Raw genomic sequence first — 57,671 nt, forward strand, 5'->3', positions numbered from 1 at the left:
CAGAAAGTAAAACTATCTTTGTATAACTACAACTACTTGATATGGTTTTTCATAACCGGAAAGTATAATTTTTCTAACCAAATTTTATGATTTTGGCTAACGAGTTCTAAGCTAGATTTTGCTGATTACTTCTGTTACTTCATACCAGTAATTTTTGCCAGGGGATAATTAGCATTGCAATGATCTTAAGTATCAAGTAATTCTACTATCAAGTAATTCCACTATCCAATGAAGATACTGTTAATTAGTATAATGTTTTGAACTTAGTTTTGAGGACTGAGAACTGGAAAAATCTTTGTTAATCCTTAATATTTGATACTAATTCTTAATATTTAATCCCTCATCTTCAGTCTCCAGTCCCCAATACCCAGTTAAAGTTATTGCTTAGTGCTGACTACTAAAACACCCTTGATTCTCCTAGAGAAAGATACCTAATGACTCAAATTTTGTCAAAATCAAGGTAACGGCAGCTTTTATGGAGGTGGAGCGATGACAGATAATAATGTAAGAATTGTTTCCCTGATTCCCGGTGGAACAGAGATTTTAGCAGCACTAGGGTTGGTTAATGCTATTGTGGGGCGATCGCACGAATGCGATTACCCTCCAGAAATTCACAATCGCCCCATTTGTACGCAAGCACGTTTAAACTCCAATGCCTCCAGCAGCCAGATTAACGATGAAGTGAACAAATTATTGCAATCTGCTCTTAGTATTTATGAAATCAAAACAGATGTTTTAGAGCAGTTGCAGCCTACCCACATTCTCACTCAAGACCAGTGCGATGTTTGTGCTGTCAGCTTACACGAAGTTGAAAAGGCAGTTGCCACACTCGTTGACAGTAAACCTCAGATTATTTCTTTACAACCCAATATTCTCCAGGATGTTTGGACTGATATTGAACGAGTCGGCAACATTTTTGGCGTAGACTCGGTAAAAGTCTTAGAAAATTTAGAAGCCCGCGTCAAAATTTGTCACCACAAAATCCAAGGACTTTCTTTACATGAACTCCCTACTGTAGTATGTATCGAGTGGATTGATCCTTTGATGGTCGCTGCGAATTGGATTCCTGAATTAGTTAACTTAGCAGGAGGACAGTCTCTATTTTGCGCTACAGGTCAGCCTTCTCCTGTCTTGCCGTGGGAAACTCTATTAACAACAAATCCAGATGTAATTGTTTTTATGCCTTGTGGTTTTGATTTAAATCGCACTCGCGAAGAAGCTCAGTTGTTAACTCAACGCCCAGAGTGGGGCAAACTACACGCGACTGAAACTGGTAGGGTCTACATCACTGATGGTAATTCATACTTCAATCGCCCAGGGCCACGACTGGTAGATTCTCTAGAAATTTTGGCAGAAATTTTGCATCCAGAAATTTTTCAATACGGCTACAAAGGAACTGGCTGGGAAACTTTGTGAGGAAGAATTCAGAACTCAGGAGTCAGAATTAGACATCTCCGAAAAAGAATGTAGAGACGTAGCAGTGCTACATCTCTACAAGGATTATGGGTAACGCATATTTAATTTCTGGAGATGTCTATTCAGTATGAATTCAAGTCTTTGGAGAATTCCAATCCTCCACAAAGAGTAATTCTGATTCCAATACAGTTCAGATAAGCCGAAAACACCTGTAGAGACGGGGATTTATCGCGTCTCGAAAACCCCAAATTGTTGCTAGTCGCCCTTAACCCAAGCGTATTGATTCTGATTCCTGGATTCTGAATTCTTCTTTAGGGTAATTGTTCAGAATCTACCGATGGTTCATTGTTAAATAACAGCAATCGTGCGGCAAGGATGGCAAATCCGACAGCCGCGATCGCTTTTAGAACGCGTGTAGGTAATAATTCGGCTACTGCACCCCCTGCTAACGATCCCAACAAGCTTGTCAACAGCAATGCGCCTGCTGCACCAAAAAACACTGCACGCGGAGAATTACAACGCCCTGAAAGTGCGATCGCTGCTAGCTGACTTTTATCACCCAATTCTGATAAAAAAACTGTAATAAAGCTTAGTCCTAAAAGATGCCAATCCATATAATTAAGGGGGAGATGAGGGAGCAGGGGGAGCAGGGGGAGAATAACTTCTAACTAACCTTGAAATACATCCCAAAACAGCATTAGGGAAATTACCAACAACATCACGCCTGCTGATTTTTCTACGGTTTTTGGGCTGAGTCGACTGGCTATCCAACTACCTAAAAGTACGCCTAATAAGCTGGTGCTGATCAGCGCCGCCGCCGAACCGATAAATACCACCCACGGCGAATGAGATTCTGCACTCATTAACAAAGTGGATAGCTGAGTTTTATCTCCAATTTCTGCTAGAAAAATAGTGATAAAAGTTGTACCAAAAACTACTAGCGCTGATTGCTGCTTTTGAGGACTATCGGCAACTACAGGATCAACTGATGGAGCGATCGCTCCATCAGTTAAGTTAAAATCATTGCTGTCTTTTAGTTCTAGCTCAACCTCAGACTGAGTTATGCCAGAAATGCCCAAAGGTGCAGAGTCAAGTTTCACAGGTAGTAGTTTTGGTTGCTAGGGTGCTTTCATATTTCTATCATATTCTCAGATTGTTGTAATAAATTGCAACTTCGCAGATAGAGGCAAAAAATTATTGGGTATCTTTACTTCCTTGCATACTACTTACAGCCCAACAGCTTGATTAAAGCGTAGTATTTCCAGACTGCGATCGCCATAAACTCCTTCTATTTGCTGGCGACAGCAGTCAATAGCAAAATCGTTGACTTCTTCTGGTTCAACCCCGTACATATCTTGAAACACTTCTGATTCCACACGACAGAACTGAGGACGACTTGAGTAGATGCGACATTCTCGCGTGGTATGGTCGAAATTAACGCACCATCCCCCTTCGCCTACCATGCTGAGGTAGAGTTCTAGTTCTGGTGGTGAGAGATACTCTTCTAAGTCTGGACGATCTGCTGGATCAAGATTACAGCAGGCTCCACATTGCTTTACACATTGCCAAGTTGACATTTTGGATTGGGGATTGGGGATTAGAGATTGGGGACTGGGGATTGGGGATTAGAGATTGGGGATTGGGGATTAGGGACAAGGAGAGAATAACTTATACCTAATTCCCAATGCCCCATTCCCAATCCCCTATTTTACGTTTTTATGTCTTTTCTTATAATTTTGTTAAGTAAATTAAATCTAACAACCCATAGCCAGATATGATCGATTGCGGGTTTTGTAATTAAGTTATTGAATTTTTTAAGGCAATTGAAAGGAGAAAGGAAAAATGTTTGATGCTGTGTCTGACTTGTTTAACGCTTTTACCAGTATCAATTGGGAAGTTATCTTCCAATTGCTGTCCGTGGCGCTAATTGTGATTGCTGGGCCAGCAGTAATCTTTGTGCTGGCATTTCGCAACGGCAACCTATAAGAGTGCTGAGTGCTGAGTGCTGAGTAGAAGAAAATTTTGGAATTTAAAACTGAGAACTCATAAATCAGCACTCAATACTGATAAAGCCTGAAGGGCAGCTTGGATAATATTGTCATACTGTGGTTGAGAGATATCAACTTCTTTGGCATTTTGACGATCAGTCCCCAGCAAACCAATTATATGTCCTGGCTGCATGGCTAAGACTTTCCCTTCAGAATTTTTAATTCTTAATTCTGCTTCAATACCGTTTTTATAGAAACCACAAGTATACTGTCGCTGGTTATATTCAAAGTTGGTGCTTGACTGAATAGGTGGCGAAGCAAAAAATTGTTGAAGCTGAATTGGCAACCTGACACCGATTAACTCTAGCTCGATGGTGGTGTTGCCGTTAAAGTAATTTTCTCGCAGTTTGTAAGCGATATCCACTCGCGATGGTAAGCGGAAATAGTCGCCCCAACGCCAGGCGATCGCTTTGATTTGATACTCCTGATTATCGATAGTTTGGGCAATTGTCAGTTTGATGTGACCCTTACCGACAATTTTTTGCTCAACCACTTGAACATTAGGTGTCCAAAAAACTGGATCGGGGTTGTCCATACCGCAAGGGTGCAGAGCATTAAGCTGTTGATAAAGCTGCTGATTGATCTGATTAAGGTTGACTTCGGCATCAATTTTGAGCAGAGGCTTGAGATGCCGGGGTTCAAGACACTGGTTAGCAAACTCAATCAAACGCGATCGCATCATCTGTAAATTCTCTGCTGGTAGAGAGAATCCCCCAGCTGCTTTGTGTCCACCAAATTTACCTAGTAAATCGTGACAATATTCCAAAGCTTCAAACACATGAAACTCTGGAATAGAGCGTGCAGAACCGCGTATATGTCCCTCATCCTCATAAGTCCCGATAAACACCGGAACGCCGTAGCGTTCTACCAAGCGGGAGGCGACAATCCCAATAACGCCATGATGCCAATTGGGTTGAACAACAATTAATACACGGTCTTTTTGTAGAGACGCAACAAATTCTGTCTCTACATAAGCGCTCGCTTCTTGTTCAATTTGCTGACACATCTCCTGGCGAGAAGCGTTGATTTGTTCGCACTGCATTGCTCTTTCCAGCGCCAACCCCATATCATCTGTAGTCAGCAATTCAATCACAGTCTGGGGATTACCAATCCGACCAATAGCATTAATGCGCGGCCCCAGACGAAACCCGATATCTTCAGGCTTGAGTGATTTTGGATTGGAGATTTTCTTCTCTGCTACCCTGCTCCCCTGCTCCCCTGCTTCCCCTGCTTTCTCATCTCCCCTCGCTTGCACTCCACCTACCTGAATTAACGCCTGTACACCAGCTAAGTTGGATTTGGGTAAATGCTGTAAACCACGTTTCACCCAACGGCGATTTACGCCAGTTAAGGGGGCTAAATCTGCGATCGTTCCCAGCGTAAATAGTGCTAGCATCGGCTGGATCAAACCCCTAGTCTCCCCTAACTGTTGTGCTAGAGACACTGCCAAGATGTAGGCAACACCAACACCAGCAACACCCCGATAAGGTGAGGATTCGGCTATTAGTTTGGGATTAAGAATAGCGTTAGCTGGTGGTAATTTTTGGGGGATATCATGGTGATCGGTGATAATAACTGCAAGACCAAGTTCTCTAGCCCTAGCAACTGGTTCAAACGCAGAGATGCCATTATCTACAGTCAGAATTAATCCCACACCTTCGCTGTGAAATTCTTCAACTATGCGTTTATTAATACCGTAGCCTTCGTGCATTCGGCTGGGAATAGCATAATCTACTTGTGCGCCTAAAGTGCGGAGACTACGTAAAAGTAGAGCAGTGCTGGTCATACCATCAGCATCATAATCACCACAAATAGCAATTTTTGTTTGAGAAGCGATCGCATTTTGCAACAACTCCAAACTAATTGCCAAATCTGGGAAATCTTCTAACGGCGAAGGTAAAACTAAAGACTCTGGATCTAAAAATGCTTGTACCTGTTCTGGTGTTTCCATACCCCGATTGATCAACAACTGGCTGATAATCGGTGAAAGATTTGTCAAAGCTGCCAGATTTTGGGCAAATTCTGGTTTTTGCGGATAAATTTGCCAGCGCTGATCGGGTAAGCGCCTGCGAGGCTTTGAAAGTTCAGATACAGGTCGGTCTAGCACAATAAAAGTTAGGAGTTTTCAGTTATGAGTGTTGAATTCAAATTTGCTTCTTAACTCATAACTAATAACATTATTTGCTACCTATAATACGTTTATTCTGCCATCATCCATAATATATAACGAGCGATCGCCTGGAGAGCGCCAAGTCGGACGGAGTTCGAGCCGCAATGTGCCAAAGTTGGGTTTTGAGACAATTGCTTGTAGTGATAAACCCTTTTCGCTCCAAAATATCAGAGATGTATTTGGTTCTGTACCCTCTAGTTGTTCTAGATTTAATTTCTGTCCTGGACTCAAGGATATTGCGTCAGTCCCAGAGGGTTTTTGAATTTTTATCAGGTTTGGTGTGCTATTTATAACTTCAACTCGGATGTGTTGCCCAGGTGTAAACTGAATTGGGTGCGACCCACACTTAGAGGCACAAGTTCGAGCTAATGTAGCACTAGGACTATTGATTGATCCTATTAAAACAGTAGCTGCAACTAAAGCAAATGACAGAGGCTTAAACATAATACACAGTATAAGTACTAATCTTAAATAAATATTACTTCAATTTCGGACTATTAAGCCTCAGCATATTTTCCAGAATTAAGCTAATGCAAAGCAACATCAGCCCATCACAAAGTTGGACTGCTGTAAGCCATAATCAAGACAGAATTAGGAATCAGGAACACAGAAGTGAATCATGCACATCCTATCCCTTCATTATCCCGATGACTTACTTATTACCTCCGGTAAATCACCCCAAGCGTTAGAAGCAGAACTCACATTTTTGCTCGCAGTTAAACTATTTGAGCTACGCCGATTATCGCTTGGTAAAGCCGCCGCCTTTTGCAGCATGAACAAACCGCAGTTCATGTACGAACTAGGACGTTTGCAAATCCCGGTTATCAACTTAGATGATGACCAAATCGCCGACGAATTGCGCGATGATTAACTCTGTCATCGTTGCCGATAGCAGCCCCCTCATTTCCTTGGCAATTATCGCGCACCTGGAACTTTTACCCCAACTTTATCAGCGAATATTAGTTCCCACAGCCGTATGGGATGAAGTAACAATCCAAGGTATAGGTTTACCTGGCGCACAAGCCGTCAGTCAGTTAACTTGGTTGGAAATTCAAGCCCCTGAAGCCCTGATATTAGAACCATTATCAATCCTAGTTGATCGTGGAGAAGCTGAAGCTATTGCCTTGGCTCAGTCCACTCCAGATAGTACGGTACTTTTGGATGATGCTCAAGCACGAAGGGTTGCAGAACGCTTAGGAATTCGCCGGATAGGTACTCTTGGCATTTTGCGTAAGGCGAAAAAAGCAGGCTTGATTGTTGAACTTAAAGTATATATTGAGCAGTTACGCACCAATGGAATTTATATCCGACCTAGCCTCATTGATGCAGTGCTACGGGATGTCGGAGAAATAGACTAATCGAAGATTCAGATAAAACTCAAACAAAATTTTTTGAGTGTTATGCAGCATAGGGTCACTCTCCTACGTATTATAGATTGAGTCTGTAGTACCGCTATTTTAGTGAGTCTGGTATCACAAAACAAAACCCTGTACAAAGTTTTACCTTATTGTACAAGGTTGTCTATTATCCTAAATACTTAAGACAAGCTCTTTAACCGAAGCGTCCACTGATATAATCTTCAGCTTCTTTAGTTTGAGGAGAACTGAACATTTGCGCTGTCGGATTAAACTCAACTAATTTGCCGCGACGTTTGCCATGTTCGTCAATTTCTGTATTGAAGAAAGCCGTGAAATCTGCCACTCTAGAAGCTTGCTGCATATTGTGTGTCACCATGATGATGGTGTATTGCTCCTTGAGTTGTAAGCAGAGTTCTTCTACTTGGCGGCTAGAAATTGGGTCAAGAGCAGAACATGGTTCATCCATCAATAATACATCTGGCTTCATCGCGATCGCACGAGCAATGCAAAGCCGTTGCTGTTGTCCGCCAGATAATGCAGTACCTTTCTCTTTGAGTTTGTCTTTGACTTCATCCCAAATGGCAGCGCGTCTGAGGGAATCTTCCACCAATTCATCAACGTTACCTTTAAAACCGTTAGCACGGGGCCCAAAGGAAATATTTTCGTAGATTGACTTCGGGAAAGGATTCGGTCTTTGAAAAACCATTCCGACTTGGCGGCGTAATTTGACAGAATTGATCTTAGGATCGTAAATATTGCGATCGCGATAATTCAGTCTACCCTCAACCTTTGCTCCAGGGATTAAATCATTCATCCGATTGAAGCAACGCAGTAAGGTACTTTTACCACATCCTGAAGGCCCAATAAAAGCAATAATTTGTTTATCAGGAATCTTTATATAGACATCTAAAAGTGCTAGAAATCCATTGTAATAGACCTTTACACCTTCAACATTGAAGACGCTATTATCTTGATCTATCGTGGCACTATCTGATTGACTTCTACTATTGCTATAAGTCATTTGGTTGAACTCCTAATATCTGTGAATCTATCCAATTAGATATTTAATTACCTAACTTATTGAGAAGCGTTGCCGGATATAAATTGCTACACCATTTAGAACTAAAATCAAGAGTAACAACGCAATAATTGTGGCTGCTGCTGCACTAGCAAAACCCGGTTCAGGACGAGTGATGTAACTGTAAATTTGAATGGGTAATGCCATAAATCTCTGAAACAAACCAGGGTTAAAGGTGAGAAAACCCACAGCACCTACAACAATCAGAGAAGCTGCATCACCTATAGCGCGGGATACAGAGATAATCACCCCCGTCAAAATACCGGGAACAGCGTATGGTATGACATGATTGCTGATAGTTCGCCATTTTGTGACACCTAATCCGTAAGAAGCATTTCTCAACGAATCTGGGACAGCGCGAATTGCTTCTCTAGATGTCACAATAATTACTGGTAAAGACAACAAGGATAAAGTCAATGCACCGGAAATCAAAGCGGGGCCAAACCCAAGCAAATAATTGAAAACCCCTAAACCCAGCAATCCATAGACAATAGAAGGTACACCCGCCAGATTACTGATATTAATCTCAATAATCGCTGTCCACCAAGCTTTAGGTGCATACTCTTCTAGATATAAAGCTGCCCCGACACCAATAGGGACAGTAACGAAAATCACAACCAACCCTAAAAGAATGCTGCTGATAATTGCAGGGCGAATGCCACCTTGGTCAGGAAAACGAGAAGGAGTTTCCGTGAGAAAGCCGGGTGACAAAAATCTGCCTAATCCGTCTTTCAAAATATCAAAAAGTAGCAACGCTAGGACAAATAAACCAATCAGCAATCCTAACAAAAAAAGTACTTCAAATACTTTACCTAATGTCTCTCTACTTTCAACATTATCGGTAAATTCTGCCGCAGAATCTAGAGAATCATCTTGTTGATAACTTGTAGCCATATTTATTTAGTCGTATTTTTCTTTAAAGCGATTAGCAATCCAGAAACTAACAATATTCAAAGCAAGGGTAAGTAGAAACAGAACAGCGCCTACAGCATATAATGTCTTGAAATTAAGACTACCACGCGGACTATCTCCACCAGAAATTTGTGCCATGTAGGCTGTCATTGTTTCTACTGATTCCGCAAAGTTGATAGTTATTCTTGGTTGCTGTCCGGCGGCGATGAGGACAGTCATTGTTTCACCCACAGCTCGAGAAATACCCAAAATAATCGAGGCGATGATTCCAGAAAGTGCGGCTGGTAGAACTACTTTAAAAATGGTTTCTAGTTTAGTGATACCTAAAGCGTAAGATCCTTCTCGCAAAGAACGTGGAACTGCTCGGATGGCATCTAAGCTAATAGAACCAACGGTAGGAGTAATCATTATCCCCATCATTAATCCCGCACTCAAAGCGTTGAATATTTCCAGAGGGATAACATTTCGCAGTAATGGTGTTAGGAACAACAGGGCAAAGTAACCATATACTACTGTAGGTACTCCCGCCAAAAGTTCCACTGCTGGACGTAAAATAGCTGCTACTTTGGGTTGAGCATACTCACTTAAATAAATCGCAGAAGATAAACCTAGAGGAATAGCAACCGCCATTGCAATAGCTGTAGTTAAAAAAGTGCCATTAATTAAAGGCCAAATGCCAAAATGTTTCTCTGCAAATAGAGGTGTCCATTTAGTATCAAGAAAGAATTGGGCAAAGGAGACTTCTTGGAAAAAACCGAATGTCTCTTGAAAGATAATTACGACAATACCAAAAGTAGTCAAAACCGAAACTAAAGCACAAGCAAATAGAATTACCGCAACAATCTTTTCGGAAATGTCTTCAGATGGATTTTTATCGAGTGATTCTCTGGATTGTAGATAAAGACCATCTTGAGAATTAGTATTTTGCATAAACAATTAACTTCTCACTAAAATTAAACTACTATGCCTGAGACTTTATTCAAATAAAGTTTGTAATTGGTTCACCTGGTTTTGCTTTTTTGAACTTTGTCCCCGTTTCTCCAGTAGCAAATTTTTGTTTGACTTTGAGGTAAGCTTCATCAGGTAATGCTACATAACCTACACTATCTACCCACTTCCAAGAATTTTCTAGATAAAAATCTACAAATTCCTTGACTGCTGGCTTAGTATCTAAAGATTTTTTGCTGACATAGATGAAGAGAGGACGAGACAAAGGTGTATAGATATTTTTAATCACATTATCAACTGGAACTGGTTTTTCACACTTTCCAGTAAGACTTTCTACAGCGACTAGATTCAATTTCTCTTGATTTTGAATGTAGTAAGATATCCCAACATAACCCAAGGCTGTTTCATCACCTGACACTCCTTGTACGAGAAGGTTTTGATTCTGAGTGGCAGTGTAGTCTGTACGGCCATTCTTGGCTTTGCCAGTCACAGCTTGAGTCATATAATCGAATGTTCCCGTATCAGAAGATGGAGCATATAGCTTCAGCTTTTCGTTAGGAAACTTGGGATTAACTTGATTCCATGCCAAGATTTTGCCGTCTGATTTGCCGCCCCAAATCTTGCCCAGTTCCTTAATAGTTAGACATTTGACAAAGTTATTTTTACGGTTGGCAATCACGGCGATGCCATCTAAAGCTACAGGCAATTCGACAAATTGAATATTCTTACTTTGACATTTTTTGATTTCTTCATCTCTAATGGTACGAGAAGCACCAGCTATATCAATATCGCCATTACAAAATTTACTGAAACCACCACCAGTACCACTTGAGGCAACGCTTACTTTAGCTTCAGGTTTGACTTTACCGTATTCTTCTGCAACTGCTAAAGAAATCGGAAAACCTACAGCTGCACCGTCAATGCTCACCTGACTTTTCTTTTCCTCATTACCGCTACAGGCAGTGATACTGCTGGCAAGAATCATTAAAAATGTCAGGAATAAACTATCCTTGAATAGGCTACGAAAGCTCATAAAATTATCAATTTTAAAATGACTGCGAATTGATTATGCTTGGCTATCTGCAATTAGAGAATGCTGCATGAAAAAATAAATATCATGCTTTGTTTGCAGCTTGCACTTTGTCAAAAATTGCTCCATCTCCAAAAAACTTTTTCTGGATAATATCCCAGCCACCTAAATCTTGAGATGTGAATAAAGTTTCAATTGGTGGATGTTGTGATGCTACTTCTTGGCTAACGGTGGGGTTAACAGGACGATATTGTAATTTTGCGAATTCCTGTTGGGCTTCTGTGGAGTAAAGAAAATCAACAAAGGCTTGTGCAACTTCTCTTGTACTGTGTTTCTCGACGTTTTTATCAACTACCGCTACAGGATTATCAATAGAAATATTGACTTGAGGTACAACATAAGGCAACTTTGTCCCATTTTTACCTGCCAAAATCACCTCATTTTCGTAGTTAATTAAAACATCTCCCTGACCTTTTTGGAAAAATAAATCGCTTGCTTCACGGGCATCTTTTGTCAGAACAGGGGTGTTTTTATAAACTTTAGTGACATAATTTAATGCTGTGGCTTCGTCGCCTCCCGTTAGACTCACCGAACCCCAAAAAGCTAAGAATTCCCAGATAGCAATACCAGAAGTTTTTGGGTTAGCTGCAATCACTTTCACGCCATCTTTTGCCAAGTCTGCCCAAGTATTGATACCTTTTGGATTGCCTTCGCGGGTGACGATCGCAGCAACCGATTTGCTAACAATACCATTTCTGGGAGCTTTGGTTTCCCAACCTGATTTAATCAAACCTGCTTGTTGAATCTTGCTGACATCGAGAGGAAGTGCCAAGTGTACTATATCTGCTTCTTGCGAACCGTTAATGACAGCAGCCGCTTGAGCGCCAGAACCTCCATAACTTTGTTCAAAAGTGACGTTTTGGTTATGTTCTTGCTTCCACTTTTGGATAAATTTGGGAATTATCTGGTCATGTGCAGCTTTGGTTACAGAGAAAGATACGAGTTTTAGCTTAACATCATTTTTGCTAGCTGAACTGCTTCCAGAACAGGAGGCAACTGCTATACTCAAAAAAATACTTGTTAAAAACAGACTCACAAAGCTTTGTACACTGCGTCCATTCAACCAACTTTTAATTGCATGTTGATACCGGAATTGTATACTCTGCAAAGCTTTTATGACATAAGCCTGTATCCCTTCACTTAGAAATTTACTTAATTGTGTCGGTTGTTGCGACTTGCTCATTAGAATCACCCCTAAATCTACGGTATTTCTACATGCATACCGTGATTAAAAGAATTATAGGGTATATAGAATAATATTTATCATCTGGATTAGATTTTTTTACTAGGTGAGCAATTTATCATCAAAAGTCTGATTTACCAAGGAATTTCAAGAAACGGGTTTTTTCTGCTGGAAAGCGAAATAATTTGATTGCATCTATACATAATATTTCCTAAGAAATATGTGATGATTAATACAAAATAGTAGTATAAACTCGAATTTTTTAGCCAAAAAAGCTTTTTTTTGAAACAAAGTAGCTGCACTACAGCATCTTGAGTATCATAATTTTGCGATCGCACATCCTAGTAAAATATATAATCAGGCGATAAAATTTAAGCACCCACCAACTGAGTCAGGCGTTTCAATATACGTAGCACGTCGTACAATTGATTTCCAGGGTTACGCATCAAAAAACCATTTGATAAAGCATAACGTGGTGGATTTGCTTTCACTAATTTGACGAAAATAAACTTGCTTCCCGTGGCAATCATACCAAAACTAGGTTTATCGTTATCCCAATTTCCTAACAGATAAGCAAGAATTTGTGCGAGTCCTTGTTCGACTGAAAACGAACCTTTTTTAGACTCAACAATCATCACCCAAAATTGCTCTTTTAAAACTAAGGTATCTATTCTACCTTTGATAATTACATCTTCATCTGGCACAGCAATATCTATAGATTCTTCTGATTTTACATAAAACGGAGCCAGATAAAAATCCCTAATAAAAAGCAATGGGTCTATAACTGCCATTCTGACTACATCTTTTAGTAAAGGTGGGTAATTAAGAAGATTAAAATAACCCATTTTTACCTTATCTAAAAGTTGTTTATCTAAATCATTTATTTATGGTAAATCTTCTTGCCATTCCCGGAAGAATGAGCCATCCAAAACTAACTCAATACCAAAGTTATCGATTAAATAGCGTAAGTCGATGGCCTTTGCTTGCATTGTTTGCGTCATATATTTTGGAGAGTGGAAAATAGGCCTTACACAAAATACCTCTAAAACTCTGATTTCTCCGTGCCCTCTGCGCCTCTGCGGTAGCCTGCGGCAAGCCGAAGCGTCTACGTTATTCCATAATAATTGCTAATTACAAATTATTTCAAACTACTCACTAGTTGCTGCTTCTAGCCAAACTTCCACATCATCTGCTAGCAACTTCTGTGCTGCATCCATCATTGATGCTGCGATGTCTTTGAGGTCTTCGCGATTATTCAAGTAAGTTTTCAATGCTTCCATTGGGTCGATGCTACTACTCGCACTCAATTCAGGAATGCGGGGCCTGGCTAATTGACTGACTAATTCTGCTTGAATGGTGTAGGTATGAGCGGCACTTAAAGCAGTATGTAGAGAGGAACTGTCAATTAAATCCATCTGTTCAGAGCGGAGTTTGTAAATTAGCCGCACTACAGCATCTTGAATATCATACTTGGCGATCGCTTTCATTAACACCGCCTGCGGATCGTCTGCTTTTGAGATATCCACCTCAATGGTTTGGAAAGTCCGAACTGTTAAGGGGCAAAATTCCCACTCAGCGCTTCCCCGCTCCAGTTCCAGCATTACATAGCCTTTGTCTTCTTTTTCTTCGCTAAAATCTACCCGCTCAATACTCCCTGGATAAATCACCGGCGGGTTGTTGGATTTATTTAGATTTTGATGGCGGTGGACGTGTCCTAACGCTACATAGTCAAAACAAGGTCGCGTCAGCAAAGATAGGGGTAGAGTAAAGCCTTTACCAACTGCCAAAAAGCGTTCTGCGCCCAAGGTTGCATTATCAGCCATCAAGTGAGCTAAAAGGATAGTAGGTACATCGGGGTCAAGACGGCGGACTTCCCCTTCTAAAACAACTCGCAGACGTTCTGTTAATAGTTGGTTGACTTCCGCCAAAGATAAACCTTCAGTCTCTTGGCGAGTCATTAAGGTAGAACGAGTCAGCCAAGGCAGAGTAATTACTTGCACTTTGCCATTACGGGTTCCGATGCAGTGAGTAGTTAATGTATCACCAACAACAAACCCTGGCACTCCCAACGTGCGATAAATATTTAAACTCGCCCCTCCCTGTCCTTGGGAATGTTGGTCGTGGTTGCCTACCAACAGCACTGTCGGAATATTGGCATCCATGAGACGGCGAAACTGGCTGGCAAAAGCTTGTTGTACATAAGGCGGTGGTGTTGCATCCGGGAAAGCATCGCCACCAAATATCACCATATCAACGGTATCTGTCAGCGCTCGGTCAATACATATAGACAATGTATTGACAAAATCCTCCAATCGTGTGTTTAATCCAGTCGAAGGATTAATTCGTCCGTGGGAGAAGCCGCTTCCCATGTGGATGTCGGAGAGATGGAGGATTTTAATCATATTTGTCTTTTGTTCTTTGTCTACATATTAATGACAAATAGCTATTGAGAACTGTTTAAATGTCTCAAACTTACCAATGACTCGTCAATATTCTACGTTTTTCCCTTGGGCTTATTGTATTTTTTACCACTTCAGTCTTAGAAAATTGTACAAAAAGATGTACTCTCCCCAAAAAATTACTTAGAATCCCCATTCTGCACCCCCAACTGTCAAAATCAGTTTTTTCAGATTTTTAACCTAGTGAAATGTTGTATTTAATACGAAAAACCTCAAATCAGGATTGCGATCGCACATTGTCAGTTAATTGCGGTGTAAATGTGACAGTTCTATTGAGCGATCGCTTATCCTAGTTTTTGGTTGATAGCGATACCGCCACATGACAAAGCCAGTGATGAACAAAACCAACGGTGCAAGTCCGACAAAGACGTAGAAAATTCGGGATGGCAGTCCCCAGAAAGTACCGTAGTGCAAAGGGACGAAGGAATTGATAATGCGATCGCCTAACGATACCTTCAAAGAAGTATCTACTCGCAAAACTTTACCACTATACTGGTCAAGATAAGCAGTGCTTTCACCAGAGTCTACATCTTCTTGGGTCAGCTTAAAGCTAACTGTTAAGGCTTCTTCTGGTTTACTTGGAAAGTAAATTCTCCTAAGCGTTGCATCCGGTAAGGCAGCAATAGCCGTTTTTAATTGTTCTTTTAGTCCTAACGCAGACTTACCAGCAATGGGAACAGATACCGGAGTCGGTTGCTGTTTGGAGAAGGTGACAGCATAGATCATCGGGTTGATGAACTCACCAAAGCTCCAGCAAAATCCTGTAAAGAATGCAAATATCAGAAATACTGCTGTGATCAAGCCAGCAACTTTATGAACATCAAAGTTAACCCGTTTGGGATGAGCATTCCACTTGATTTTGAAGCCAGAAATCAACCTGCGCCAACCCGGCCAAAGGATAATACCTGTAATGCTCATGAAGGACATCAGTAAACCAATAATGCCCACAAACTTATAGCCAATGTCACCGCCTAAAAGGGCATAATGAAGTGGATAGACGATTTCAAAAAACTTATTCACAAAACTTGACTTGAAATTATTGCCGAGAATTGCTCCTGTGTAAGGGTTCACGTAGTTTTCATTCCAGTCCTTTTCCTTGGTTTTCAAGACAACATTCATCGGCTCATTTGGCTTGGAGGGCAGGTAAATCGCCTGGAGAGTTGCATCTGATTGATTGCTATATGTCTTTTTTACAGTGTTTATTACAACTTCAATTGGCAGTGGTTCACCTTGAGGAGTAATTGTCCCAATTCGGCGCTGCTGATCGAGGTTGCTAATTTCTGTGTGGAAGACCAATAGGCTACCTGTCAAACCGACAAGAATTGCAATCAGTCCCACTACTAAACCAATGTAGCGGTGTAGGGTGAAAACTAGATGACGAAAGGATTTTTCTTGCATGGTAGATGCTCTACAACTAGAGAAACAATTTGATTAAGTTCTAGTGTTAATATTGTTGGCTTTTGGCGATCAGCTCCCTTAAAACTCCCAAGAAATTGTACCCTGTACGGTGAACGGCTCACCAGGGAAAACACGCAGCTGGTTAAGGGCAGTGTCAAAGTAGTCTACATCAAACAAATTTTTGAAATTGAGCTGTGTGCGTAAATGTCCTCGTTTGTAGAAGATGGCAGCATCGGTTGTGAAATAGCTGGGCAATTTAAAGCTATTTTCTAAATCGGCTTGCCTGTCGCCGACAAAGAAAAAGCCCAGGCCAAACCCCAACCCTTGCAAGGAACCTTTTTGAATTTCATAGGTTGTCCACAGGTTAAAGGAATTCTCTGGCGTATTGCTCAATTTCTTACCAAGAATACTAGAATCGGTATCATCTGTAATCTGAGCATCAGTGTAGGCATAGCCACCATAGAATTTCCATCCCGGCAAGATTTCACCCGATAGGCCCAGTTCAATCCCCCGGCTGCGCTGTTCGCCAATTTGGATCTGAAAGTTAACATGAGCTGGATCTGGATCGGCCGTGAGAATATTGGACTTGGTGAGGTCGTAAAAGGCAAGGGTTGCCGATAGTTTGCTGCTAATATCTGCCTTGATGCCCACTTCATACTGAGTACCGCGTTCAGGTTCAAACAGATTGCCATAAAAATCTTGTCCAGTGTTTGGGGTAAAGGAGCGGCTGTAGGTGGCATACAGTGAAATCGGCTCTATGGGCTGATAGACGATGCCAAAACGAGGAGTGAAGGCATCACTCGAGTTGCTGCTTTCTGTATTGACTAAGTCATCTCTACCTGTGGATCTGGAGGTGTCAAACCGCCCACCTAGCAGCAACTTCAGATTATTAGTCAAATTGACCTGATCCTGAACATAAACACCCAGTGCATCACTCGAACCAGAACTCTTATATTGAGAACTGACAGCAGTACCTAACGGCTGACCATACACAGGATTGAACAGGTCAATGGATGGCGCAGTGGTATACTTACCGCTTGATTCAATGGTGTCGGTTCGACTGAGATCGACTCCAAATAGTAATTGATGGCGAACCGAGCCAGTGGAGAATTTACCAATCACATCTGTTGTCAAGTTATAGGCATTGTAATACTCTTTATAGTCGGTAATACCAATACGATCCAGGGTTCGCTTGTCGTCCTGAAGATTGACAGGAAAGGCAAGTTTGTCCTGATTGTATCGAAAGAACGTTGCATTGAAAGCGTTTCGGAATGACCAATTGTCGCTCAACTGATGTTCCAGTTTGTATCCTACTCTACCCGTCTTCGTTTCTTGATTACTGTCAGGTTCACCAATGTAGCGATTAAGCGGTATTTTACCATTGGGGTTGGCAAGGACAGTGCCTTCGGCAGGTAAACCCCGCACGGGATTTTCAGTTTTTTGGTCAGTGTAATCTGCCTCTAGAGTCAAGTTGGTTTTCTCACTAATGTCCCAACGCAGGACAGGCGCAATGAAAAACACTCTGTTGTTGAAAAAATCAGTGGTTGCGTCTCTATCCAGGTAAGACGTATTCAGTCGATATAATACTGTCTTTGAGTTATTCAGTGGTCCAGACAGATCCAAAGCAGCCCGATAAAGATCATCACTGCCAACGGTTGCTTCAATGGCATAAAAAGGGTCGCGCAGAGGTTGTTTGGTAATCACATTCAGCGTCCCACCTGGGCTGCCCTGACCAAACAGAACTGAAGCTGGACCTTTGAGCAATTCAATTCGCTCAATATTCGATACTTCAATCGAATTAGCTGCAAATCCAGTTGGCAACCCATTCCTGATCGCATTGCCATCAAACCCTCGAGTCTTAAATTGGACATCTGAAGTACCAGTATTGGCACCACCGGCACCGCTTATCGTCAAACCAGTGATGTTTTTGAGCGCCTCAGCAGTACTGGTAACTTGTTGATCCTGCAGAACCTCTTGAGGAATTACTTGAATCGATTGGGGAATGTCACGCAGGGGCGTATCGGTTCTGGTGGCGGCGGAAGCATTGGGTACGCGATACCCATCTTGCTCCCCTGTTACCACCAACTCAATTGGTTCATCACCCTCAGCCGATGGTTGCTGTGGTTGTGTCTGGTTTAGTGGCTGTTGAGGTTCCGACTGTTGTGAAAGTGGTTGTTGCCCAAGTAGCCCAGAAGCCGCCGCACTCGCAACAGCAAAAACCAAACCCTCCCTCGGACTATCATACAACTCCACAACTGGTAAACCCGCTTCACCCGTTACTGTTAGCCGGATAGTATTGGCATCAAAGTTAGTAGCAGTTACGGCAGTGATTCCCTGCGCTGGTCGCTGTTGGCTAAATTTGTTACCTGATGGCAGAAACAATTGAGCATTTTTAATATCTGCAATAAAGTTATTACCTTGACTCTTGACAGCTATTTGCAATTTTTCCGATGCAGTTGTTTCTAAAATTAGGTCAATTCCTTTATTTGTGGTGTTCACTCTAACTTGAGTGATTTTAACCACTAAATCATTCTCTATATTTTGAGATAACAAGTTTTTGGCATCGGTTGAGAGCGCTTGGAAATCAACGACTGTAGGTATTTTAGTGATGACTTGACTCTGTTTTGACTCAGCCAAAGCTGCTTGAGTCAGTAATAGGTGGACGAAAATCCCCATCCCTAGATTAAAAATAAAATATCGCCAAGGTTGTTGCAAGATATTGCTCCTCACACAAATTTAGTCCAAATTTTTATTAAAAAAGATTTGCAACTATTTTAAGGAGCTTACGTATTTACACGACAACAAATCTAGGCCATGGAGGACAAAAATTAGGCCATAAAGGACAAGTTTGAACTGGTCACGGTGATAGTGTAGTATTAACTTTTACTCTCTTATTTCCATATCTAATCTGGTAGGGTGCGTAAGAGAGCGGCGTAACACACACTACAAAACTTATTCCCAATCCCAATGCTTATTATTCCATAGAATAAAAAATCATCATTCCATAACAATCTTTTTCCCGGCTCGACAAGCACCAGGGGTAATACCAAACTTGCGCTTAAAAGCGTTTCTAAAATGACCTAGATGTGAGTAACCAACCACATTTACCACTTCTTCCACAGTCATTTTGCCCTCTTGTAAAAACTGCTTTGCTTGTTCCAAACGATAATCCCGCAAACAACCAAATGCAGTTGTGCTAAAAATCTCACGAAAGCCAAGTTTTAGCTTCATATGATGCAGCCCGACTTGCTGTGCTAAATCAATCAGTGAAGGTGGCTGGATGTGATTTTGAATTAAAATTTCTTTAGCTTGGTAAATTTTTTCCACATCAACAGGCTTGAGATTAGTAAATAGATACTGTTCCTGTTGAGTTTCGACAAACTGAGTCAATTGCCACGATAGAAGTTCGATGATTTTGCTTTCTAAATACATCCGCTTCATCATCCCCTGATGGGGAGAATGCAAGATTTGCTCTAAGGCTAAATGCATTTGGTGGGTGATTTGACCAACTTGACGATGGAATAGAGGTAGAGTATCAGACTCTAGCAGTGCTTGTAATGGTTTGGGTAGAACTTCTGAACCTGTAGCAAATGATCTGAAGAAATCAAAGTTGAAGAGAATTAAAATTGTTAGTTCTGTACCTACTGCCACTTCATCAATTTGTTTAATATCTGACAAATAAAATAAATAGTTTTTACCCGCTTCGTGTAAGTAATCAGCTTTGAAAGATTTATCTTGATTTCCAGAAATCACTATCCTACCACTTCCTGCCAGGGAAAACCTGGCTACAATCCATTGATGAGTATCAACCGGACTTTCTAGCTTTAAGTCTCTGAGCCATTTGCCATCATACAGCAGCAGATGGACTCCGTGTCGCAGTTCAACTTCTCGATAACTACCTGTAATATAAAGGTCGCTATATTTGACAATGCGATCATAACCTTCAGTATTATAGGCAACTTCATAACCCTTGCGGCTTTCTAGATGCTGTTGATGGTATTGTGCTGATGTAATTATCTCCATAGCCTTTGACTGCTCAACCACAAGTATCTTTAGTATCTTGCAGAATGGCGACTTTGTTTTTAGTTAAAGCAGCGATCGCTTAGTTTTCTTTCATTACGATCTTGGCTGTTGCACTAAGGCCCTGACATGAGTTGCGGAATCTTGTTGTAATGCTAGATGTTGCGATCGCAACACCCTCTACTACACTTAACTGAGCGATCGCCGCATCTAGGCTATACAGCGTCTTGAAAATGCATACACTAGAGGGGTTGCTGAAGGTATCGCCAGTTTGTAATTGTTTGCTAAATTTGTTCTGTAATAGTCTTATCTAACCGCAGAGGCGCAGAGTAAGCAGACAAGGGGAGAGTCAGGGGAAATTTTTCTTTTCTTTTATTCCCCACTCTTACCTACTCCCTACTTCCATTTAAATATGAATTCCGCATTCTGTTTTATCACTTCCCCGCCAGCGTCCGGCGCGTTCGTCTTCGCCTTCGCCGACTTTGGTGGTGATGGGTTGGTCGCCGATGCTGGGATAACCTTGGTCGTGGAGGGGGTTGTAGATGACTCCATGTTCAGCTACATAAACCCAGCTGTCTTGACGTGTCCAAGTAGCTATAGGATTTACTTTCAGCCGACCTTTACCGTCGAATTCAAATATGGGCATATTTGCACGGGTTACTGCTTGGTCACGGCGGCGTCCGGTAATCCAAGCGACGCTGTTGAGTTCGTCTAGACCTCGTAGCAGTGGTTCAATTTTTGTAATGTGGTGGAATTTGGCAATATCTTTGTCCCAGAGTTTATCGCCGTACTTGGCTTCAAAGGCTTCGCGGGTATCTACATCTGGAGTTTTGAAAGTTTGCAAATCTAGGTTATAGATTTGTATGGCTTTAGCAACTAATTCTAGGCTTTCAGGGAAGTGGTGCAAGGTGTCAAGAAAAATTACAGGAACGGGATGCTTCAGTTCACTGTAAAGAATATGGCTAATTATCATGTCATCCACGTTAAAGGCGCTTGTTTGCACCAGTCCCGTTGGGATATTTTCTATAGACCATGCCAGTATTTCTTTGGGTGTGGCAGTTTCAAATTGCTCGTTTAATTTGTCTAAGTCAAAAGCGATCGCTTGGTTTCTAGATGCCGTGGAGACTGTCATGATAATCTTCTATTCAAATATTTTTACCTTGATTAAGATCGATCTTACCCCATTAAGACGCGTATTCCGCTCGGAGATAAGGTAATTATTTTGTGTGGAAATTACTACATTTTGGGAATGGGGATTGGAGATTGGGGACAAAGCAAGGGAGAAGAATTTTCCCCTCCGCCTCTTTATCAATGCTCAACATCAAGTAAAAATTATTACATAAGCACAGATGAGGTATTTATTAAGAAAAGCTAAGGTAATTTAAGTTTTACAATACTTTTATAGATATTTATACTGATTTTGATATGGTTAAGGAACTATTAATAAAAGGGATTTTACTTAAATGAACAACGCAAAATTTAGCAATCCATTAGGCCAGTCTATAATTATGGGTGCTTTAATGATATTAACCAGCGTTGGGGTTATTACAATCATGAACTTTTTCTAAGATTAAGATTTCTCATTTTAGTAATAAGACTTCACATAGTCCCGCTCAAAACTGAGTGGGACTTTTACTTTTTTCATCCAGATAAATCATTGTGTATTAACTGGTTGCTGTAATTTTCAGTGTTTTTACGCAGTCTTGCAATCAAAGAATGTCTAATAGGGATGCGGCTTAGTGACCGACTGGCGCTTTCACTCCTGCACCGCCTTTACCCAGGAATAATAATAGGGGTAATGAGCAAAGGAATCCTATGCCTACGACTCGAAAGCAATCTGCGTAAGACAAAACAGCAGCTTGAGTATCTACTGTTTGACTTAATAAAGCGAGCGCTTGTTGTTGTGCTGTTGCTGCATCAATGCCTTGTCCTTGAAGTGCCCCATTGAGCAAGTCGAGACGTTGACTGGTTTCTGGGTCATAAGGGCTAAGTTTTGATAATAGGATGTCTCGATGAAAACTTTGTCTGCGGTCAAGCAGAGTAGTAAGTAGGGCAATACCAATACTGCCACCTAGTTGTCGAGTCAGGTTGTAGAAACCAGAACCAGCAGAAATATCTTTTTTGGGTAGCGGCCCTAAAACTGCCAAACTCAAAGGGAGAAACATAAATACAGTAAAAGCTCCACGCCATACCAATGGCCAAAATAAATCGTCTGTCCCGCTTTGTGGGGTAATTGCTGCCAATTGAAACATGACTCCAGATGAGCCGACAGCACCGATCGCAATTAAAAATCGGGCATCAACGATACTACTCAGTTTGCCTAATAAAACCATCCCGATCGCAGACGCTAAAGCCCCAGGCGCTAACAATAGTCCTGTCTGCGTTGCCGTAAATTGCAGCACGCTTTGAGCAAATATCGGCACAGCAAAGAGTGCGCCATAAAGCCCCATACCCACCACTGCCGAGAGAACGCTTCCCGCAGCTAAAGAACGGTGACGTAAAACTCTCAAATCTACAGCCGGGTGATCTGTTTTCAGTTCTCGCCAAATAAACAACCCCAAGCCGATAATCCCAAGGATAGTGAGAGAGACGATGAAACTAGAGGAAAACCAATCGTCTGTTTCCCCTTCTTCTAATACAGTTTGTATGCTACCCACAGCCACGATTAAAAACCCAATTCCCCACCAATCAACAGCTTGATTTTGGGTATCGTTCTTATCTTTATTCTTTGGCAAAAATGCCAAAGACATCAGGACTGCGATGATCCCAAAGGGAATGTTGACAAAGAAAATCCAGCGCCAGCCTAAACCATCTACTAAGAATCCTCCTAAGGTTGGGCCAATTGCTGGCCCAGCAATTACACCCACGCCAAAAACGGCTTGGGCTAAACCTTGTTCAGCTGGGGGAAAAGTCTCGAATAAAATCGCCTGGGCTTTCGCTAGCAATCCGCCACCGCATAAACCTTGGAGAATTCGAGCCGCGATCAACATCGGTAGATTGAAGGACAACCCACATAAAATAGAAGAAATCGTAAAACCAATCAGCGAGAAAATAAAGTAGGTTTTACGCCCAAAGTAATCTCCCAACCATGCAGATAAGGGAATTAAGACGACGTTAGCGATCGCATATCCGCTAACTATCCAACCCACTTCACTAACTGTTGCACCCAAAGTTGCTTGGATATCAGTCAGAGCGACGTTGACAATACTAGTATCAATTACTTCTAGGATTGCACCAAGAGAAGCCGTAAATGCGATCGCCCACTTCAATGGCCCGTGAACATAACCAAATTGGTCAATACTAGAACCTTTAATGTTGGTAGCCATTATTTAGCACAAATAATATTTGGGAGATGTCAAACCATGCCTTGGTTAGCCTACGCTGATGCCAAAGCTAAAATTAAATTTTGTATACATACGCTACGGTAGCGTATCATATAAAAATGGTCAAGGGAGTTCTTCCTGAAAAGCGGCAGAAATACCTATGCTAAAGATGGATGGTCATTGCAGCTGTTTTCGTGTAGAAGAATTGGGTTATCCTGCTTATTTGTTTCCCAGAAGCTATGTTCTATGCCCAACAGTGGAGTAAATGACCAAAAAGATATTGCTTGGGGATGGTATTTTTATGAGTAAGCAAATTAACAGCACCTCTGGACGCCCACGCAGCATCCACGCTGACCAAGCGATTCTGCAAGCAACTTTGGATTTGCTTGCAGAAGTAGGGTATGAAAATATGAGTATAGAAGCGATCGCTTCTCGTGCTGGAGTTGGTAAAACGACGATCTATCGGCGTTATACTTCCAAAGAAGAATTAGTTGCAGACGCGATTGAGAGTCTGAGAGATGATTTAGCGATCCCTAATACTGGCAGCTTTTGGGGAGACATGGATATCCTGATTAATAATGCCGCTAAAAAAATAGATAGTCCCCTTGGTCGTCAGACACTTGCGCTGATTGTTAGTACAGCGTCTAGCAATCCTCAATTTGCCGAGGTCTATTGGACAAAATATACAAAACTTCGACGTGAAGCCTTTTCTAAAATACTTGAGCGTGCTAAGTCTAGAGGCGAAATTCACAAGAATGCAGACGTAGACTTAATTATTGATCTTGTAAGCGGTTCACTATACTATGCACTGATATTCAAACCCACAACTGAGCCAGTAGAAGCATACATGCGCCGCACCATGAATCTTCTTATAAAGGGAGTAGGGAAAGAATTCTAAATCTCAGTCCCCAATCCCCAATCCCCAGTCTCATCTTGTTAGCAAAATAACTTTCCACTATAGGTCAGAAATGAGATGATGGAGAAATTAGAGAAAAAGGTGAACAATTGTTATTTTTCTCCCTCCGCTTCTGGTTGCAGAATGGCATCACAGTATTGAATGAGGGTTGTCAAGCGATCGCTAATCGTTTGAAGTCTCGTTTGTGCAGTCGATGCTTGCCGCGCTCCTTGGAAAAACATCACATCTATTGCCAACAAGCGCAATTGCTTGCTCATTTCCGTTTGATAAGACTGCACTCGCCAGTTTTCATCAGCCAAAGGCACAATCTGCTGCCCGAAAAATTGCTGCAACGTGGCTACACGCTGCCGCAGTTCTGGCGCAACGATTTGGGTAGTTGTGGCATCGGAGCGTAATTGCTCTAACAAAGTTACGAATGCCAGATATTTCTCACAGTTTAAAGACATCCAGTGCTAGTTAAGATAGTATTAATGTCAAGTAATTTTTCTTCTACAATAAACTTTCTTAAAGACTTATCACCATTAAAAGCCTCAAATCATGGTTTGAGGCTTTGTTTGCCATCAATGGTTGTTCTTTTTTTAACGATCCATGAAACCCAAACTGGATGACTACCATAAGCAATTGGAGAATCATCCTGACACTGCTTTTTCTACCCTTCTCTGGGTGACAGCATCTTCTTAAGGCGATGCTGCTAGTTTTATTTATTTTTCACTTATCTACCGATCCACTCTAAACCCTATTTTATGAGCAGTCTAGCTATTAATTCATCAGTTGATCTAGCCATTCCGGAATGGTTGAAAAAATGTTTGAAGGAGTCATCGACAAGTAGCGACGCAAATGAAGATGACCGAAGGCATAGTGATGCAGTATTAATTGGTCGAGCATTTGAATTTGCTTACCAGCTCCATCAAGGTCAATATCGCAAATCGGGAGAACCATATATTGCTCATCCCATTGCTGTAGCTGAATTGCTGCGTGACTTGGGGGGTAGTGCTGCTATGATAGCAGCTGGATTTCTCCATGATGTTGTCGAAGATACAGAAGTCACAAGTCAAGAAATAGAAGAACGCTTTGGCCCAGAAGTGCGGCAATTGGTGGAAGGTGTCACCAAGCTTTCTAAAATCAATTTCACCAGCAAAACTGAAAGCCAAGCCGAAAACTTCCGGCGGATGTTTTTGGCAATGGCGCAAGATATTCGGGTAATTGTGGTGAAATTGGCAGATCGTTTGCATAATATGCGAACTTTACAATACATGTCAGAAGCCAGCCGCCGCCGCAGTGCCCAAGAAACGCGAGATATCTTTGCGCCTTTAGCTAATCGCTTGGGTATCTGGCGGATTAAATGGGAACTGGAAGATTTGGCTTTTAAATATTTGGAACCGGAAGCTTTCCGCCAAATGCAAGAGCATGTTTCCGAAAAACGGACAGCGCGAGAAGAGAAATTAGCCAAAGCTACAGACATTTTGCGAGAACGTTTGCAGCAAACTGGAATTCACTTTCAAGATATCAGCGGTCGTCCCAAGCACCTTTATAGCATTTATCAAAAAATGCACCGCCAGCAAAAGGAATTTCATGAAATTTACGATTTGGCTGCACTGCGGATAATTGTTCAAACCAATGAAGAATGCTATCGTGCGTTGGCGGTGGTTCATGATGCTTTTCGCCCAATTCCGGGGAGATTTAAGGACTACATTGGACTACCAAAGCCTAACCGTTACCAGTCATTACATACTGGGGTGATTGGATTAACTGGCCGTCCTTTAGAGGTGCAAATTCGGACAATCGAAATGCATCACATCGCCGAGTACGGGATTGCCGCCCATTGGAAGTACAAAGAAACAGGTGGTTCTAGTATTAGCCATTTGACAGGCACAGATGACAAGTTTACTTGGCTGCGGCAACTGCTGGAATGGCAAACCGATCTTAAGGATGCACAAGAATATCTTGATAGCGTTAAAGACAATTTATTTGAAGATGATGTCTATGTCTTCACCCCCAAGGGGGATGTTGTTCCTTTAAGTCCTGGTGCTACAACTGTAGATTTTGCTTATCGCATTCATACAGAAGTCGGAAACCACTGTTCAGGAGCGCGAGTGAATGGGCGAATGGTGCCACTGTCAACGCGGCTGCAAAATGGCGATATTGTAGAGGTTCTAACCCAAAAGAACTGCCATCCAAGTTTGGATTGGTTGAACTTTGCCAGGACTTCGGCGGCGAAATATCGGATTAAACAATGGTACAAGCGATCGCGCCGAGAAGAAAATGTTGCCCGTGGACGGGAGTTGTTAGAAAAAGAACTTGGTAAAACTGGTTTTGATAGTTTACTGAAGTCGGATGCGATGCAGATTGTCGCCGAAAAGTGTAACTACCATAGCGTGGACGATTTACTCGCTGGTTTAGGTTACGGAGAAATTACGTTGAACCTAGTGCTAAATCGCTGGCGAGAAGTAGCGAAAGGACAACAACCAGTTGCCACTGTGTCGCCATTTATCCCCAAAGAACCAAGTTCAAAAGCTTTGCGAGATACACCTCCAACGACTTCTCGCACCAGTGATTCGCCAATTGTTGGGGTAGAAGGGTTGGTGTATTATTTAGCTGGGTGTTGTACCCCGATTCCTGGCGAACCGATTATTGGTGTGGTGACGCGAGGTAGGGGGATTTCAATTCATCGCCAAGGCTGCCATAATCTGGAGTGTGTGGAGTATGAACGCTTAGTACCAGTTAGATGGAACCCAGCCGCCGAAAATAGTGGTCGTCCGCACACGTACCCAGTAGATGTACAAATTGAAGCCCTGGATCGTGTAGGGGTACTAAAGGATATTTTGTCACGCTTGAGTGACCAAGGGATCAACGTCCGCCATGCCCAGGTGAAAACCTCTATTGGTCAACCTGCATTGATGGACTTAGGAATAGATATACGCGATCGCTCTCAGTTAGAGCAAGTGTTCGTCCAAATTAAGAAAATGAGCGACATTTTGAATATCCGCCGCGTTGGTCAAATCGACGAGTAGGTGTCCTAATTAGTAGGGTGCGTTAACGGAATGTAACGCACCAATTTAGGAGTCGAACCGCAGAGGGCACAGAGGAACAGAGGAGGGAATAAATGCACCGTGTTATTGCTTAGATAAGTGTTTTTTTTTGATAATTTAAAATCAACGGCAGTATATTTTACATCCTTACTAGGCGCTATCTGTTATCAGCTTTGTTAAGACATACTTTGCGCGTGATTAGGTCTTTGGAGTGGATGATGGAAGTGGACAGACTTCCATAGCTTGAATCAAGCCGTGTTCAAAGGTGAATCGATGGCCCACATGCTGATCGGCAAGAACTGCTCCAGCCAAGTCACGCACGACCTGATGCACATCGACCAAAATGCGCCCGGTCTCCTCCGAGTAAAAGGAAACTGGCTCGACGTGCGGATTGATCTCGCTCCATTGCTCCGTCCAGTAAGCGCGAACTTCTTCAGGCCCACGGACAAAACCGCCTTTGAACGCTTTCGGCCAAGCCACGTCCGCAGTCATGAGGGCAAGGGCAGCGTTAATGTCTCGCGCGTTGAAGGCTGCGTAGACCGCACGGAGCAGTTCGATTTCTGGTGCTGGTTGATGTGACATTTATTGGTATGGTGAAGGAGATGCAGTATGCATTTTAGATCAATACAAAGAAAAGAAACCTAAAGACCCGACAATTGCTGAAAAATTCAATACATATTACTTTGCAGATTACAAAGAACAGGTAATAGATTTACTACAAAGAATCTGCACTGTCAACGTAGAAACAATGCAGATTATTCAACAGATTTAGGTGTAATCGTCTAATACTAAAAGTTTCTACCACCGATGTAGTATGTACCTCGGCAATGATGGATGATTAATATTGATTAGTGTGTTTATATATTTTGAATCCCCATGCAACAGTTATTTCCTGGAGAAGTATTCGCCAACACTGCGGATTTTGACACTGGTATTCGCCAACTGTTACCGCGATACGATGAGATGCTAGAAGTAATTAGCCGTTGTTTACCTTCGACAAGTCGGCGTATTTTAGAATTAGGCTGTGGTACAGGCGTGCGATTCGTTTAACCTAAATAAGTAGTAATACTTAGGGACGGTTAGCTTGGTTACAAAACCATGACAACTGAATGACCATGTAGGTGTAAGTCCTACCCCGCAGGTGCAGCGGTGACAGCATCTTCCCTACGGTAGCGACTAGCCATCAATCCGTAAAGCGGGAAGAAAAGGAGTTCCAACTAGCAGCCTAAGTCGGTTCCCTCCAAGCATGAATCCATGAGTAGCGCAAGCGAAAAATACATTATCAACCATCGTCACACAGAACCAGCGAAATAAGGCTATCTGCGCTGGAGCCAAAAGGCAAAGGAAAAGGGACTGGCAATACCTGCTTGACCAGTAAGCACTCCCAAAAAACCCGGTGGACAGTATTAACTCTAAAGATTCAAACAATGGTCATTCGGAACGAAGTAACCTATCACCCTCTCTCAGTCAGGTCGATAACTGAGTAGGTGCTAACCGCATGAGGCGATAGGCAGGATTGAGTCAGAAGCGAATGTCTCGCCGTAATGGTGAGAATATGCTGACGGACTCACGATGAATTGGAATGTAAAGTCACAAGTAGCAATGAATATGTCTAAAACGCGACAAATCAATCTCAACTCAAAAGAATTAACAGTCTTACCAGACAAACCAATTCTAACGATAGAGAACGACAAATCGACGGTGGAATGGAAACACGTTAACTGGAAAAAACTAGAAAAACGTGTTTACAAGTTGCAAAAAAGAATTTACAAAGCCTCATCTCGTGGTGATGTTAAAGCAATACGCAGACTCCAGAAGACACTGATAAAATCCTGGTCGGCAAAGGTTTTAGCGGTCAGAAGGGTAACACAAGACAATCAAGGGAAGAAAACGGCAGGTGTAGACGGCATTAAATCGCTGACTCCAAAGCAACGTTTCGCCTTAATTGCCAAATTAAAATTAAGCCCAAAATGTCACCCGACTAGGCGGGTATGGATTCCCAAGCCTGGAACGGAAGAAAAAAGACCACTGGGTATCCCTACAATGTATGACCGAGCCTTGCAAGCACTTGTCAAAATGGCACTAGAGCCAGAATGGGAAGCGCGATTTGAACCCAACAGTTATGGGTTTAGACCCGGACGCTCATGCCATGATGCGATTGAAGCAATATTCAGTGCAATTAGTCATAAACCAAAATATGTACTAGATGCCGATATAGCAAAATGCTTTGACCACATCAACCATAAGGCACTGCTAAACAAATTAAATACATTCCCTACCATTCGCCGTCAAATACGAGCTTGGTTACAAGCGGGAGTGATGGACAAATTGCAGTACCAACAGACATCTGAGGGAACACCGCAAGGTGGGGTCATCTCTCCACTACTTGCCAACATCGCCCTCCACGGAATGGAAAACCGGATAAAGCAGTATGCCGAAACACTGCCAACTAGAGCCGGCTACGGTAAAAAGGTTAACCGTGGAAGCTTAAGTCTAATCCGATATGCCGATGACTTCGTAATTCTACACGAAGACATAAACGTTGTCCAAAGATGCCAGAGTCTAATCTCTGAATGGTTAAAAGGCATGGGTCTTGAATTGAAGCCAAGCAAGACACGCCTAGCTCATACCTTAAATAAGTATGGAAATGAAGAACCAGGGTTTGAATTCCTTGGTTTTAATGTTAGGCAGTTTCAAGTGGGGAAATCCCATTCAAAACTAGGCTTCAAAACAATCATCAGCCCCAGCAAAGAGAAGCAAAAGATACATTACAAACGAGTAGCAAGTATCATCAACGACCATAATGCAGCGCCACATATGGCGTTAATCAGCCGATTAAATCCAGTAATAAGAGGATGGTCAAACTACTACTCAACTGTGGTAAGCAAGAATGTCTTTGCTGCAATAGATAATTTAATGTATCCAAAGCTAAAAGCCTGGGCAAAACGCCGCCATCCCAACAAATCATGGGAATGGGTGTCAAATAAATATTGGCAAACATTTGGCGGGGATAATTGGGCATTTGCAACCAAGCAAGAAGGTAAAAACCCAATGCGGTTACAATCACATACGGAAACAAAGATTGTCCGTCATGTGAAAGTTAAGGGCAATGCCAGTCCCTATGATGGCAACCTAATTTACTGGAGTTTAAGAATAGGTACACACCCAAAAGCAAATAAAAGGATTTCCATACTCCTTAAAAAGCAGAAAGGGAAATGTACTCACTGCGGATTGTACTTTCGAGAGTCAGATGTACTGGAGATCGACCACATAATCCCTCTAAGTAAAAAGGGAAAAGACGAATACAAAAATCTCCAGATTCTACATAAACACTGCCACGACACAAAAACAACTGAAGATGGTTCAGTTGGAGGTACGCACGGCAAGCGCCAATTCATTGAGGAGCCGGATGAGATGAAAGTCTCACGTCCGGTTTTGAAGACGAGCGGTTCTCGTGAGGGAATCGTTTAGTTTAACGAACTTAGTCTCAAGATACTCAATCGCTTTCCAGATGCCCAAGTAATTGCCCTAGATTACTCACCCCGAATGCTGCAATTTGCCCAAGATAAAATCACCACAGCGGGATATCAACAACGCTGGACTGGTATACAAGCAGATTTTGGTGACTGGGCAAATAATCCAGAAAAATTGGATATTGGTAGCAAATTTGATGTTTGTGTCTCATCCTTGGCAATTCACCATCTCCAAGATGAAATGAAATTTAAGTTATTTGAGCGAATTGCTGCTAGCCTTACTCAAGACGGCTGTTTTTGGAATGCAGACCCCACCTTACCAGAATCACCAGCCTTAGCAGAAGTTTACAAAGCAGCACGAGAGGAATGGTCACTTCAACAAGGAACCAGTTTGACGGAGATTCGCGCGAAGCTTGGCACAACCAGCACTCAAGGTTACTCCAGTCAAGACCAGCTAGCTAGCTTAGATGCTCATTTACAAATGTTGAGCAAAGCTGGATTTAAGACAGTTGCAGTACCTTGGAAATATTATGGTCTGGCGGTGTTTGGTGGCTGGCTGTGAACAATTACGGTTTTGAATATCTAGATTTGAGATTCGCCTATCTCCAATGGAGATTTATCGGATTAACTGCTTGATAGTAACAAAACAGCAATAAATAACATTATTTCTCTTGATAAGAACTAATATTTGAAGAAGAATTCCGAAGTCAGAATTCAGGAATCAGAATCAAGACACGACTCGAAAATACTCAGAAACCAGGGGCACACAATTGGGATTCGTTTTTCTGTTCCTTTCTCCAGTGGAGTTAAAGCCGCTGTTTGCCATCACTTAGTTTTAAAAGGAGAATATCTTGGATGGCTCGAAATAAAAAGAAATCAGCCCGGTTCAAGGATGAGCATTCGCTTGACTCTAGATGTCCTATTTGTTGTATTGTCCCACCCCACATGCTAAAAAATGTTGTGGTGAATGGCAATCCCCAGCAGCGTACTTGGGCTTTTCATACATTAAATATTTCGGCGCAATTTTTGGGACGAAGAAACGTCGTAGGTAATATCTCGTTTGCGCCTTCTCCGGGTGAGAAGCGCCGCACCATCTACGACGCCAAAAATGGCCAGCAACTCCCTGGTACGCTGGTGCGTGGTGAGGGAGACCCCCCCAGTAGCGACCCATCAGTGAATGAAGCTTACGATGCGGCTGGTGCGACCTATGACTTGTTTCATGAGATATTCGATCGCAATTCCGTTGATGACAAAGGACTGCGTTTAGACTCCACCGTGCATTATGGCGTTAAATATGACAATGCCTTTTGGAACGGCGACCAAATGGTTTATGGTGATGGCGATGAAGAATTGTTTCAACGCTTTACGAAATCAATTGATGTGATTGGGCATGAGCTAACTCATGGTATAACTCAGTATGAAGCTGGTTTACAGTATTATGGCGAACCAGGCGCACTGAATGAGTCGTTTTCTGATGTTTTTGGTTCCTTGGTGAAACAAAAGATTAAAAATCATACAGCAAAAGAGGCAGACTGGCTGATTGGTGAAGGTCTTTTGGTACCGACTATCAAAGGTGTTGCCCTCCGCTCGATGAAAGCGCCAGGAACAGCTTATGATGATCCAGTATTGGGTAAAGATCCCCAGCCAGCCTATGTGAAGGATAAATATACTGGTACTGATGATAACGGCGGGGTGCATATCAACTCAGGAATCCCTAACCATGCCTTTTATCTAGCTGCGGTTGAGATTGATGGCTATGCTTGGGAAAAAGCTGGTAAAATCTGGTATGTAGCTTTACGCGATCGCTTAAATGCCAAAGCAGATTTTAAAAAAGCTGCCAACGTCACCATTCAAGTTGCTGGCGAACTCTACGGTAATGGCAGTAATGAGCAAAAAGCTGTGCAGAATGCTTGGCAAAAGGTAGGAGTTATTTAGATTTAGGAGAGACGCGAGTTATCGCGTCTGTACAAGAGTTATAAGTAGAGATGCGACGATAAATCACGTCTATAAATAGTCAGTACTCACGACTGATCAATCTGTTGTTTGTTGTTGCTAAAGTGGGAGGTGAGAACTATCATCTCCCAATTTTTGTATTTATCTCAACTGAATAACACAACGGAGAGCAAAAAATGCGAGTATCATTTGAACGCACCGGTGGCTTTGCCGGCATCAGCAAGAAGATAACCGTTGATACAGAAACTCTCCCGCCACATGAAGCGGCGACACTTCCCCGATTAGTGGAAGTTGCTGATTTATTTAGGCTACCGGAACTAATTACCTCACCAAATCCCCAGAGCGATCGCTTTCAGTATAAGTTAACAGTAGAAGATAACGGCAAACAGCATACGGTGACTGTCAGCGAGTCAGCATTGCCAGGAACCTTAAGACCTCTAATTGAATGGTTCCAAGCCATAGCACAGAAAAGGTAATTTGCTGAATTAGCAATTGAATTTTTAGAAGAAAATCCAGTCAACATAATCTAAAATTCAACAGGAGAAAGTGAAGTTGTGGGTGAAGAGAATATAAATTTTAATTCCGTAGAACAAAATCAAACTGATGATTTTTTACATCTAGAATCTATAAAAGAGGATTGGGGTGGAGACGGAAGAGGGCGCATGAACCTATCAGGAAGGTATACAGCCATCTCTGAAAAGTATCTACCTCGTCAATACCAATTTATTGATACAAGTATCTTACCAGTAGAAGACGGTTGGCGAGTAAGTGGAATGCCAGATAATGTCCCATTTGGTAGTAGGCGATCGCTAACATGGCATAATTGTGGTGCATCCACTTCAAAAGTAGTTTTACCGCCTCATTTTGAAGCACCTTCTGGCTTCTTTACTGCCGATTTAGAGATTTTTGTACTCAGAGGTGCAATTCAATTTGGTGAGTGGCAATTAAACAAGCATGGCTACTCCTTTATTCCCGCAGGAGTGAAAGTAGGCCCTTGGAAAGTGCTAGGCAATGAAGAAGTTGAAATACTCTGGATGGAAAACGGCCCGATTCCATTGAAATATCAAAACGCAACAAACGATCATCCAGATGCTAAATTGGATGAATTCATCCCTGCATTGGATAGTAAATTACTACCGTGGAATAAGACAGATACAGTTCAATTTGAAGTATCTAAAAAAAAGTACCTAAGAAAAGATAGTAACGGAGGTGGAGTATGGTTGCTTGCTGTCTTGCCACATTATGATGGCAGGCATTCAATGATTCAATCTTATAATGAAGAATCATATTGCTTGTCTGGATACTGTGATGTAGGGGATTTTCGGCTTGCAAAAGATTGGTTTGGGTATGTTTCTAGTTTTACTATTGTTCCTTGGCACAGAACAGATGATGGTTGCTTATTCTTTGTCCGAGTCGATAGGGATTTGTCAAAGATTGGAACAGTATTGTCATATCCACGCTAATAAACAATAGTTTATAAACCAATACAGTTCAGAATGAGCAACAAAACACTTGTAGAGACGGCGATTTATCGCGTCTCGAAAACCAAAATTGTTACCAGTAGCCTTTAACTAATATCATGTCCAGTTGAACGCTTGTCATTGCGTTCGCTCTTAGCGTTCCCGCAGGGTACGGAGTGAAGCAATCGCAGAGAACTTGTGATTGCTTCTCTTCTCTACGAGACGCTACGTTGCATTCGCAATGACATATCACAAGTAATTTACCGGACATGATATGAACCGTATTTATTGTGTTTATAAACAGCAAAATTTCTATGTAGACATTCTAGAAGGTCTTTTTAAATAGCGCCCAATAGGTGAACCTAGAACCTCTCCATTGTTGTAAATCAAATTTCCCCGTAAAAAGGTACTTTTTACCTTTCCAGTTAACTCCATTCCTTCAAAAGGTGTATAACCTTGTTGTGACTCTGACTCAGCCGCGCGTACCACAAAGCTTTCATTGGGGTCTACTAATACCAAATCAGCATCATAGCCAATAGCAATATCACCTTTTTCTAACAAACCAAAGCGCCGCGATGGGTTCCAAGATAACAACTTAGCGATATGGTTGTAAGACATTCCTCGCTTACTACCTTCACTAAATACACCAGAAAGTAAATATTCTGTACCGCCAAAACCAGACTTTGCTAACCAAATATTATTCGGATCTTTAGCACTTCTTTTTTGTTCAGCAGAACAGCAAGCATGGTCGCTAACGATCCAATCTACCTGATTGTTGAGTACTGCTTGCCATAAGTATTCTACATCGGCACGAGGACGGATTGGAGGGTTAACTTTTGCCCAAATTGTATTCGGGGTATCGACATCTAATAACAAATGTCCGACAGTAACTTCTCGCCGAAAATTGATATGAGGAAAAGCAGTTTGCATAGTCAAAGCTGCTTCCATTGCCTTACGCGAACTTAGGTGCAACAAATTGATATTTGCACAGTTAGTCTCATTTGCTAAATAAGAAGCAATGCAAATTGCTAAACCTTCAGAATGAGGTGGACGCGCTGCGCTGTAGGCGTGTAATCCACTAAGACTAGAATCATTTTCAACTATTTTGGTATAGGCGTTGAGAATTTCTGCAACTTCACAGTGCAAACTCAAACTAATAGTATCTCGCGCTTCTGGATGTTCTGCCATCAAGCGAGTTAGACCACGCATAATAAATTCAAAATGGGCAAAATCGTACCGTTCCTCTTTATTAATCATCAAAAAGAGGTTTTGCTGGTCTGACAAACCATGTAACCCATAGCCTCCATAAAACATGAAGATTTTAAACGAAGAGACACCGTGTTCCTCAAACAATAGAGGTATTTCATCGATATGCTGGCTAGCTATAGGTGCGATGTGATAGCTATAATCTACAAAAAAATTACCTGCGGATAAAGCCAACACCTCGGGAAAAAAATCACGGTAGGAGCCGCCTTTGTTAAGATAATACTGCCCTGTACGGATGTAATTTAAGCTAGTAGTTACGCCTCCCATTGCAGCTGCTTTGGTTTCAGTTACAGCATCTTTGTCCAGGGGTTGATAGATACCGACGTGCATGTGGGCATCCACAACCCCAGGAAAGCCCAGCAAGTTTTTGCCATCAAATACCTCTTTAGCCGTGTCTGGGCTAATATTAGGGGCAATCTGAGCAAATTTTCCATCCTGAATTCCTAAATCAAGTAGTTCGATTGCATCCTGATGGGGACGAATTACTCGCACATTTTTGATAATTTGATCTAATACGGGAGTTTCAGACACAGCAGACCTCACACTAAAATGAGTTAGTCAGGAATTCCAAACATCGAATCGGGGCGAAGACCAAATCCCACTATTATATAAAGGTTTTTTATGAAATCAGCTTCAGGAGAAAAGACAATGGAAAGTTTTAATGAGTATCATATAGACCCAAAAGAATTTACTTTTCTCAAAAGTTTTCAAGATAACTGGCAAGCAATTAGAGACGAGTTTACACACTTTATTAAACAGGCATCGAATGAGGATTTAAAAGTCGCTTACGATATTCTGGGCCCTAAAAGTAAAACGATTCAAACTAAGGGTGATGCCAAATACAGTGCTTTTGGGATTTTATTTCAAGGTATGTTTATCGAAAAATATATTCAATTACATCAAATAAAATATCCTGATTATGGGTCAGAAGAAGCATCAAAAAAAGCACTTGCCTTAAGAGAAAAATATTTCCCAACTTTGGCGAAATTAATAGAAAAAGTCAACTTTAATGATGATGAAATCATCAGAAATGTGTATTTTGGGACATTCCATCCAGGCTTGGATATCAAGCTACACGTGAACTACAACCCTCATACAAATCGTGGCTATCTAGGATTGATTGTACCAGAGGGAGATGTCGCTATGAAAATCTGCCATGAGCAGCTTTATTGGCATGAAGGCAAATTTCTAGTTTTAGATCATAGCTATCCACACTGTCCGCATAATCACACTAATTATGATAGAACTGTTTTGGTTGTAGACTTTTTTAAACCGGACAAACCAAGAGAAGAAGTTATCGAATTTGAGAACGAGCAAGTCACCCAACGTATGCAAGAGAATCCTTACAGCTTAGGTGTTTTTGGTAAAAGCGATCAAGCGAGAGTAGAAGATTTTATCAAGTACGGTTTAACTCATCAATTAGAGTGGAATAAAGCTTTGTAAGCTTAGTGTAATGCCCCTGCGATTATTGTAGGTGTATGATGCTTTCAGCTAACGCGCCTACATTTATATTTATCAACATAGCTTCAAATAATTTGCGCCTAATTGCTTCTACCAATGAATTTAAAAACTTACAAAAAGTTAAGAGCGAAACAACTCAATCCAGATTTTAAATCTGCTGTTGAAATTGTCGAAATACCTATTTCCAAACCTGCTGTTAATGAAATTTTAATTCAAAACAAATTTGCTGGCATTAACGGTGGCTTTGACACTTTACTTTGTCGTGGCGATCTTCCATATATTAACTTAATTCCTCCTTTCGATTTAGGTGTGGAAGCTGTGGGGGAAGTTGTCGCTATCGGTGAAAATGTCAAAGATTTTCAAATAGGTGATGCTGTGGTAACAACAGCGCGTGGTGGCGGCTATCGAGAATATCAGGTTATTGATGCAAACTTAGGGGTGAAGGTGCAGGAAGCAACGCCAGAGTTGCTAACACTAATGCCTACAGGTGTATCAGCTTTAGTGGCACTGGAAAAAGTGGGGGAGATGAAAAGTAATGAAGTGGTTTTAGTGACAGCAGCAGCAGGGGGAACTGGTCATATTGCGGTGCAATTGGCAAAGCTAGCTGGGAATCATGTCATTGGTACTTGTAGTTCTGAGGCGAAGGCAAAATTACTAAGAGAATTAGGGTGCGATCGCATTATCAACTATCGCACAGAAAATCTCAATCAAATCCTCAAGGAAGAATACCCCAATGGGATTAATTTGATTTTTGAGTCTGTAGGTAAAGAAGTATTTGATACTTGTGTTGAAAACTTGGCAGTGCGGGGACGTTTAGTAGTAGTTGGTTTTATCTCCGAATACGCACATAATGTTGAACAAATTACACAGTCGCGCATTTATCACCAGCTATCTTGGAAAGCATCTTCCGTGAGAGGCTTTCTCATGGCTCATTATAAAGAATATATGCCAGAGGCAAGCGATCGCCTTTTAAACCTGTATTACACAGACAAACTTAAAGTTGCCGTTGACCCAACCCAGTTTCAAGGTATAGAATCCATACCCGATGCTGTACAATATCTCCTCAGTGGTCAAAATTGTGGCAAAGTGGTTATGAAATTTTAAGTAATACAGTATTAGCTTATATCTTCTAGTTAGGAGTGAGAATGACACAAGATTCAGAAAATACTTTAAAAGTTGCTCGGCAGGCATTTGATAATCTTACACATGGCATGTCAACTGGAGACTGGGAAGCTTTATTAGATATGCTCACAGAAGATTTTACCCTTTGGTTTCCAATGGGTAAATTTCACGGTTTAAATGTGGGAAAAGAGCGAGCTAGAGAGTTTTTCGAGTACGTTTTTGAATCCTTTAGTCCTGGCTTGAAGCTGACTGGTATAGACCGTGTTACAAGTAATGAAACGACTGCTGTCTTTGAGTTTCGGGACGAGGGCCCTTTATTCGGACAGCCCTACAAAAATCGGGTAGCAGTCTCTTTTGATGTGCGCGGAGACAAAATTTGTGGCTATAGAGAATACTTTGGTAGTGATGGTAAATCATATTAAATAATTCGTAATTATGAATTATTTAATTTAGTTTTGTTAGTTTCTTTCAGGGTTGAGTTCGTTGATTTCTTTGCACTTAGCCTCTGCGGCTTGATATGCCGTCAAATAGTCTTGACCACCTAACATTACATCACCATAATATTCATAAGGTGGATTGCCATAAATTGGCAATGGGTCATCTTCTGGATAATCTTCTTTTGATTCTTCAATGATGGCTTTCAGTTTTTTAATAGTCAGACTATGTGCTGCAAAATACCAGAGTCCTTGGGGATCTTTGTTCAGATGCGGCAATGTAGGATCGATAATACGGGTATCAGAAGCGTCGCCTAGTTCAATCCAACTGTGTTCGACAGGTCTGTATGGCTTCCCAGCAAAAGCCAAAAATCCCTGAATGTATCTTGCTCCTTCAGTGGACAATGCAGCTTTGTAAGCATTATCAAACGGAGTACTAGCTCTGCTGTTTATCAGTTCAGCAATTTTGATTGACAGCGTTTCATCCAATAGTTTGTTCATCAATAGCAAGGATTAGAGCAGCCATGAAAATATATTACCACTGCTCTTGCCTAAAGATTCAGGGGGCAGGGGAGGATGAGGGAGAAAGAATCAACCCCCAGTCCCCAGTCCCCAATCTACTTTGTACTAATCACCATCTGTAAATTTATTAACAAGTCGCTTGAAGTGTAAGGCTTAGACAAAAGGTTTTTGACACTATTACCAAGGTTTTTAATCATTTCATGATTGAAAGCTAATCCACTAACACCAATAACTTTGATGTCTGGATTAATTTTTTTTAAAACATTGATAGTTGTTGGCCCATCCATATATGGCATCATCATATCAACCAACACCACACTAATTTCTTGTTGATGTTCTGCGTATAGTGCGATCGCATCAATACCATCACTAGCTACTAAAACTCTATAGGCATTTTTTTCTAACCAGGTTTGAGTCACCTCTCGAATTGAATCTTCATCATCAACAACAAGAATCAATTCTCCATGCCCTACTGGTAATTCCTGATTTCCAGCCAGTTTCTCATCTGTATCCATTGTCTGCGTTACGGGTAAGCAAACTTGAAACTCAGTGCCTTTGTCCACTTCAGTAACTACATTCACAAAACCGCTATGGCTTTTGATAATGCCAAGCACTGTTGAAAGACCAAGCCCTGTACCTTTACCCAGTTCCTTTGTTGTGAAAAATGGCTCAAAAATTCTATCTACTATTTCTCTGGCAATTCCTGTACCTGTATCAGAGATACTAATCATCACGTAAGAACCGACCTTAGCATCAATATTCATCCGAGCATAGTAGCTATCAACCCAGAAATTCTTCGCATAAATCTTTAGGATACCGCCATGAGGCATAGCATCACGAGCATTAATACAGAGATTCATTAGTACTTGATGTAGCTGAGTAGCATCGCCAAAGACATTCCACAGGTTTTGCCCAGGAACATCAATGCGGATTTCAATCGCTCTGGAAAATGTTTGCTTAACAATATTTTCAATTTCTGAAATTATATTCTCTACCTGTAAGGTTTTGAAGTTGCCTACAGAGCCGCGTGAAAACCACAGCACTTGTTTAACTAAATCTGCTGCACGTTTAACATTTGTTTTCATAATTGTCAGCCATTGCTGACTTTTTTCATCTGGGAGCTTTGCTTCTAAAAGTTGTACTGTCATCATTATAGGAGTCAGTGCATTGTTAAGATCGTGGGCAATGCCACTTGCTAGGGTGCCAAGACTCTCCATTCGCTGGGCCCGGAGAAACTGCGTTTCGAGTTGTTTTTTCTCTGTAATATCGGAGTTGACAATCAGGATGGATTTAGCTTGTCCCTCATCATCATTTACTAATGTCCAGCGACTAGCAACAATTATCTCTTTACTTTGTTTTGTGACTTGATGTAACTCACCTTGCCATGAACCACTCTCAGCTAAAGTTTTCTGGATATTTTTCAGTTCGCAAAGACTTTGCTTTCGATACAAAAGTTGATTGGTATTCTTGCTTATTGCTTCTTCTGCCATCCAACCGTAGAGATGTTCAGCCCCTTTATTCCAAAATTGAATTTGGTTAACCAAATTTTGAACGATAATCGCGTCTGTTGTAATATCAAGCAAAGCTGCTTGCTCACGAATTTTTTGTTCTGCTTCTTTACGTTCGCGCAGCGCAGCTTGTTGTTCGGTAATATCAATTACAAAGCCTGCCATTCGAGCAACTTTCTCTGTAGAGTCTAAAAAAATATACCCGTTGTCCTCAACTGTGATGTAAGTGCCATCTTTTCGACATACCCTAAATTCAAGATGGAATCGTTCTTTTGTGGTTAAAACACGTTTAACTTCTTCACTAAAGAAGTTTCTATCATCAGGATGAATCAACTCTAACCAACGATTCAAACCTCCTAACATCTCAGGTATAGAGTAACCTAATATTCCCTCTACATTACCACCGTATTGAATCTCGTTGGTATGCAGATGCCAGTCGTATAGAATCTGACCACTCGCTTGAATTAGTGCTTGATATCTATTGTTCCATTCATCTAAGGCATCTGAATGACATCGCAGTTTTTCTTCTACCTGCTGCCGCTCCAAGATTTCCATCTCTAAACGTTTATTTTGGTCTGTAAGTGTTTTTGTTAGGTTTCGTAAACGTAAATGCGTATTTATTCTAGCTAAAACCTCTTCATGTTCTAGAGGTTTAGTGATGTAATCTACTGCACCAAGATTCAAACCTTTGACTTTATCCACCTTGTCATTCATAGCAGTGATAAATATTACGGGGATATCTTGAGTAGCTGGATTTGCTTTCAAAAGTCTACAGGTTTCAAAACCATCGATTACTGGCATTAATATATCTAATAAAATTAGATTTGGTAAGGCATATTCTGCCATACCAATGGCATTTTTCCCATTTTCAGCTACTAAAACTTTAAAGCCGTAATACTCTAATAAATCGATCAATAACTGTAAGTTAACTGGGTTGTCATCAACTATTAAAATTACGTCTTTTTTATTGTTATTGAAATTCATAATCGCCTCTTATAAAATTTATTTTAAAACTTCTCGAACTTTTTGCCTTTAAAATAAAATATTTGGCACTATAAAATAGAGCTTATAGCTTGGAAACACAAGTACTTGCTATGTGAATAAAAATACATAGCCTCTGAGTTATAGCACTGCAAATTGTAAGTAGTGCAGGATATGCCTATGCTAGTTGCAATTTTAGCTATAAGATTGTAGTGAGCGCACTTTCCTTTTCCAAAAGCAAACAAATTAAATATATATATATAGAAAAGTAGGGGCACACAGCTAGCTGTATGCCCCTACAATGTTTATCTATAAAATCACGAGTTTGTGGAGGGATCAAGTTTTATCCTGACCGTCTTGGGACGACAGGGGCTTCCCCAACAAACCTGCCCAGAGGGCATATTAGTAAAAACACTACTACGAGCGCCAATTACGGCATTAGCCCCGATTTGCACTCCTGGCCCAACAAAACAATCTGCTGCTACCCATACACCATTATTAATGGTGATACTTGCTGTTTTTAACCCAAAGGCAGGATCTCGCAGATCGTGGCTACCAGTACATAGGTAACTTTTTTGGGAAATTATGCAATGTTCACCGATGTGGATCTGCTCTAGGCTGTATAAAACTACGTTATCTCCAATCCAACTGTAGTCGCCAATGGTAACTTTCCAAGGGTATGTAAAGCGGGCGGTAGGCCGAATTAATACACCTTTGCCGATCCGAGCGCCAAATAGTCTTAGCAGAGCGCAACGTAGAATATTTAAAGGTTGAGGAGTGAGGGGAAAAGCGATCGCTTGTACAAACCACCAGAATAAAACATACCAACCTGGACGCCCCCGGTCAAACCAAGATTGGTCATATTTGCGTAAATCTACGAAAGGTTGATCGTTAGTCATTTAATTTTAGATTTCAGATTTTAGATTTTAAATTTTTCCTTCAATCCCTTCTCCCAAGGGGAGACGCTGCGCGAACGGGTGACGCTCAAAGACTCGCTAACGCTGCGCTAACAGCAGTCACTCATGGGGGAAACCCCCATCGTCCTTGGCGTCTCCCTTTGGGAGAAGACCGTGCTGCTTCACCAAAATTCAAAATCTAAAATTGGTACATTTAGGAGTCAATGGTCAATAACTTTCCTTCTGCTTCTCTGTTCCCCTGCTGCACTGCTCCTTCTTTGGCGATAGTTGCAGTATTTAAATGACCACCACAGTTACGTAATTCGTAAAGTTTAACGCCAATTTGATATTCATATTGACTTAGCAAACGTGCATAAATATATCCTGCTTTGCCATCTAAAAAACCGCGTTGAATAATATAAAACAAAACAAATCGCAAAATTGGTTTAAATGGCAGGTGTACCCACACTTTTTTCAAAAAGCGTTTGCGTTGCACGGCATCACCAAATAGATTTGCGCCAATAGTACCGCTATCGTCTTTACCTGTGAGAATATTAAAATAAACACTGGCTTCCCAGTTTGAATAGCGGTTATGGCGTTCTAACCAGTGGTAAAGGTCGCGGAAGTCTTCGTGGAGCATATCATTTTTGAGATACCCAACTTTACCCTGCAAAATCACGTGTTCGTGAACTTCGTTATCACCAGTATTTGGAATATCTTCTGTATTTAGATTTTCGTAGCGACCTTTTTTATGTTGAAATAAACGTAGATTCCAATCGGGATATTTACCACCATAGCGAATCCATTTTCCTAAGAAAAATACGCGGCGGTTAAGATAATAACCTGTATATTCCTTGTTTTGAATTGCTTGGTCAATTTCTTCCCATAGTTCTGGGGTAATGCGCTCATCGCAATCTACAATTAGTACCCATTCGTTGCGAAAAGGTAGATTATCTAAAGACCAATTTTTCTTTTTGGGCCAGCGCCCATTAAAGTTGAATTGCACGACATTTACACCGTGACTTTTAGCAATTTCAATACTGTTATCGGTACTTTGAGAATCTACTACAAATATTTCATCTGCTCTGCTAAGGCTAGTGAGGCACGCAGGCAGGTTTACTTGTTCATTTTTTGCTGGAATTAGTACTGAAACTGGTATTTTAGATGGCATATATTTAGGAGTTAGGAGTTAGGAGTTAAGTTAGGACTCAGAATGGACTGGAATATAATTGCCGATTTTAAACCATTGGCAAATCATAAATTTGAAGGTCTACAATCAGGTGGTGGTTGAATTTGCAACGGGAAAGCATTCTGAATTCTCCATTTTTGTTTATTTCTTATTTGATGTAGATAAAAGACCCTGAATAGCAGCATTTAAGTAACCAATCTGACCGTAAGCGTAAACAAGTTTGTCAAACCGTTCTGCTGGATCGGAGAAATATTGCAATGCCTTATACAAGCCGCGCACAAAGCGTTCGCTACCTCGCTGCAATTGAGCGAACCCAGCTTTACCAGCGAGTTGTTCTCGATAGCATTCGCTGATACCCTGCCACCAGCCTCGGTTTAGAAACCAGGAGCGTTGGAGGCGTTCTGGGGCTACGTTGTGAGCAACTAAGGCTTCGGGAAGATAAGCGACTTGCCAACCACGCTGTAGAGCAAATTCGGTCATTTGCAGTTCTTCATTAGATAAGAGATTTTTCCCCACTCGACCGAGATGAGGATCAAAACCGCCAATTTCTTCCAAAAAACTGCGGCGGATAGAGTAATTTAAGCCTCTGGGTGTTGAGCCAGGTTGCTCAATGTAGATGTTGCTGTCACCTAAATCGTATGCACCTAAATTTGCAGCTAGCCCTGGAGATAGCCATCGTGGTTGTTGGATTCCTATGGGCCAGATGAGAGTGACTTTGCCTCCGGCGATCGCTAGTTTAGAGTTATTGTAATAGGCAAAATATAAAACTTGTAGCCAGCCCTGACTGGCTACGGCATCGTCATCTAAATAAGCAAGAATATCACCACTGGCTACTTTTGCACCCGTGTTACGGGCGACAGATAAACCAATGGTGGGTTCAAAAACATACTTTAGGCGGGGATTGTGGGCCCTTTGTTCTACAACTTCACGAGTGCGATCGCTAGATCCATTATCAACTACTACAATTTCAAAGTCAGTAGCAAAATCTTGTGCTAAAAGACTATCAATTGCAGCCCCTAAATAGGTATCTCGATTGTGAGTACAGATAATGGCAGAAATTTGGGTGTCTGGCATAGATTTAATTTTGGATTTGAGATTTGGGATTTTAGATTAAAATCTTAAATCCAATGCACAACTGCTGAGAGCTAATCTAAACCAAAAGTTACTGACTCACCAACCGAGTTTCTTCGGAAATAATCTTTAAAACTTCACGTTTGTTGAATATGACTGTGTAAAACTACAAGAGTTTGGGCTAGTTGACTCAGACGGGTTTCCAAGGATTGCTTGCGCCCTAATAGTTGACGTAACTTTTGGTAACGAGCGATCGCCATGCTAACATTGGGAACCTGATCCGCTGGACATGGGCGCGACCAGACTTTACCAGTATCGTCTACACCACAGAGGCGATAGCCAGTAATAGATGATTGATAAGATACTTTCCCACCAGTAGCGCAAATTTCTTCTACGTAGTTCATTAAGCGGTCAACTTCCGCATGACGCAGTGTTGCAGTTCCTCCCGGTTCTGGTTCTTGGGGATTAGATTCTAACCAGCCATTGACAATTGGGCCTTCTAAGTAAATATCCTGAATTTGCTTTAAAATGCTTTGTAATTCTGTTTGCCAACCAGCGACAGTTTCCTGAATTTCTTGCAATAGATTTATCGCCAATGCTGGATTAGCACCGTGACGATGGCTACTAAAGCTCGGAGTTTTCAACTTTGGTAGGCTGGGTGTTCTGTTACCATTATCTTCTGCTTGAAAGGTCTGCACAGATTCATGATGAGGAAAGAAATTTTGATCAGTTGGATAATTACTCTCAGTATCTACACCCCAGTCAACAGTTTGTCCTTGTGATTCTACTTCCCCATGTTGAGAAGATTGAGTTGGTGTACTTTCTGTGGGTTCGTTGGCTCCGACACTGATTCTAAAGGAGCAAGGTCGTTTTGTTGTCGAATCAACTGTTTCAGCGGCAGAGGCAGTACCGCGATTCCCTAAATCGTGTAGAGTTGCTTCAATGCGTTTTAAGCCTGCGTTCATAAAAATATCCTAAAGTTTGCTGTCCCCAGTGGTATTGAATAATTAAAAATGGGGTTGTTGGGATTTTTGGCTTTTGCCAGTTGTAGCATCAATGATCCTGGTGCTAATTTTATCCCTTAAAAGTTATTTGAAACCAAAAATCTTACCGATGAAGTAAAAAACGGTGGTGATAAATTAATTGCAACCGTAGATATATTGTTAAAATTCTCAGTAAACAACTTTGGGTAAAATCATCTTAGTAACAGGGCCAGCACGATCTGGTAAAAGTGAATGGGCGGAAACTCTAGCCATGCAATCGGGAAAAGCTGTTGTTTACGTAGCAACAGCCACCGATAACCCAGATGACCAAGAATGGCATCAACGCATTTTAGAACATCAAAAACGTCGTCCCCAAGACTGGGTAACTTTATCTGTACCTGTGGAACTGTCTACAACTCTCGCCGATGCCAAACCCTATACCTGTCTTTTAGTTGATTCCTTAGGAACTTGGGTTGCTAATCTCCTAGAACAGGACGAATCTAGCTGGGAAAACATTCTTGCAGAGTTATTAGAGACGGTGGAACTGGTTGCTGCTGATATGCTATTTGTAGCAGAAGAGGTGGGTTGGGGTGTGATCCCAGCTTATCCTCTTGGGAGAAAGTTCCGCGATCGCCTCGGTTCTTTAGTGCGCCAGCTAAGTACACTCAGCGAAACTGTTTATTTAGTTACTGGTGGTCATGTCCTCAATCTCAGCATCCTTGGTTCGCCGTTGCCAAACAGAGAAGATGCTGGAACATTCAGGAGTCAAGATTCTTAACTCTTGATTCAAATTAATCCAAAATCTAAAATCTAAAATTAAGTAAGTCGGCACGATAAAACCAAACTGTATAAAGAAAAGTAAACAAGGCTTAAACTCTTTTTCCCCCTGCTCCCTGCTCCCTGCTCCCTGCTCCCTGCTCCCTGCTCCCTGCGTTATCCCAACGATAATTATTTACACCGACCTACTTATCTTATGGCAACCAAACAAGAAGTTAGAGAATATCTTGCCTACTGGTTTCAGTTGGGTAAGAAAGTAATTATGGGCAACGGTGAGGCAAGCATTTTGCCGCTATCGGTGCTAAATGGCGATCGCTATAGTGAAGAATTTGAAGAGTGCTGGCAAAAAATTATCTCACCAGAATCCGGTGACTGTTACCTAGAAGGTACTCATGAAACCATTGCTGAACTGCTGACACCAGCATGGGATATGCTGCCTTGTGGCCGTTGCAATATGCCAGTAGCCGCGCGAAACGTCGGTATGCCGCCGTTGCTATGTCCCTGCAATGATTTACCTAACTGGCCGAATACTGAATTGCCAGCACCGCGAGAGCCAATTAAGACTCAAGACCAACTCAAAAAAATTCGCGATCGGCTCATAGATAATATTGCATAATTGACACTCTCAGGGCTAAAGCAACTGAGATTCTTTAATCAAAGACGTTGCTTACTCAGACAGGATTACTCCAACCTGGATAGAGGCATCATCTCCTAAAGCGTTGCTTGCATCAAGTGCAAAGGTTCCGACGTGCCCCGTCGTACCCAATCCCCCATGCCCAAAATCCTAAGTATTTTACTCATTAACCATGCCAATATAGAAAATAGAGCTGCAAATTGAGCAATAGGAAGACTAAAGAACACTGTGCAGATAACATTCTTAGGGACGAGTTCCGGTGTACCCACGCGATCGCGCAACGTTTCCAGCGTCGCCCTGAGATTACCCCAAAGGGCAGAATTGTGGTTATTCGACTGTGGCGAAGGTACTCAGCATCAAATTATACGGAGTGAACTGAAAATCAGTCAACTCTCCCGAATTTTTATTACCCACATGCACGGCGACCACATCTTTGGTTTGATGGGACTTCTTGCTACTTGCGGCTTGGCTGGCAATGTGGAACGAATTGATATCTATGGGCCACCTGGATTAAATGATTACATTCAATCCGCCTCACGCTACTCCTACACACACTTTTCTTACCCGATCAAAGTTCACGCCGTCCGTCCAGGGGTCATTTATGAAGACGATGACTTCACCGTTAGCTGTGGTAATTTGCATCACCGCATTACAGCTTTCGGCTACCGCGTAGCCGAAAAAGACCGCACAGGACGCTTTGATGTGGAAAAAGCCAAGGAATTGCAAATTCCTCCCGGTCGGATTTATGGTCAACTCAAGCGTGGTGAAACTGTTACCCTTGCTGACGGACGGGTAATTGATGGCGCTCAATTGTGCGGCCCTACAGAAATTGGTCGAAAGATTGCCTATTGTACAGACACAATCTATTGTGATGGTGCAGTGGAATTAGCTCATGATGCTGATGTATTAATTCACGAAGCAACCTTTGCCCATCAAGATGCAGACATGGCTTTTCAACGATTGCACTCCACAACCACAATGGCAGCGCAAACAGCTTTAGCTGCTGGGGCACATCGGCTGATTATGAGTCATTTTAGTCCCCGCTATGCTCCCGGAAATACCTTGGAGTTGAAGGATCTCCTCAAGGAAGCCCGTGCTATTTTTCCCCGTACTGACATGGCTTACGATTTTATGATTCATGAAGTACCCAGACGACGGGAAGTAGAGTTAACGAAGGTAGGCGTTTAGATTTTAGATTTTAGATTTTGGATTTTCGATTGAACTTTTCTAATCTAAAATCTCGAATTAACCAGGCATTGTCTTGGAGTTTAGCAGTCAAACTCATAACGTCTAGCAAATAGACCGCAGTTTAGTTTTACTAAAATAAGTAAACTAGTTAACCAACAATTTAGGTTAACTAAGTGTATCAATCATATACAATTACTATGGTTGAAATATTTCTCTTAATGTGTTTTTTAGATTACCAGTTATCAAAATAACTTTAATATGTAGTAATGTTGTAAATTAGATAATTTTCTACTTAAATATTTAGGAAAAATAATTAATTTTTCGTCAAGATTTTTCTTCCTTAAATAAAATATTTATTAAAAATTTATTCTTCCAACACTGATTAAGAGTTTATATGCGTGAATTGATGAACATGAAAGCCCCAGTTGGCATAAGATTGTGCCAAGTGAGCTTGTCATCGTTGGAAGAAAAATTTAAGTATGCTATTGCAGCTATTAGGTGTAAAAAAATCATTTCACATTTTTCATAAATCTTCCAAATAAATATATTGTTTCGATATTAGAGGAGTTTGATAGTGGCTAAGACTAGTCTGAATCCAGAGCAACAGGTTACTACTTCAGCACAAGGCGCATTTGACATCAGACAACTATCTACTATTTTGCTTCGCCGACGCTTTCTTATTTTGGGGATTTCCTGTGTAGTTATGTCAGCTGCTAGTCTTTTAGTTATCATTACCAAACCGACTTACCAGAGCAATATGCAGATATTGGTGAATTCCAATTTATCTGATGGGGCACAGGCAAATAATATCCCAGCAAAGGAAAATACTCAGGTTACTGATTCCAATTTTCAAGTTGTTGATTCCAGCACTCAGATGAAACTCATGCTGAGTTCTAAGTTACTTCAGAAAGCCGTCGATTTACTTCATTCTGATTATCCTAAGATTACCTTACAAGATATAAATGGTCAAAAAGAACATAACAAAAAATTACCTCTAGAAATAACCCCAGAAGAGGGAGGTATAGCAGCGAATAAAGTTTTTCATCAAGTATTTAAAGTTTCTTTCAATGATAACGATCCAGTCAAAGCGCAAAGAGTACTTCAAGCTCTACAAAAAGTCTATCAAGACTATAACAAACAACAACAAAAAGAACGTCTAAATCAGGGATTAGCTTTTGTAAATGCTCGCCTACCTGAGATAAAAAAAGAGGTGAGTAAAGCTGATAAAAATTTAGAACAGTTTCGCAAGAAACATCAATTACTTGATCCTGAAATCCAAAGTAAAATACTGCTAGAGTCTCTAGCTGATATTCAACAACAGCTACAAACCACTCGTGCCAACCTTCAAGATGTAAATGCTCGTTACGATAATCTAGAGCAACAAATAGCATCTTCATCCCAGCAAAATACACTAATTTCGTCTCGTTTAAATCAGTCAAGCCGTTACCAAACACTATTGAGTGAAATTCAAAAGACTGAATTAACTTTAGCCAAAGAGAGGCTCCGCTATACAGACGATTATCCATCGGTACAAAAACTAAAGCAGCAACGCCAAAGTCAACTTTTGCTATTACGAGAAGAAGTGAAAGCTATTACTACTAGCAGTAAGGGAGAACCGTTCTTAAAAGGGCAAATTTTGGGGGTTGATCCAAGGCTAGTAGATGAGTTTATGCTGGTACAGACAAGTCTTTTAGGGCTAACTGCCAATGAAAAAAATTTAGCCGAGTCAGAACAGCGACTTCGATCTGAGCTAAATAAATATCCAAGCATAATAGCAGAGTATAACCGTCTGCTACCAAAGGTACAAAATAGTCACAAAACCCTTGAACAACTGCTTCAAGCACAACAGTCTTTGGGGCTTAAAATTGCTCAGGAAGGATATAACTGGCAAGTTTTAGCAGAACCTTCTCCGGGTACTTATATGGGGAGCGACAGATTATTTATTTTGGTTGGGGGAGCAGTAATTGGCCCAATTTTAGGTATCTTAGCAGCCCTAATTTTAGAAAAATTTAATGACGCCATTTATTGTGCGGGAGATTTAAAGAAACTGACGAATCTACGTGTATTGGGATCAGTACCAAAGCTACCGTCCTATGGTGTCAAAAAGCAGCGGCTGGGACTATCTTGGAATGGGCGGCGAAGTTCAGAGTCTTCTGCAATAGAAGCTACTACTAAATTGCCTGTTCATGAAACCCTGGACATGATCTACCAAAATATTCAAATATTAAAATATCCCTTACCTTTCAAGTCGCTGATGTTTACTTCAGCACTACCAGGGGAAGGGAAGACAACCTTAGTCTTAGGGCTTGTGGCTAGCGCTATACGGATGCATCGACGGGTATTAGTTATTGATGCTAATTTGCAGAATCCTAGCCTGCACAAAATTTTGGAAATATCTAATGACTGGGGATTATCTCTGTTATTAGTTGATGAGACAACTACTGATTTTCAAGATTATATCCAGCCCATTCACCCCTCCATTGATATTTTGACTGCTGGGCCGGAACCAGAAGATACGGTAAAGTTGCTCAGTTCTCAACGGATGAAAGAATTAATAGAGTTATTTGAGCAAAGTTATGACTTAGTACTGATAGATGCTCCACCTATTTTAGGGACGGTTGATGCCAGAATTGTGGCATCTTTTTGCAATGGAATTGTCATGGTAGAGCGCATGGGGAAAGTAACTCGAACTGAACTGACTCAAGCAACAGAAATTTTGAGTAAATTGAATTTAATTGGAATTATTGCTAATGAAGTGAGCAATTCTCAAAAGGTATTGGCATCGTAGATTGGTAGTGGTAGGGGCATTGGGCAGTGGGCATTAGGCATTGGAAAGAGGTAGAGCAGAACTATTCTTTTCCTCCCTTGCTGACCTGATTTCTACCGAGAGCAACGCGATTTTGTGAGCAGGGGGAGCAGGGAGGCCAGGAGAGACAAAGAAATAAGTGTATTAAGGGCTATCGCGGTAGTAAAAAATACGAAAATTGCCTCTTCACTTCCCCTGCTCCCCCTGCCTCTCCTGCTCTTTTCACGATGATCTCACTTTTTCGCGTTGCTCCCTTTCTACCTTATAGCTAAAGCAAAATGCATAATTAGTAGGAGGTGGCAACTTCCGGCGTTGGAAAAGTGTCCCATCTTAAAGTGGTAGACACCATAATCCAGAGCGTCAATTAGATACTAGTGTGATTAGATGATCGGTATGAAATTCCAACTTTACTTAGGCTCTTTATTTTCCCAGATTAAAGTACGTCATTGGTGGGTAAGTATCCTTTTGTGGATAGCTTTGGTTGCCCCAGCCCAAGCGTCTGTAATCTTGCGCGTGGCGATTGAAAGGGGCGTTAATCAGGTAAAAGTGGGCAGTTCCACTACTGGGATCGTCAAGGATAGTACTGGCCGGACTCTGGGACAGTTGCCAGCGATGAGTGCATATTATGCCCAAGCCGTTCCTGGCGGAGTTGCTTTAGATAAGTGGCAGTCTGGTTTATTTTGGATTGAGCCAACTGGTAAAGGATTTGTTTATATTGGCGATCGCTGGTATCGAGGCAGAACTCTGGTTGTCCCTACAGAAAAAGGCTTAACGGCTGTTAATTGGGTTGATGACCAAGAATATCTCTACAGCGTTCTCGGTGGTGAAATGGATGCTAGCTGGCCGCAAGAGGCGCTGAAAGCCCAGGCGATCGCAGCCCGTACCTATGCCCTCTACGAACGAGAAAAACAACGGAATAATCCCGTTTACGATTTAGGCAATACTCCCGATCGCTGGCAAATTTATAAAGGTGTCATCAGTGAATCTCCTGCTACTTACGCCGCAGTAGATTCTACACTAGGGCAGGTACTAACTTACAAAAACCGGATTATTCTCTCAGTCTTCCATGCTTGTTCTGGGGGACACACCGAAAACGTGGAAGATGTTTGGGGAAGTAAGGAGCCTTATCTACGTGCTGTTGAAGACTACGATCAAAATATCCGCGAGTGTAATTGGGTGAAAACCTTCTCACCCAGCGAAATTAGCGCTAAATTTCCTGAGGTAGGTAGTGTCACAGCGATGATTCCAGAGACATTCTCACCTTTTCGCAGTGTTAAAGTCTTAAAAATTGTCGGTAACAAGGGCACAAAGGTGCTACAGGGCGAGGAAGTGCGAACAGCCCTCAAGTTAAAAAGTACCAAATTTAGCGTCACTAAGGGGGCCGACGGTAGTTTTGTACTACAAGGGCTTGGCTACGGTCATGGTTTAGGTATGAGTCAATGGGGGGCGTACAATCTGGCTCGGCAAGGAGTGAACCACCTGCAAATTTTGGGACATTATTATCAAGGTGTAGCCCTGACACCAATTCAGGCAAAGTAAGTCCCCTGTTGTATTTAATTCAAAAGTCAAAATTGATAAATTTAGCCCTTTTAATTTGGCTAAAAATGTTGGTCAACAAGGCTAGTTCTAGACTCATATCCCCAACTTTTCAAATAAGTCGGGGATATTTTTTGCAATTAATTTAACTATATTTTTCCGAATATCAGCTAAATCATCACTTTGAGTTGTTTCTTCTAAGACGACTGTAAATTGATGCGTGAGGAATTCTTGTATCTATTTTTTGGCGCTTAAAATGAAGAATCTATCTTGGTTATAATCTAAGCTAGAAGCAAACGAGGTCAGGTAATGATGGCTGTACCTACAGAAATTCGTAAAAGAGCGATCGCTTTACTCGAACAATTACCAGGAGAATCTTTAGTAAAGGCTGTTGAATTTTTGGAAGCCCTTTGTCACGAAGCTTTACAGGTATCAGAAGCACCAAACCCTCAAGTCAGCGAAGCCGCTTTGCTTCAAATTATTCAACACCATCTGTCTCCTGAAGAACAAGATAGATTGGCCTACCTGCGTCAGCAAAATGAGATTGGAGTAATTACACACACAGAGCATCAAGAGCTACTAATATACGTTGAGCGCGTCGAACAACAGGATGCTGAACGTGCAGAAGCATTGATGAAACTGGCTCAACTTCGCAAAGTTGATTTAAAAGTGCTGATTAACGACTTCTTGCCTAAACACAGCAACTTCGCCTAATGTCAGAGCGAACCCCAGAACCAATGAGGCGTATTGTTGCTGCTCGTGCCCGTGGTTACTGCGAGTATTGTCGTTGTTGGGAGCAATTTGCCACTGAGAGTTTTACCATTGAGCATATAAAACCCCGACAAGCAGATGGGGAAACAGTTTTAGAAAATCTTGCTTGGAGTTGCTTTGGTTGCAATGGTCATAAACATACCAAAACCCAGGCAAGCGATCCAGAAACGGGAGAAAAAATTGCACTATATAATCCTCGACAGCAAATTTGGAGCGAACATTTTAGCTGGAGTGATGATTTTACGCTGGTGATTGGTAAAACAGCTTGTGGTCGAGCAACAGTTGAAGCTTTGCGTTTGAACCGCTTTGGTGTTGTCAATTTACGCCGTTTGTTGAGGAGTGCAAATATGCTCCACCAGAGAATGTGGAAGGTGATGAGTAAGGTTTATCTTTCACGTTAAATTAGCGATACCTACGGTGGGCTAATTTAACGCGCTACATATTTCAACCAAATTTAGATGGAGCGATCGCATTTTTCGGGTGATTGTGGTTATGTAATCGCTCTTTATGTCTGTTGGGAAAGTGCGATCGCCCACTTTCGCAAAGCGATCACTTCGTGAAGCTTGATAATTAAAGCACCAGTACCATCTACCAAATCAATTTATGACCCTCTAATTTGGTGTCAACAAGACAGTGGAGGGTACAAGCCCTCACTGATTGTAACTACGAATTACGAATTACTTTAACTCGTCTAACCGCCGTTGCCATTCAGCATCAATTTGTGCAGAACGCTCAACTTCTTGGTCTAGTAAATCAGTTTCGCTAGAATACACTAAATCTTCGTTGCCGATGACTTTTTCTGTGGCAAATTGTTGAGCATAGTTGATTTTTTGTTGCAAAGGTGCATCAGGACTTGTTAATAAGCTTGCTCTGGAAAGGCGATCGCGGTTGCGATCGCCTATTTTGCGATTACGCCACCCAATCCAGAAATAACGCAGCAAGGGTATGCCTAAAAAACCTGCTCCGTAAGCCAATAGCAGCCAATAAATTCCTTGCACAAAAGCCACCAGTCCACCTAATTGGACGGCAATAGTTCCATCTCTCAATAAACTTCCCAGTACTAAAGCACCAACAAAATTTAGTACTCCTAACCCAGCACTGAGCATAATTTGCCCAGAACTTGCGGCACTAAAACGCCAGGGAAATTCCTCTAAGTGATCTGATATTGCATAACGGCGCTTTTTAACTGCACTCACCTGCAACTCTGGAAAGTAATAAACAATTTGCCCTTCTGGATTTACGCCCGGTTGCCCATTAAATCGCGTTAGAACGGGCAGCATATAATCTTCGTACTCTCTTGTATATCCCTCGCCAATATCATCTAAATATGGGGCAATTTGTTCTGCTACCACTGCGCCACGATTAATCCGAATCACCGTAGCAATTTCTTGCCAGCGACGTTCTTCTAAGTTGGCGTTAGGATTACCATCGCCAAACAAAAACGAAAACACAGCTTCAAAGAAATTTAGATTGCTTTCTTCTCGGCTTTCACGTCGCCGTTCCTGGTAGTGGGTGTCATAATTTGGGCTAAGATACCAAAATAAATTTGGAAAATAGAAAAACCCCCCACCACCAGAATTACTACCCCGATTGTCGCCGTTACGGTCTGAATTAGCAGCAGTAATGATAATGAAGATGGTGATAGTTATCAGGGCGATGGAAACAGTTAAGAAAATTCCAAAAGAAATGCGAATCAGGTAAAACAGAACACTCCAGACCTTTTTCCACCATTCTTGCAATCGTAATCGGAAGTATTTATTACGTAAAATTGCTCGAAAATTTCGTGGAAAAAGGTAAACTATATCGCCTGAATCCGCTACCTGTAGATGTCCGCCAGCATCAGATGCCAGGGCTAACAAGCTTTGATTAGCTTCAGCGACATTCAATCCTGCCTGAGTTGCCACATCACCAACGGTGACACGGTAGCCCAGTTGTTCCACAGCCTGCATGATGGTGGGACTGGGAGCCATTGCTCTCCCCTCCTATTGAAAACTTATTCCCTTTTCTTAAGTATAAAGTTTTATTTTGAGGGACTTGGTAAAGGTAAAAATAAAGAAGGAAATCATATTTCCATATATTTAACAAATCGATACTAAAGCCCATGAGCCGGCAAATAACCTGAGACGCAACATGTTATAATTGTTTGCCTCAGCTTGGTTAACCAGCAAATTTTCTGCTCAAATATGGTTCAATATACTCTCGCTCAAAGCCCAGAAATTATCCTTACTGTTTCTGGAAAAGATTCAGCCAAAGCCCGTGATAAAGCAATGGATCAACTGATGGAACTGATGGATGCAGGTAAGCTACCCACAGAACTGGAAGAAGGATTTGGCCCTCAACAATTGATTGAGGTTAAGGAGTCAACTATTGATACTGCTAGTGGTGAGGATACCATTACACAAGCTGTCCAGGTTTTGAGTAACCTAGCCACGCTCAAGTTGAAGGTTCAAGAGTCACGGTCGGAAGCGTTGGAAATTCGCAAAGCTGTTGATATTCTGTTCAGCGATGATTTAGTGACTGAAGAGGAAATTACTCGACTCAAGGAAGGTTTTAAAGTTCTCAAAAATTTTGCTCAAGCTAATGTGCGTTACCAGGAAGCGCGATCTAAAGCAGAACTAGCTCGACAGACTCTAGATCAAGCTCTCAAATCTCCTGACAAATAACTTTTACATAAATAGATGCCTTGAGACTTCTCTTAAAAATTTGATTAAACACTCTAAAAGACAGACTGTGAAGCCTGCCTTTTAGAATTACTGGGGCGCTAGGATTCGAACCTAGGGATGGCGGGACCAAAACCCGCTGCCTTACCACTTGGCTACGCCCCAACAACATTACTTTAGTTAATATAGCAGTAACTCCTGGGTTAATGTCAAGTACTTTAATAGTTGATTTCAGATAATGGGTTTTGACGGCAGGATATTGACTGGTCAGAATGCTTACACATCAGGCTGTTTCATCACTTTGCTTGAACGATTGAATTTTTATTTTCACCTGCTACGCCGCTTGATTGGATGAGATACCGTCTCTAAATAAATGTCAAGAAACAAAGTCAGGCGATCTGAAGATGATTCCAAATATTGTGAAATTGTAGTAACATAGCACGGGCATTGATTATCTTCAGCTACATCTGATTGTTAGCGCCGTTAAATTTACTATTGATGAAAATATACCGTGAGCCTAACTCTTTATTTCCTCCGTCACGGACAGACCGAATGCAGTCGCAATAATTCCTTTTGCGGTTCCATAGACTCAGAACTTACCCCAGAAGGCTTGGAGATGGCAAAGGCTTTTGCATCTACATATAGTTCTATGGATTGGACGGCAATATTTTGTAGTCCAATGCAGCGAACTGTATTGACAGCAAAACCCTTATCTGAAGCAATCGGGATAGAACCACAATTTAGAGATGGTCTGAAGGAAATCAACTATGGCAAGTGGGAAGGAAAAACCCCAGAAGTAATTAGCCGTGAATATCACGATGATTATATTCGCTGGTCAGCAGATCCAGCTTGGAATGGGCCAACCGGTGGAGAAATGGGGGTGACAATTGCTTCTCGCGCCATACAGGTAATTGAAGAAATCAAACGTCGTTACAGCAGTGGCAATGTGTTAGTGGTTTCTCACAAGGCAACTATCAGAATTATTTTGTCTAATTTACTAGGGATTGATGTGGGACGCTTCCGTTTTCGTTTGGGATGCCCTGTTGCTTCGGTCAGTATTGTAGAATTTACCTCACATGGGCCACTGTTAAAGGTTTTGGCAGACCGTAGTCATTTAGATGAGCGTTTGCGAAATTTACCGGGGACATGAGGGGAGGAAAGAGTTAGAAGTTAGGAGTTAGGAGTTATTATTTTTCCCTTACCCCCTTTCACTCGCTGGCTCAGTATATTTACAGAAAATATTTATTCTAATTTTCAAATTAAATAATACAACAATTATAGCGATCGCTCTGGAAATACTTTAGATAAATCCAGAACTAAATCAGGAAAATATGGCAAATTAACTGACTCATTAGGTAGAAAAATCAACTTACGACGATAACCAAATTTACCTTGTAAATCTTTATAAGGTTCGCTGTAAGATTCTAGGTAGTTATCTACTAAATTAAATATCCAATAGTCGGAAATACTAGCTTCTGCATAAACAGATAATTTTATATCTTGGTCATATTTCAAAGTGGAATTAGAAATTTCAATTACTAACAATACATCAGATGGGCTTGGATGAGCTTCTAAATAGTCATCAGGACGATTTCGCACAATGACTAAATCGGGTTCTGGTTCGGTATCATC

Annotated in this window: 50 protein-coding genes, 1 tRNA gene and 2 pseudogenes (1 of these 53 only partly in view); 24 read left to right on the forward strand and 29 right to left on the reverse strand. The window is 41.5% G+C overall.

Annotation, left to right across the window (positions count from 1 at the left end):
- The first annotated feature begins 489 nt into the window (after window positions 1–489).
- The gene (locus tag HWQ39_RS01565) at window positions 490–1,416 is read left to right on the forward strand and encodes a cobalamin-binding protein (RefSeq protein ID WP_292840587.1); all 927 of its coding nucleotides are present in this window, start codon (window positions 490–492) and stop codon (window positions 1,414–1,416) included.
- A gap of 311 nt (window positions 1,417–1,727) precedes the next feature.
- Here the strand turns inward: HWQ39_RS01565 and HWQ39_RS01570 are convergent, their stop codons facing one another.
- From HWQ39_RS01570 to HWQ39_RS01580, 3 genes are all read right to left on the reverse strand, one after another.
- Window positions 1,728–2,030 carry a TMEM165/GDT1 family protein gene (locus HWQ39_RS01570; RefSeq protein WP_292840590.1) on the reverse strand — a complete coding sequence of 101 codons (303 nt, stop codon included), beginning with the start codon at window positions 2,028–2,030 and terminating at the stop codon, window positions 1,728–1,730.
- A gap of 54 nt (window positions 2,031–2,084) precedes the next feature.
- On the reverse strand, window positions 2,085–2,516 hold the full coding sequence (locus HWQ39_RS01575) for a TMEM165/GDT1 family protein (RefSeq protein ID WP_292840593.1): 432 nt from the start codon (window positions 2,514–2,516) through the stop codon (window positions 2,085–2,087).
- Between the two features lie 126 nt (window positions 2,517–2,642).
- Window positions 2,643–2,993, reverse strand: coding sequence for a YkgJ family cysteine cluster protein (locus tag HWQ39_RS01580; protein WP_292840596.1), 351 nt, complete (start codon window positions 2,991–2,993; stop codon window positions 2,643–2,645).
- 265 nt (window positions 2,994–3,258) lie between these two features.
- Between HWQ39_RS01580 and HWQ39_RS01585 the strand changes: the two genes are divergently transcribed.
- Window positions 3,259–3,402 (forward strand): photosystem II reaction center protein Ycf12, encoded by a 144-nt coding sequence (locus tag HWQ39_RS01585; RefSeq protein WP_069068686.1) that lies wholly within the window; start codon window positions 3,259–3,261, stop codon window positions 3,400–3,402.
- A 57-nt stretch (window positions 3,403–3,459) separates the two neighbouring features.
- On the opposite strand, the gene HWQ39_RS01590 is transcribed toward HWQ39_RS01585, so the two are convergent.
- Window positions 3,460–5,571 carry a DHH family phosphoesterase gene (locus tag HWQ39_RS01590; protein WP_292840599.1) on the reverse strand — a complete coding sequence of 704 codons (2,112 nt, stop codon included), beginning with the start codon at window positions 5,569–5,571 and terminating at the stop codon, window positions 3,460–3,462.
- A gap of 81 nt (window positions 5,572–5,652) precedes the next feature.
- Complete coding sequence (locus HWQ39_RS01595) at window positions 5,653–6,078, reverse strand: hypothetical protein (RefSeq protein ID WP_292840602.1); 426 nt, start codon at window positions 6,076–6,078, stop codon at window positions 5,653–5,655.
- A gap of 175 nt (window positions 6,079–6,253) precedes the next feature.
- Between HWQ39_RS01595 and HWQ39_RS01600 the strand changes: the two genes are divergently transcribed.
- Together HWQ39_RS01600 and HWQ39_RS01605 are read left to right on the forward strand one after the other, a co-directional pair.
- Window positions 6,254–6,505 (forward strand): UPF0175 family protein, encoded by a 252-nt coding sequence (locus HWQ39_RS01600; RefSeq protein ID WP_073645131.1) that lies wholly within the window; start codon window positions 6,254–6,256, stop codon window positions 6,503–6,505.
- The gene (locus HWQ39_RS01605) at window positions 6,498–6,992 is read left to right on the forward strand and encodes a DUF3368 domain-containing protein (RefSeq protein ID WP_292840605.1); all 495 of its coding nucleotides are present in this window, start codon (window positions 6,498–6,500) and stop codon (window positions 6,990–6,992) included. The genes HWQ39_RS01600 and HWQ39_RS01605 overlap by 8 nt, the downstream gene beginning before the upstream one ends.
- 193 nt (window positions 6,993–7,185) lie before the next feature.
- Here the strand turns inward: HWQ39_RS01605 and pstB are convergent, their stop codons facing one another.
- The 12 genes and pseudogenes from pstB to HWQ39_RS01665 form a co-directional block, all read right to left on the reverse strand.
- Window positions 7,186–8,013, reverse strand: coding sequence for a phosphate ABC transporter ATP-binding protein PstB (pstB, locus tag HWQ39_RS01610; protein ID WP_292840608.1), 828 nt, complete (start codon window positions 8,011–8,013; stop codon window positions 7,186–7,188).
- A 51-nt stretch (window positions 8,014–8,064) separates the two neighbouring features.
- Window positions 8,065–8,964, reverse strand: a complete 900-nt coding sequence (gene pstA / locus HWQ39_RS01615) for a phosphate ABC transporter permease PstA (protein ID WP_292840611.1) — start codon at window positions 8,962–8,964, stop codon at window positions 8,065–8,067.
- 6 nt (window positions 8,965–8,970) lie between these two features.
- Window positions 8,971–9,912: a phosphate ABC transporter permease subunit PstC gene (gene pstC / locus HWQ39_RS01620; RefSeq protein WP_292840614.1), complete on the reverse strand. Its 942-nt coding sequence runs from the start codon at window positions 9,910–9,912 to the stop codon at window positions 8,971–8,973.
- Between the two features lie 49 nt (window positions 9,913–9,961).
- The gene (locus HWQ39_RS01625; protein WP_292840617.1) at window positions 9,962–10,963 is read right to left on the reverse strand and encodes a PstS family phosphate ABC transporter substrate-binding protein; all 1,002 of its coding nucleotides are present in this window, start codon (window positions 10,961–10,963) and stop codon (window positions 9,962–9,964) included.
- An 82-nt stretch (window positions 10,964–11,045) separates the two neighbouring features.
- Window positions 11,046–12,203: a sulfate ABC transporter substrate-binding protein gene (locus tag HWQ39_RS01630; protein ID WP_292840621.1), complete on the reverse strand. Its 1,158-nt coding sequence runs from the start codon at window positions 12,201–12,203 to the stop codon at window positions 11,046–11,048.
- Window positions 12,204–12,574: 371 nt separating this feature from the next.
- Window positions 12,575–13,204, reverse strand: a pseudogene (locus tag HWQ39_RS01635) (restriction endonuclease subunit R).
- A gap of 147 nt (window positions 13,205–13,351) precedes the next feature.
- Window positions 13,352–14,605, reverse strand: a complete 1,254-nt coding sequence (locus HWQ39_RS01640; protein ID WP_292840624.1) for an exonuclease SbcCD subunit D — start codon at window positions 14,603–14,605, stop codon at window positions 13,352–13,354.
- Between the two features lie 300 nt (window positions 14,606–14,905).
- Window positions 14,906–16,060 (reverse strand): PepSY domain-containing protein, encoded by a 1,155-nt coding sequence (locus tag HWQ39_RS01645; RefSeq protein ID WP_292840627.1) that lies wholly within the window; start codon window positions 16,058–16,060, stop codon window positions 14,906–14,908.
- Between the two features lie 78 nt (window positions 16,061–16,138).
- Window positions 16,139–18,790: a TonB-dependent siderophore receptor gene (locus tag HWQ39_RS01650; protein ID WP_292840630.1), complete on the reverse strand. Its 2,652-nt coding sequence runs from the start codon at window positions 18,788–18,790 to the stop codon at window positions 16,139–16,141.
- A gap of 267 nt (window positions 18,791–19,057) precedes the next feature.
- A complete protein-coding gene (locus HWQ39_RS01655) occupies window positions 19,058–20,104 on the reverse strand; it encodes an AraC family transcriptional regulator (RefSeq protein ID WP_292840633.1) in 1,047 nt (348 codons plus the stop codon).
- A 382-nt stretch (window positions 20,105–20,486) separates the two neighbouring features.
- The gene (cysH, locus tag HWQ39_RS01660) at window positions 20,487–21,212 is read right to left on the reverse strand and encodes a phosphoadenosine phosphosulfate reductase (protein ID WP_292840636.1); all 726 of its coding nucleotides are present in this window, start codon (window positions 21,210–21,212) and stop codon (window positions 20,487–20,489) included.
- A gap of 604 nt (window positions 21,213–21,816) precedes the next feature.
- Entirely contained in the window at window positions 21,817–23,406 is a 1,590-nt protein-coding gene (locus tag HWQ39_RS01665) for a DHA2 family efflux MFS transporter permease subunit (RefSeq protein ID WP_292840639.1), read from the reverse strand.
- 298 nt (window positions 23,407–23,704) lie between these two features.
- Between HWQ39_RS01665 and HWQ39_RS01670 the strand changes: the two genes are divergently transcribed.
- Entirely contained in the window at window positions 23,705–24,301 is a 597-nt protein-coding gene (locus tag HWQ39_RS01670; protein WP_292840642.1) for a TetR/AcrR family transcriptional regulator, read from the forward strand.
- Between the two features lie 110 nt (window positions 24,302–24,411).
- Here HWQ39_RS01670 and patD read toward each other — a convergent pair whose 3' ends face one another.
- Window positions 24,412–24,765, reverse strand: a complete 354-nt coding sequence (gene patD / locus HWQ39_RS01675) for a heterocyst frequency control protein PatD (protein WP_292840645.1) — start codon at window positions 24,763–24,765, stop codon at window positions 24,412–24,414.
- Between the two features lie 297 nt (window positions 24,766–25,062).
- On the opposite strand from patD, the gene HWQ39_RS01680 reads away from it, so the two are divergent.
- Window positions 25,063–27,330 carry a bifunctional (p)ppGpp synthetase/guanosine-3',5'-bis(diphosphate) 3'-pyrophosphohydrolase gene (locus HWQ39_RS01680; RefSeq protein WP_292840648.1) on the forward strand — a complete coding sequence of 756 codons (2,268 nt, stop codon included), beginning with the start codon at window positions 25,063–25,065 and terminating at the stop codon, window positions 27,328–27,330.
- 216 nt (window positions 27,331–27,546) lie between these two features.
- On the opposite strand, the gene HWQ39_RS01685 is transcribed toward HWQ39_RS01680, so the two are convergent.
- On the reverse strand, window positions 27,547–27,930 hold the full coding sequence (locus tag HWQ39_RS01685) for a nuclear transport factor 2 family protein (RefSeq protein ID WP_292840651.1): 384 nt from the start codon (window positions 27,928–27,930) through the stop codon (window positions 27,547–27,549).
- A gap of 294 nt (window positions 27,931–28,224) precedes the next feature.
- Between HWQ39_RS01685 and HWQ39_RS01690 the strand changes: the two are divergent.
- The 6 genes and pseudogenes from HWQ39_RS01690 to HWQ39_RS01715 form a co-directional block, all read left to right on the forward strand.
- Window positions 28,225–28,383 (forward strand): annotated as a pseudogene (locus HWQ39_RS01690) (SAM-dependent methyltransferase); the annotation flags it as partial.
- Window positions 28,384–28,956: 573 nt separating this feature from the next.
- Window positions 28,957–30,819, forward strand: a complete 1,863-nt coding sequence (gene ltrA / locus HWQ39_RS01695) for a group II intron reverse transcriptase/maturase (RefSeq protein WP_292840654.1) — start codon at window positions 28,957–28,959, stop codon at window positions 30,817–30,819.
- Window positions 30,820–30,840: 21 nt separating this feature from the next.
- Window positions 30,841–31,383 (forward strand): trans-aconitate 2-methyltransferase, encoded by a 543-nt coding sequence (locus HWQ39_RS01700; RefSeq protein WP_292840789.1) that lies wholly within the window; start codon window positions 30,841–30,843, stop codon window positions 31,381–31,383.
- A 293-nt stretch (window positions 31,384–31,676) separates the two neighbouring features.
- Complete coding sequence (locus HWQ39_RS01705) at window positions 31,677–32,756, forward strand: M4 family metallopeptidase (RefSeq protein WP_292840657.1); 1,080 nt, start codon at window positions 31,677–31,679, stop codon at window positions 32,754–32,756.
- Window positions 32,757–32,950: 194 nt separating this feature from the next.
- The gene (locus HWQ39_RS01710) at window positions 32,951–33,250 is read left to right on the forward strand and encodes a protealysin inhibitor emfourin (RefSeq protein WP_292840660.1); all 300 of its coding nucleotides are present in this window, start codon (window positions 32,951–32,953) and stop codon (window positions 33,248–33,250) included.
- Window positions 33,251–33,328: 78 nt separating this feature from the next.
- On the forward strand, window positions 33,329–34,237 hold the full coding sequence (locus HWQ39_RS01715; protein ID WP_292840663.1) for a DUF4437 domain-containing protein: 909 nt from the start codon (window positions 33,329–33,331) through the stop codon (window positions 34,235–34,237).
- 309 nt (window positions 34,238–34,546) lie between these two features.
- Here the strand turns inward: HWQ39_RS01715 and HWQ39_RS01720 are convergent, their stop codons facing one another.
- Entirely contained in the window at window positions 34,547–36,031 is a 1,485-nt protein-coding gene (locus tag HWQ39_RS01720; protein WP_292840666.1) for an amidohydrolase family protein, read from the reverse strand.
- A gap of 117 nt (window positions 36,032–36,148) precedes the next feature.
- Here HWQ39_RS01720 and HWQ39_RS01725 point away from each other — a divergent pair, with 117 nt between their 5' ends.
- The 3 genes from HWQ39_RS01725 to HWQ39_RS01735 all read left to right on the forward strand — a co-directional run bounded on the left by HWQ39_RS01725 (window position 36,149) and on the right by HWQ39_RS01735 (window position 38,505).
- Entirely contained in the window at window positions 36,149–36,943 is a 795-nt protein-coding gene (locus HWQ39_RS01725) for an aspartyl/asparaginyl beta-hydroxylase domain-containing protein (RefSeq protein ID WP_292840792.1), read from the forward strand.
- Between the two features lie 114 nt (window positions 36,944–37,057).
- Entirely contained in the window at window positions 37,058–38,065 is a 1,008-nt protein-coding gene (locus HWQ39_RS01730; RefSeq protein WP_292840669.1) for a zinc-binding dehydrogenase, read from the forward strand.
- Between the two features lie 41 nt (window positions 38,066–38,106).
- Entirely contained in the window at window positions 38,107–38,505 is a 399-nt protein-coding gene (locus tag HWQ39_RS01735; RefSeq protein WP_292840673.1) for a nuclear transport factor 2 family protein, read from the forward strand.
- Window positions 38,506–38,541: 36 nt separating this feature from the next.
- On the opposite strand, the gene HWQ39_RS01740 is transcribed toward HWQ39_RS01735, so the two are convergent.
- From HWQ39_RS01740 to HWQ39_RS01765, 6 genes are all read right to left on the reverse strand, one after another.
- Window positions 38,542–39,018 carry a hypothetical protein gene (locus tag HWQ39_RS01740; RefSeq protein WP_292840676.1) on the reverse strand — a complete coding sequence of 159 codons (477 nt, stop codon included), beginning with the start codon at window positions 39,016–39,018 and terminating at the stop codon, window positions 38,542–38,544.
- A gap of 116 nt (window positions 39,019–39,134) precedes the next feature.
- Window positions 39,135–41,531, reverse strand: a complete 2,397-nt coding sequence (locus HWQ39_RS01745; RefSeq protein ID WP_292840679.1) for a response regulator — start codon at window positions 41,529–41,531, stop codon at window positions 39,135–39,137.
- Between the two features lie 314 nt (window positions 41,532–41,845).
- Window positions 41,846–42,427 carry a hormogonium polysaccharide biosynthesis acetyltransferase HpsU gene (gene hpsU / locus HWQ39_RS01750; protein ID WP_292840681.1) on the reverse strand — a complete coding sequence of 194 codons (582 nt, stop codon included), beginning with the start codon at window positions 42,425–42,427 and terminating at the stop codon, window positions 41,846–41,848.
- A gap of 211 nt (window positions 42,428–42,638) precedes the next feature.
- A complete protein-coding gene (locus tag HWQ39_RS01755) occupies window positions 42,639–43,595 on the reverse strand; it encodes a glycosyltransferase family 2 protein (protein ID WP_292840684.1) in 957 nt (318 codons plus the stop codon).
- 159 nt (window positions 43,596–43,754) lie between these two features.
- Window positions 43,755–44,687, reverse strand: a complete 933-nt coding sequence (locus HWQ39_RS01760) for a glycosyltransferase family 2 protein (protein WP_292840687.1) — start codon at window positions 44,685–44,687, stop codon at window positions 43,755–43,757.
- Window positions 44,688–44,821: 134 nt separating this feature from the next.
- The gene (locus HWQ39_RS01765; protein ID WP_292840690.1) at window positions 44,822–45,649 is read right to left on the reverse strand and encodes a hypothetical protein; all 828 of its coding nucleotides are present in this window, start codon (window positions 45,647–45,649) and stop codon (window positions 44,822–44,824) included.
- Between the two features lie 220 nt (window positions 45,650–45,869).
- Here HWQ39_RS01765 and cobU point away from each other — a divergent pair, with 220 nt between their 5' ends.
- The 7 genes from cobU (at window position 45,870) to HWQ39_RS01800 (ending at window position 53,780) form a co-directional block, all read left to right on the forward strand.
- Window positions 45,870–46,445: a bifunctional adenosylcobinamide kinase/adenosylcobinamide-phosphate guanylyltransferase gene (cobU, locus tag HWQ39_RS01770; protein WP_292840693.1), complete on the forward strand. Its 576-nt coding sequence runs from the start codon at window positions 45,870–45,872 to the stop codon at window positions 46,443–46,445.
- 195 nt (window positions 46,446–46,640) lie between these two features.
- Complete coding sequence (locus HWQ39_RS01775) at window positions 46,641–47,060, forward strand: hypothetical protein (protein ID WP_292840696.1); 420 nt, start codon at window positions 46,641–46,643, stop codon at window positions 47,058–47,060.
- A 246-nt stretch (window positions 47,061–47,306) separates the two neighbouring features.
- Window positions 47,307–48,266 carry a ribonuclease Z gene (locus HWQ39_RS01780; RefSeq protein WP_292840699.1) on the forward strand — a complete coding sequence of 320 codons (960 nt, stop codon included), beginning with the start codon at window positions 47,307–47,309 and terminating at the stop codon, window positions 48,264–48,266.
- Between the two features lie 574 nt (window positions 48,267–48,840).
- Window positions 48,841–51,054 (forward strand): polysaccharide biosynthesis tyrosine autokinase, encoded by a 2,214-nt coding sequence (locus tag HWQ39_RS01785; protein WP_292840702.1) that lies wholly within the window; start codon window positions 48,841–48,843, stop codon window positions 51,052–51,054.
- A 411-nt stretch (window positions 51,055–51,465) separates the two neighbouring features.
- Window positions 51,466–52,611 carry a SpoIID/LytB domain-containing protein gene (locus HWQ39_RS01790; RefSeq protein ID WP_292840705.1) on the forward strand — a complete coding sequence of 382 codons (1,146 nt, stop codon included), beginning with the start codon at window positions 51,466–51,468 and terminating at the stop codon, window positions 52,609–52,611.
- A gap of 306 nt (window positions 52,612–52,917) precedes the next feature.
- Window positions 52,918–53,322 (forward strand): hypothetical protein, encoded by a 405-nt coding sequence (locus tag HWQ39_RS01795; protein WP_292840708.1) that lies wholly within the window; start codon window positions 52,918–52,920, stop codon window positions 53,320–53,322.
- Window positions 53,322–53,780, forward strand: a complete 459-nt coding sequence (locus tag HWQ39_RS01800) for an HNH endonuclease signature motif containing protein (protein ID WP_292840711.1) — start codon at window positions 53,322–53,324, stop codon at window positions 53,778–53,780. The genes HWQ39_RS01795 and HWQ39_RS01800 overlap by 1 nt, the downstream gene beginning before the upstream one ends.
- 276 nt (window positions 53,781–54,056) lie before the next feature.
- Here the strand turns inward: HWQ39_RS01800 and HWQ39_RS01805 are convergent, their stop codons facing one another.
- On the reverse strand, window positions 54,057–55,349 hold the full coding sequence (locus tag HWQ39_RS01805) for a hypothetical protein (protein ID WP_292840714.1): 1,293 nt from the start codon (window positions 55,347–55,349) through the stop codon (window positions 54,057–54,059).
- 213 nt (window positions 55,350–55,562) lie between these two features.
- Between HWQ39_RS01805 and HWQ39_RS01810 the strand changes: the two genes are divergently transcribed.
- Window positions 55,563–56,042, forward strand: a complete 480-nt coding sequence (locus HWQ39_RS01810) for a hypothetical protein (RefSeq protein WP_292840716.1) — start codon at window positions 55,563–55,565, stop codon at window positions 56,040–56,042.
- Between the two features lie 90 nt (window positions 56,043–56,132).
- Here HWQ39_RS01810 and HWQ39_RS01815 read toward each other — a convergent pair.
- A tRNA-Gln gene (locus tag HWQ39_RS01815) sits at window positions 56,133–56,204 on the reverse strand.
- A 346-nt stretch (window positions 56,205–56,550) separates the two neighbouring features.
- Between HWQ39_RS01815 and HWQ39_RS01820 the strand changes: the two genes are divergently transcribed.
- A complete protein-coding gene (locus HWQ39_RS01820; RefSeq protein ID WP_292840719.1) occupies window positions 56,551–57,189 on the forward strand; it encodes a histidine phosphatase family protein in 639 nt (212 codons plus the stop codon).
- A 125-nt stretch (window positions 57,190–57,314) separates the two neighbouring features.
- Here HWQ39_RS01820 and HWQ39_RS01825 read toward each other — a convergent pair whose 3' ends face one another.
- Window positions 57,315–57,671: the 3' portion of a Uma2 family endonuclease gene (locus HWQ39_RS01825; protein ID WP_292840722.1), read on the reverse strand. Its footprint extends 228 nt past the window's final position; only the last 357 of its 585 coding nucleotides appear in the window; the start codon falls outside the window, past its right edge — the gene reads right to left on this strand; the stop codon is at window positions 57,315–57,317.

The sequence above is a fragment of the Nostoc sp. NMS8 genome (genome assembly GCF_017115045.1).
Lineage (GTDB): Bacteria > Cyanobacteriota > Cyanobacteriia > Cyanobacteriales > Nostocaceae > Nostoc.

Bases quoted from the DNA above. Each gene is read 5' to 3' on its own strand.
- HWQ39_RS01565 (WP_292840587.1), top strand. From the start codon at position 490: ATGACAGATAATAATGTAAGAATTGTTTCCCTGATTCCCGGTGGAACA.
- HWQ39_RS01570 (WP_292840590.1), bottom strand. From the start codon at position 2,030: ATGGATTGGCATCTTTTAGGACTAAGCTTTATTACAGTTTTTTTATCA.
- HWQ39_RS01580 (WP_292840596.1), bottom strand. From the start codon at position 2,993: ATGTCAACTTGGCAATGTGTAAAGCAATGTGGAGCCTGCTGTAATCTT.
- HWQ39_RS01585 (WP_069068686.1), top strand. From the start codon at position 3,259: ATGTTTGATGCTGTGTCTGACTTGTTTAACGCTTTTACCAGTATCAAT.
- HWQ39_RS01595 (WP_292840602.1), bottom strand. From the start codon at position 6,078: ATGTTTAAGCCTCTGTCATTTGCTTTAGTTGCAGCTACTGTTTTAATA.
- HWQ39_RS01600 (WP_073645131.1), top strand. From the start codon at position 6,254: ATGCACATCCTATCCCTTCATTATCCCGATGACTTACTTATTACCTCC.
- HWQ39_RS01605 (WP_292840605.1), top strand. From the start codon at position 6,498: ATGATTAACTCTGTCATCGTTGCCGATAGCAGCCCCCTCATTTCCTTG.
- pstB (WP_292840608.1), bottom strand. From the start codon at position 8,013: ATGACTTATAGCAATAGTAGAAGTCAATCAGATAGTGCCACGATAGAT.
- pstA (WP_292840611.1), bottom strand. From the start codon at position 8,964: ATGGCTACAAGTTATCAACAAGATGATTCTCTAGATTCTGCGGCAGAA.
- pstC (WP_292840614.1), bottom strand. From the start codon at position 9,912: ATGCAAAATACTAATTCTCAAGATGGTCTTTATCTACAATCCAGAGAA.
- HWQ39_RS01625 (WP_292840617.1), bottom strand. From the start codon at position 10,963: ATGAGCTTTCGTAGCCTATTCAAGGATAGTTTATTCCTGACATTTTTA.
- HWQ39_RS01630 (WP_292840621.1), bottom strand. From the start codon at position 12,203: ATGAGCAAGTCGCAACAACCGACACAATTAAGTAAATTTCTAAGTGAA.
- HWQ39_RS01640 (WP_292840624.1), bottom strand. From the start codon at position 14,605: ATGATTAAAATCCTCCATCTCTCCGACATCCACATGGGAAGCGGCTTC.
- HWQ39_RS01645 (WP_292840627.1), bottom strand. From the start codon at position 16,060: ATGCAAGAAAAATCCTTTCGTCATCTAGTTTTCACCCTACACCGCTAC.
- cysH (WP_292840636.1), bottom strand. From the start codon at position 21,212: ATGACAGTCTCCACGGCATCTAGAAACCAAGCGATCGCTTTTGACTTA.
- HWQ39_RS01665 (WP_292840639.1), bottom strand. From the start codon at position 23,406: ATGGCTACCAACATTAAAGGTTCTAGTATTGACCAATTTGGTTATGTT.
- HWQ39_RS01670 (WP_292840642.1), top strand. From the start codon at position 23,705: ATGAGTAAGCAAATTAACAGCACCTCTGGACGCCCACGCAGCATCCAC.
- patD (WP_292840645.1), bottom strand. From the start codon at position 24,765: ATGTCTTTAAACTGTGAGAAATATCTGGCATTCGTAACTTTGTTAGAG.
- HWQ39_RS01680 (WP_292840648.1), top strand. From the start codon at position 25,063: ATGAGCAGTCTAGCTATTAATTCATCAGTTGATCTAGCCATTCCGGAA.
- HWQ39_RS01685 (WP_292840651.1), bottom strand. From the start codon at position 27,930: ATGTCACATCAACCAGCACCAGAAATCGAACTGCTCCGTGCGGTCTAC.
- ltrA (WP_292840654.1), top strand. From the start codon at position 28,957: ATGTCTAAAACGCGACAAATCAATCTCAACTCAAAAGAATTAACAGTC.
- HWQ39_RS01705 (WP_292840657.1), top strand. From the start codon at position 31,677: ATGGCTCGAAATAAAAAGAAATCAGCCCGGTTCAAGGATGAGCATTCG.
- HWQ39_RS01710 (WP_292840660.1), top strand. From the start codon at position 32,951: ATGCGAGTATCATTTGAACGCACCGGTGGCTTTGCCGGCATCAGCAAG.
- HWQ39_RS01725 (WP_292840792.1), top strand. From the start codon at position 36,149: ATGGAAAGTTTTAATGAGTATCATATAGACCCAAAAGAATTTACTTTT.
- HWQ39_RS01730 (WP_292840669.1), top strand. From the start codon at position 37,058: ATGAATTTAAAAACTTACAAAAAGTTAAGAGCGAAACAACTCAATCCA.
- HWQ39_RS01735 (WP_292840673.1), top strand. From the start codon at position 38,107: ATGACACAAGATTCAGAAAATACTTTAAAAGTTGCTCGGCAGGCATTT.
- HWQ39_RS01740 (WP_292840676.1), bottom strand. From the start codon at position 39,018: ATGAACAAACTATTGGATGAAACGCTGTCAATCAAAATTGCTGAACTG.
- HWQ39_RS01745 (WP_292840679.1), bottom strand. From the start codon at position 41,531: ATGAATTTCAATAACAATAAAAAAGACGTAATTTTAATAGTTGATGAC.
- hpsU (WP_292840681.1), bottom strand. From the start codon at position 42,427: ATGACTAACGATCAACCTTTCGTAGATTTACGCAAATATGACCAATCT.
- HWQ39_RS01755 (WP_292840684.1), bottom strand. From the start codon at position 43,595: ATGCCATCTAAAATACCAGTTTCAGTACTAATTCCAGCAAAAAATGAA.
- HWQ39_RS01760 (WP_292840687.1), bottom strand. From the start codon at position 44,687: ATGCCAGACACCCAAATTTCTGCCATTATCTGTACTCACAATCGAGAT.
- HWQ39_RS01765 (WP_292840690.1), bottom strand. From the start codon at position 45,649: ATGAACGCAGGCTTAAAACGCATTGAAGCAACTCTACACGATTTAGGG.
- HWQ39_RS01775 (WP_292840696.1), top strand. From the start codon at position 46,641: ATGGCAACCAAACAAGAAGTTAGAGAATATCTTGCCTACTGGTTTCAG.
- HWQ39_RS01790 (WP_292840705.1), top strand. From the start codon at position 51,466: ATGAAATTCCAACTTTACTTAGGCTCTTTATTTTCCCAGATTAAAGTA.
- HWQ39_RS01795 (WP_292840708.1), top strand. From the start codon at position 52,918: ATGATGGCTGTACCTACAGAAATTCGTAAAAGAGCGATCGCTTTACTC.
- HWQ39_RS01800 (WP_292840711.1), top strand. From the start codon at position 53,322: ATGTCAGAGCGAACCCCAGAACCAATGAGGCGTATTGTTGCTGCTCGT.
- HWQ39_RS01805 (WP_292840714.1), bottom strand. From the start codon at position 55,349: ATGGCTCCCAGTCCCACCATCATGCAGGCTGTGGAACAACTGGGCTAC.
- HWQ39_RS01810 (WP_292840716.1), top strand. From the start codon at position 55,563: ATGGTTCAATATACTCTCGCTCAAAGCCCAGAAATTATCCTTACTGTT.